The sequence below is a fragment of the Rhodococcus sp. AG1013 genome (assembly GCF_003350365.1).
Lineage (GTDB): Bacteria > Actinomycetota > Actinomycetes > Mycobacteriales > Mycobacteriaceae > Prescottella.
On the sequence record NZ_QQAT01000021.1, the window covers coordinates 57308 to 114978 of the forward strand.

Sequence of the window (57671 nt, forward strand, 5' to 3'; positions counted from 1 at the left end):
CGCGGTGGCGTTGACGCCGGCCATGCCCGTCAGACGACGGAACTGGCGACGTTGGTTCGGCAGCACGATCGCGGCGACCACACCGGCCTCGCCGGCGCGCGCGGTGCGACCCGCGCGGTGCAGGTAGTCCTTGTGATCGGCCGGGGGATCGACGTGCACGACGAGGTCGATGCCGTCGACGTGGATGCCGCGGGCCGCGACGTCGGTCGCGACGAGCACCGGGGTGCGGCCGTTCTTGAAGCGCTCGAGCACGCGGGTGCGCTGGTTCTGCGCCTTGCCGCCGTGCAGGGACTCCGCCGCCACACCCTGCTCACGCAGACGTTCGGTGATGCCCTCGGCGCCGAGCTTGGTGCGCGCGAACATGATCGTGCGGCCGCCCTCACGCGACGCGATCTCCGCGAGGACAGCGTCCTTCTGGCCACGATCGACCAGCAGCACGTAGTGGTCCATCGTGGTGACCGAGGCGCGGCCGTCCTGCGTGGAGTGCAGCTCGTGCTCGGGCAGGAACTCGCGGACGAGGGTCTTGACGTCGTTGTCGAGCGTCGCCGAGAACAGCAGCCGCTGGCTCTCGTCGGGGGTGTCGCCGAGCAGCGTGCGGACCTCGGGCAGGAAGCCCATGTCCGCCATCTGATCCGCCTCGTCGAGCGCGGTCATCTCGACGGAGTCGAGGATGCAGGTGTTCTGCCGCAGGTGATCGCCGAGACGACCGGGGGTGGCGACCAGGATGTCGACACCGCGGCGCAGCTGATCGACCTGCTTGGTGAACGGCGTGCCACCGACAGCGGCCTTGACGTTCAGGCCGATCGAGCCCGCGTACGGGGTCAGCGATTCGACGACCTGGAAGGCCAGTTCGCGGGTGGGCACCAGGACGAGGGCGCGCGGACGCTTGGGGGCGGGGCGGTCGTCGTGGCGGGCGAGGCGGGCCAGCATCGGCAGGCCGAAGGCGAGGGTCTTGCCCGAACCGGTCTGGGCGCGGCCGAGGATGTTCTTGCCGGCGATGGCATCCGGGATCGCCATGGCCTGGATCGGGGACGGGCTGATGATCGAGTTCCGGGCCAGCGCGGCGACCACGGGCTCGGGGAGCCCGATCTCGGCGAACGTCAGGCCGGGCGCCTCGTCGGTTTCGACGGTGCCGTCGGCCTCGGCCGCGTCCTCGGCGGACTCGGTCTCGGAAACCTCAGGAGCTTCGGTGGTCTCGACGGCGTCGGCCGTTACCTCGGTGGTCACGGTGTCGACCGTGGTCTCGGGAATCTCGACTGCTGGCTCGTTCTCGTTTCGAGCAGCGGAATCTTGGGCAGCATTAGTCACGCGGAATTACCTCTCCGGACGTCGGGCACGTCGCGGAGCGGGCTGTCACGCAGCCGCACGAAGAGACGAGCCAGGGCACAATTCACCTGGCCATCCGAGCGCCTTGCGCGGGTGAGATGGGGCTGTGTGCCTACATTGATTGATCGGACCGCGATGGCGGTCGCAAACGAGTGTACGCGATCTCGATCGGTGTCGAGGATCCGGCACGGCGCTGTGACCAGCGTTACTGCGCGCAATCAGCGATGGGACACCGAGAACAGGCGGCTCAACTCGACCAGCCACGGCACGGCCACGGCGATCGTGGGGATCACCAGGATCGCGGCCGCACCGATGTATGCGGCGACGGCGATGCGGACGTCTCCGGTCGGGTCGGTGAGGCGCTGCACACGCACCAGCGTGCTCGGACCGCCGACGGCCATCGCCCCGCGCGGTGCCGTGGAGCCCGCGCAGGTGACGAGCGCGCGGGCCAGTGGTGCCGGGCCGGTCACCTTCACCGCGGAATCGTCGGCGAGCAACTCGACGAGCAGTTGCACCGATCCGAGTGCCGACTTGGAGCGCGCGACCCGCGGGAAAGCTTGGTGCACAGCGGTGAAGGCCTCGAGCACGAGGTCGTGCCGGGCCCGCAGATGCGAACGCTCATGGGTGAGGATCGCGGTGATCTCGGCCTCGTTCAACGAGTTCAGCGTGCCCTCGCTGAGGACCACCCGCTGCCGGAGCCCGGGCAGGCAGTACGCGATCGGTTCCGCGGCGTCGAGCACGCGAACGTCCGAGATGCGGCCCAACGCGGACGATATGTCGACGTCGCCGCGATCGAGGAGATCGACGAGCATCCGGTGGCGGGCGCGGCGTCGCCGGGTGTGGATCGCCACCCGCACGATCGAGAAGATCAGCCGTGCACCGATCAACAGAGTCAGTCCGAACACGACCACGTAGAGGATCCACAGCGGAAGCCCCAGCGCGTCGATCTCGGCGGTCGGTTCCGTGGTGGGTCGGCCGTCCGGGCCCGGTACGAGCAGCCGGCTCGCGATGGCGAGCCCGGAACTGAATGCCGACAGCACGGCGGCCAGCGCGACGGCCTGCCACAGCACCAGGGCCGCCCGCGGGGAACGGAACGTCCACCGTGCGCGGCTGAGCAGGGCCGGCACGGGTCCCGTGAGAGCGAGCGCGAGCACCCCGAATGCCAGCGCCGTGGGGGCGTTCATCGTTTACATGTCATGGCAGGTGAGGGGTCTCAACTCGCGCGGCCGGTGCCCGGGCGGAGACCGGTCGGGCGGACCGGATCGCCGGTCTGCACGGCCTTGTCCGACTCCGACGCCTCGAGCGCGGCGAGAGCCTCACGCAGCGCGGCGGCCTCGTCGGCGCCCACCTGTCCCACGAAATGCACCAGTGCGGCGGCGCGCTCACCGGACGCGTCGGCCTGCTGCAGGGCATCGACCATGAGGCTGGCGACCAACTCGTCGCGTCCGTGCACCGGAAGGTACCGGTGGGCGCGGTCGTCGCGCTGCTGGATGACGAGGTGCTTCTTCGCCAGACGCTGCAGCACGGTCATCACCGTGGTGTACGCCAGCTCTCGTCGTGCGGCGAGTGCCTCGTGCACCTGCCGCACCGTCTGAGGTTCCGACATGGACCACAGGTGGTCCATCACCGCGCGTTCGAGCTCGCCGAGTCCAGCCATGCTGCGATTCTACGGACCGCCCGCTCCGAATGCTTACTACTGCCAGTAGTAAGTTTCGGCGCGTCGGTGTGGTATGGGTCGCACCGCCCCCGCGGCGCGGTATACCGGTGGGGGAAACGTCAGGGGCGGAGGTCCGATGTTCGGCTGGCTCGATCGTGTGTCCCTGGTGTCCGGGCCGCTCCCGGTGATCGTCGTAGTGCTCGGCATCCTCGGGGCGGGCTGGCTGTGCGCCGATCGCCGCCGGTGGTTCCTGCGGTGGGCGCTGCCGCTGTCGATCGTCGGGGCGGCCGCGATGACCGCGGCCCTGTACGTGATCGTCGAGCACGTCTGGCGGCCGTTCCCCGATCCGGTCGAGAAGCCGGTCTATCTGTGGATCGGGGTCGGGTTGTGGGCGGTGCTGCTGCTGGTCCCGCGGATCGTGGCCGGGCGCCGGTGGATGATCCCCGTCTCGGTCCTGGCGGCCGCTACGGTGGTGCTAGTCGCGGCGGTGCAGATCAATCAGGTGTTCTACGCCTATCCGACGGTGGGTACGGCGCTCGGTCTGCCCGACCCCGACCGTATCGACTTCGCCGAGGTGCCCCCGCCGACGGGACCGGTCGTCACCGGTCGCCCACTCGAGGATGCGTGGGCGCCGCAGGTCCCCGGCGGCATGCCCGACAGCGGACGGTACGCGTCGGCGCCGATCCCGGGGGAGATGTCGGGATTCGCGGCGCGCGACGCGGTGGTCTATCTCCCGCCGTCGTATTTCGTCAGTCCTCGGCCGCTGCTGCCGGTGCTGGTCCTGCTCGCCGGGCAGCCGGGATCGCCCGAGGACTGGCTGAACGGCGGCAAGCTGGCCGCCACGATGGACGCGTTCGCGCGCGCCCATCACGGACTCGCGCCGGTCGTGGTCGTGCCGGACGGCACCGGGTCGCAGCTCGCCAACCCGTTGTGTATGAACTCCAAGCTCGGGAACGTCGCCACCTATCTGGCGGTCGACGTGCCCGCGTGGACGAGGTCGCATCTACAGGTCGACCCGGATCCCCGCTCCTGGGCGGTGGCCGGTCTGTCCTACGGCGGGACGTGCGCGCTGCAGTTGGCGACGAACTACCCACAGGTGTATCCCACGTTCCTCGACTTGTCGGGGCAGGAGGAACCGACGCTCGGGGACCGGCAGCGCACCGTCGACGAGGCGTTCGGCGGCGACGAGGCCGCCTTCGTGGCGGCTAATCCGATGGATCTGATGAAGACGCGTCGCTACCCGGACACGGCGGGGATCATCGTCATGGGCGACCGCGACGACGCGTACCGCGGCGGCGCGAAGAAGGTGTTCGAGGCGGCGAAGAACGCGGGCATGGACGTGCAGTACGTGGAAGTACCGGGCGCCCACAGCTTCTCGGTCTGGTCCACGGGTCTACGGGAGGAACTCGACTGGCTGGCGAAGAGGATGGGGCTGATCTCGTGAACACGCTGCGGCGGTACGGGCGGCGGGTCGTCGACCTGCTCCGGCACGGTGTCACCGGCGCCCCGGTCAGCGTCACGCTGCTCGCGGTGATCTGGGTGCTGGGCTTCGCGACCGCTTCGCTCGTGCACGGCCCCACCCAGCTCGTCGATCGGCACCTGGCGGTCGGGATCGGGCCGATCGAGCACTGGCGGCTGTGGACTCCGTTGACCGCCGGTCTGTGGGCGTCCGGACTTGCCGGCTATCTCGGTGCGACCGTTCTCGTCTTCCTTGTCGCGGCCCCGATCGAACGACGGATGGGGTCGGGACGGTTCGCGGTGTCGGCCGCGGTCACCCAGGTGGCGGGGGCGGTCCTCGGCCTGGCTGTAGCGACCGTCGTCAAGATGCTCGACTCCGACTGGGGTTTCCGTCTGCACATCGGGACCGCGGTCGGCCCCACCACCTGGATCGTCGGCGTCGTGATGGTCGCCAGCGCGTCGATGGACACGCTGTGGCGCCGACGCATCCGCGTCGGACTGTTGGCGCTGACGATCACGCTGGTGCTGTTCGCCGGACAGTTGCAGGACGTGATCCGGTTGGGTGCCGTCGTGGTGGGCCTGTGTCTCGGGCCGTGGATCGTGGGCCGGTCCGCGCGCGGGCCCCGGATCTCGGGGACCCGGCGCGAGGGGCGGGTGCTGGTCGCGATCGTGGTCGCGGCCACCTCCATCGGCACCATGCTCGCGGCGCTGTCGCCGCACGCCGTCGGGCCGCTCGCGGTGCTGCGCGACCTGTTCCGGGGCGTGCCCTGGACGGCTGCCGAGGTGCGCGAGATCTGCGAGGCGTCACAGACCGATCCCGACTGTCGGCGCGGCGAGCTGGACCTGCGGCTGTCCGGCATCGGCCCGACGCTGCTCAGCCTGATGCCGTCGGTGTTCCTGCTGGTGCTGTGCGACGGGCTGCGGCGCGGCCGGCGGTTCGCGTGGATCGCGGCCACCGTCGCGCAGGTGGTGCTGTTGGCGCTGTCGCTGTTGAACTTCGTCGTCCGCTACATCGACGTGGCCGACGAGGAGACGCTCTTCTACGGCCTGGAATCGCCCAATGTCTACCGCACACTCATCCCGTTCCTGACCCCGCTGGCGCTGGTGATCCTGCTGCTCGCGACGCGGAAACTGTTCGATGTCAAGGCGCCCCCGAAGACGTATCTCCGGATGTCCGCCGAGCTGGGGGCGCTGGTGGTCGGGCTCGGTGCCCTCTATGTCCTGGGCGGGATGTGGGCGCGGGGCGGCTTCGACCGCCGGCCGACTATGACGACACTGATCGCCGACTTCCCCGAACGTCTGGTCCCGCCGGTGTACCTGCAGATGCTCGATCCGCGGCTGCTGCCGGTCGACTGGGCGTCGACCTTGCTCTACGAGTGGACCGGCGTCGTGTTCTGGGTGGTGGCCTGCCTCCTGGTGGCGGGCACATTCCTGCGACCCGCGTACGGGGCCGAAAGCGGCGCGGCGGAGCGGGCCCGGGCGATCCTCACCTCCGGGTCGGGCAGCGCGCTGTCGTGGATGACGACCTGGCACGGCAACTCGTACTGGTTCGGCGCCGCCGGCGACAGCTACGTGGCGTACCGCGTCATCGGCGGTGTCGCGCTCACCACCGGAGGGCCGGTCGGCCGGCGCGACCGGGTGCGGGACGACGTGGTCGGGTTCGCCGAGTTCGCCGCGTCCAACGGCTGGACACCGTGCTTCTATTCGGTGACCGGGGACGTCCGGGCCGCGGCCGAGGACCTGGGCTGGGTGGGTGTGCAGGTCGCCGAGGAGACGGTGCTGGATCTGGGCTCGATCGCGTTCACCGGCAAGAAGTTCCAGGACGTGCGCACCGCGCTCAACCGCGCCGCGAAGTCGGGGATCACCGCCGAGTGGATCAGCTTCTCGACCGCACCGCTGTCGATCACCGACCAGATCACGGCCATCTCCGAGGAGTGGGTGGCCGACAAGGGGATGCCCGAGATGGGGTTCACGCTCGGCGGGCTGCAGGAGATGGACGACCCCGAGGTGCGTTGCCTGATCGCCGTCGACGAGCAGCGCACCGTGCACGGGGTGACGTCGTGGCTGCCGGTGTACCGCGACGGCGTGGTGGTGGGCTGGACGCTGGACTTCATGCGCCGGCGCGCCGACGGTCTGCACCAGGGCTTCCGGCCGGCGATGGAGTTCCTCATCGCGTCGGCCGCGATCACGCTCGAACAGGAGGGCGCGGAGTTCGTCAGCCTGTCCGGGGCGCCGCTGGCCACGGTGCAGCAGGGCGACGACACCGTCACGGCCGCGCCCGCGGGCGACGTCCGGCCGGGCCTGTCCGAGGCACTGGACTCGGTGCTCGAGGTGCTGGGCCAGACCCTCGAGCCGGTGTACGGGTTCCGGTCGTTGCTTGCCTTCAAGTCGAAGTTCCAGCCGCGGTACGACCCGATGCACATGTGTTTCCCGGACCCCGTCGCGTTGCCGAGTATCGGCAACGCGGTAGGCCGCGCCTACCTGCCCGAGGTGTCGTTCGGGCAGGGGGTGCGCCTGGTCCGGACCCTGATCCGGCGGTGAACCCGGTGCTTCGGCTGTTACTTTCGCCGACCCCGCTTCTGCCGGGCAGGATTCGGTCGGGCGCCTGGTCGGGGCCCGGCGGCCGGCCGTCGTTCGGCAGTCTCCAACTGTTTCGCCGATTCCTCCCGGTCGATGCGGGCGAAGACGAGGTGCTGCTGGCCGTAGGTCCAGACGTTGTTGCTCACCCAGTACAGCAGGATCGCGATCATCAGGAACGGTCCGCCGACGAGGACGCCGAGTGGGAAGCCCCACAGCATCAGCTTGTTCATGATCGCCGACTGCGGGTTGGCCGCCGCGTCCGGACGCTGCCTCCGCACCGATGCCCGGGCGTTGAAGTGGGTGGCAAGGCCGGCGAGCACCATCAGCGGGACGGCCACGGCGGCGATCGTGGCCACGGTGGGGACTCCGCCGTACGGAGCGAATGACGCCAGGGTGCTCTGCGGACTGGCGATCGCCGCGGAGATCGGTGCACCGAACAGACGGGCGCTCAGGAACGACTGGACATCGGTGGCGCTGAAGATGTAGTTCGGGGTACTGGCGTTGGCTTCGGGAGTCATTCCGAGTTGGCCCAGCCCGGTTCCGGTGCGGTTGAACGAGCGCAGCACGTGGTACAGACCGAGGAACACCGGTACCTGCACCAACACCGGCAGGCACCCCATCAGCGGGTTGAACCCGTGCTCCTTCTGCAGTTTCTGCATCTCGGTCGCCTGGCGTTGCCGGTCGCCGGCGTACTTCTGCTGCAGGGCCTTGATCTGCGGTTGCAGTTCCTGCATCTGGCGGGTCGTGCGGATCTGGTTGATCGCGGGTTTGAGCAGCAGAACGCGCAGGGTGAAGACCAGGAACACCACCGCCAGCGCCCAGGCGAATCCGTTGTCCGGGCCCAGGATCGAGCCGAACGCCTTGTGCCAGAACCACAGGATCGCGGACACGGGGTAGTAGATGAAGTCGAGCATGGTGAGCACCTCTTTGCTGCACGACGCGGCGTCACACGGCATCGTGCGGGTGGGAGTTCACGCCGGTGTCCTGTGCGGACTCGTGACGGAGTGGAAAAGGGACGGTCGACCGAGGCGGCCGCACAGCATCAGCGGTGCTATGCGGCGGCGAGGACCTGTCCGGGTGCTCGAGGCCGACGGGGGCGGCCGGGGGTGTCGGGGGCGCTCTGCCTGCGGAACGCGCCACGCAGCCGCTGCTCTTCCCGGGGTGGGCCGGAGGCCGATTCGGTCAGCGAGTGCAGTCGGGGCAGCACACTCTGCCCGGCCACGGCGAGCAGAAGAAGGACCGCAACCGTGGCGCCGACGACCGCAGCCGGCCCGTCGATCGCCGTTGCGGCAACCACCAACGCCAGCACGGCCATCCACGTGAGCTGAACAAGGGTCAGCCGGCGCGTGAATACAGACCGGATCCGTGCCATGCGACAAAGCTTAGCGAGCGATCTCCCACGTTCGCAGGATGCGGCGTTACGTCGAGGAGTTCGCTCAGCGATGACCGGATCCGGCATGGTCCTCCGGACGCCTCGCTCCCGGGGTCGTGCCGGTGTCGTTTCGGGGCCCAGGCCGGCGGGCGAGGGTGATGCACGTGATCGCGGTGACTGCCATTGCCGCCATGCCGATGCACGCTGCGCTCGTGTAGGCGTCGTCGGTCGGGAAGAGTTCCCCGGCAGGGGTGCCGGCGGCGAGCATCAGGCCGCCGACAGCGCTTCCGATGGAGAACCCGACACTGCGCACGACCTGGTTGAAGCTCATCGCGCTCGACGTCTCACTCTTCGGGGTGACGGCCAGAATGACTGCGGGCATCGCGGCGGAGAAGCTCCCGACACCGAAGCCCAGGATCGCCATCGACACCAACACTGCGGTGAGATTCGAGCGGGCAACGGCAAACAGGGCGAAGGCGCCGAGCACGACGATGGCGGTAGCAGCCAGGAGCGCGGGTCCGCCGATTCGGTCCCGCAGGCGAGGAGTGAGTTTGCCGGAGACGAAGCCCATCAGGGAGAACGGAACGAGGACGAGACCGGCGACGAAGGTGGAGAGCCCGAACCCGTAGCCGGCGCCGTGCGGCGTCTGGGCGTAGCGCGTGATGAGGGTCACCAGCAGGTACATGCCGATGCCGCCGACGAACATGGCGGCGTTGGCTCCGGCCACGGCCGGGTGTCGTATCAGCCGGACATCGACAAGGGGCGCCTTCGCGTGGCGTTCGTAGGCCGTCCAGACGCCGAGCAGGAGCACCGCGACGACCGCCAGGGCCACGGCGAGGCCGAGATGCCGGTTCCACAGGCTCGTCTCGCTGGCGAGGAGAAGAACGAGGAGCAGTCCGGCGGCCAGGAGCAGCGCGCCGGGTACGTCCACCCGGGCCGAGCGCCCTTCGGGCGGCACGGGCATGCTGCGCAGGGCCGCGACTAACGCAACTGCGGTGACGACCACGCCGAGCCCGTAGGCGGCGCGCAGGCCGCCGAGCTCGGTGAGCAGTCCGGCCAGGGGGTAGCCGACGCCGATTCCGATGGTGGACGCCACCGACACCAGCGCGATCGTCGAGACCGCGCGATCTTCGGGAAGATGGTCGCGGGCCACACCCATCATCAGCGCGGTCAGCCCCAACCCGACACCTTGTGCGGCCCGGCCGACGAGCAGCCAGGCGAACGGCAGGGGAAGGGCGGTGAGCACGCTTCCCGCCACCACCACCCCCAGCGTGACGAGAATGGTGCCCCTGCGATGCGGGCCGGCCCCCAAGCGGCCCAGGACGGGCGTGGCGATGGCGCCCGTCAACAAGGTGATGGTCAGCGTCCACTGAGCGCTGGCGAGCGAGACATGCAACGTGGTGGCGACGCTGGTGATCAGCGGTGCCCCGAGGCTGCCGACCGCGGCGACGACCAGGGCGATGAACACCAGCGAGGGAACCAACAGGACGGAACTGTTCTCGGGCCGCTCCGCGGCGGTTCTCGAAACCCGCTGCCTGCCATCGGGTCCACCCGTCTCCTGGCGCTGCTCCATGCGCCGTAGATTACGGAGCCCGACAGTCGGGCGTGATCACGCGCGGTTGTGCCGGTCGCGCCAGTCGAGCCACGGTCGCAGTGGGCTCAGGTTGTAGTGCGGGCCGCCGATCGTCCACGTGAAGAGGGTGAAAACCAGGTCGAGCAGCTGTGGTGGTGTGGTACCGAGCTGTGGTGACACGGGTGCGCTGCGTTCGATCTCGTGAGGATCGCGGCCGGCGGCCGCGCAGTACTCGTCGAGCAGGGTGTTCTTGCGGCCGAGGGTGTCCAGATCGCCGATCCCGTGCCAGATGTCGGCGTGGCGGGCCACCATCGGGAGCGTCTTCTTCTCGCCGCCGCCGCCGATGAGCAGAGGGATCTTCCGAACCGGGGGCGGGTTGAGCACCGCGAGGCGGTGTTCGATGCGTGGCAGCGCGGCGGCCAGATCGTCGAGGCGGCTGCCGGCCGTGCCGAATGCGTAGCCGTACTCGTCGAAATCCTTCTGCGCCCATCCGGATCCGATGCCGAGGATGAGCCGTCCGTCGCTGATGTGGTCGACCGTGCGGGCCATGTCGGCCAGGAGGTCGGGATTGCGGTAGGCGTTGCACGTGACGAGCGGGCCGATCGCGATCCGGTCGGTGGTCTCGGCCCACCCGGCGAGGGTCGTCCAGCATTCGAACGTCTTTCCGGTCAGGTCGCCGGACAGGGGGTAGAAGTGGTCGTAGTCGAACACGATGTCGACGCCGAGTTCTTCGGCCTCACGCACGGTTCGGCGGATGGCGTCGTAGTCGGCGTGCTGGAGCTGGATGTGCAGTCCGATGCGAACCGGATGTGTCGCGGTAGCCACGGGAGCGCCTCCTGATGTGGGGTCAGCTCCTCCCAATCATTGCGGACCGGGAACCGGGAACCGCAACGAAACGACACCGAATCGACGCACGTGGAAGGGGCGGGGGCCTCGTCGCGGCCGCGCCGATTGGTTGACGTGGTTGACTGTCGGGTGGCAGGGTGTGGTTGACAAGGTTGACGGGCGAGAGGACTGGGCAGTGACGTCGTTGGTCGAGCAGGAACGCGAACTGATCGAGTTGCTCACCCGGCGGGTGCACAGCACCTTCGCGGCCGCGGCCGAGGCGGGGGTCCCGGCCGAGACGTTCGCCGACGTCGAGGCGATCGCCGACGCAATGTCGGCGGCCCTGCCCACCAGCCACGTGTACGACCAGATCGTCGGGCCGTTCTACGACACCTCGGGTCTCACCCGCTGGTGGCGGGTGAGCCGTCAGGCCGTGAGCAAGAAGGTCGCCACCAACGCGCTGATCGCCTGTCGGCTCGACGACGGCCAGTGGGTGTACCCGGTGTGGCAGTTCACCGCCGGCGGCGCCGTGCATCCGGCGGTCGTCGAGGTGTGGCGGATCCTGCGCGGGGCGGCGGACGCGTGGACATGCGCGTTGTGGCTGTGCACGCCGCAGGACGCGCTGGACGGCCGCTCCGCCGCGGACTGGCTCGTCTCCGACGGCCCCGTCGAACCCGTCCGCGTCGCCGCGCGCGCCGACGCCCAACGGTGGGCTGCATGACCCGTGAGGTCGTCGCGCTCGGTCCGCCCGGCGCGAGGTCGCTCGACGGATTTCCCGGGTGGTCGCTGACCACCCGCCGACGGCTGCTGCGCGGGCATCGCACGGCCAACGGCGCGTGGTGGTTCGCGTCCTCCGGCCGCGGCCGATTCGACCTCGACGACCCGCACGGCACCTGCTACGTCGCCTTCGACGAGCGCACCGCGATCCGCGAGACGGCGGGGGAGGTGCTGGCGTCGCTCGGCGTGATCACCGACGAGTTCGCAACGGAGCGTTCGCTGTCGGAGCTGCGGATCCCCACCCGGCGGCAGTTGGCCGACACATGCGCGGAGACCGCCGCGGATTTCGGCGTCACCCGGGAGCTGTGCACCGTCACGCCCTACGACGTGCCCCGGCAGTGGGCGACCACGCTCGCGGCGCAGTTCGACGGCGTCCGCTACCAGAGCCGCTTCACCACCGGATCGTCCGCGAACGCCGCCGCGCTGTTCGGCCCGGCGGGTGCGCGCGACGACTGGCCCGCCGACGACGCCCCGGAGCCGTTCGCCGCCGCCGCGCGCCGATGCGGGTTCACCGTCGGGGCGATGCCCCGGGCCGTGCGGATCGTGCAGCCACCCGGACAGTGACGGCCGAGCGCGCGTCGCGGCGGCTACCCGTCGCTCGGGGACGCCGCGAGTAGGCCGAGACGCCGCAGATCGGCGATGTACTTGTCGATCAACGACTCGGTCAGATGCGGCACGTCCGCGAACCCGTCGATTCCCGCCGATTGCACTGCGGCGCGGAACTGTTCGGACGGCGGCTGCGCCTCGGGCCTCGCGGGCGCCGGGTGCGCGTAGGCGCTCAGCAGGGGCCGCACGGAGTGCTGTCGCTGGTTGTCGGGCAGCGACTCGATCGCAGCCTCGAAGCGGGCGAGCCAGTCGTCGTAGTGGGCCCGTTGCCGGTGGCCCGCCGCGTCCAGTCGGTAGAAGGATCGCGGCGCGATCCCAGTGGCCACCAGGCTCAGCATCAGGCGGGTGAACATGTCGGGCACATTGAGCTGCCCGGCGTACCGGCTGTGCGCGAGAATCATGTCCGACCGGAACACCGTGACCGGGAGCCCGCACAGGTCGTGGGCCTCGCGCAGGAGAACCTCGCCCGCCCACTTGCTGGTGGCGTAACCGTTGGCGTACGACGCGTCGAGTGCGCGGGACGGGCTCGCGGCGCGGACGTCGACGTCCTCGCCGATGAACCCGCCGCCGGGCAGGGCGGTGACCGCGACCGTCGAGATGTAGTCGACGGGCTTGAGCCGTGCAGTGATCGCCAGCCTGACGATCTCGGCGGTGCCCACCACGTTGGGGCCGAACAGTTGGCTGTAGGGCAGCACGTGATTGACGAGGGCCGCAGAGTGCACGATCAGATCGACCGAGTCCGCGAGTCGGCTCCACGTCGGCTGGTCGAGCCCCAGATACGGATCGCCGACGTCCCCGGCGAGCACCTCGAGATGATCGTCGGCCAGGGCGCGGAACCGCACGGACAGGTCCTCGTCGCCGCTGTCGATCGCGGCGACGATCCGCTGCCGGGCCTCGGCCGGATCGGCGCCGCGGGTGATGCAGATCAGCGTCCCACCGGTGCGGGCCAGCCGCTCGAGCCACGCGAGGCACAGGAAGCGGCCGAGATACCCGTTGGCCCCGGTCATCAGGACGGTGTCCACCGTCCCGGTCGGCGCGGGCAGCGACGGCGCGGCGGCCAACGTGGCGGCGTCGATGAACGCGTCCAGGCGCAGGCCCTCCGCGCGGGCGATGGTGGCGCCGCGGCCGTGCACCGACGCGAACGTGGGCCGGGTCGCGGCCGAACTGCGTTCGCCGTCGAGGTACTTCGTGATGGTGCCGAGGGTCGCGATGGGGCTCACGATCGTCTGCACCGGCACATCGACGTCGAAGAGCTGTTCCAGTGTCGTCGCGAACGTGAACGCGGCCAGCGAATCTCCGCCGAGGTCAGCGAAGCCGGCGTCGTCACCGTCGGGAATGTCCGCGTCCGGCACCCCCAGTGTGACGGCGGCGGCGCGGCGCACCGCCTCGAGCGTGGGCAGGTCGGCAGCGGCGGCGCGCAGTTCCGCGAGCCGGGTGTCCTGTCCTGCGGCGATCTCGTCGTACATCGCTTCGAGCCGCGGCCCGTACAGGTCCGCGAGGGCGGGGCGCAGCAGCTTGCCGATCCCGGACAGCAGCCCGTTGTCCCGAGTGAACGGCTCGGATTCGAGCAGGAAGTCGCGGGGGATCTCGTAGGAATCGAGGTCGATGTCGTCGGCGATCTGCTGGAGCGAGGCCGCGATCAGGGTGTGCGCGTCCCCGTCGCCGACCGTGTCGGGGTTCGGCACGATCACCGCGAGCAGGAACGACTGTTCACTGCTGCCGTAGATGAAGATCTGCCGCAGGTACGGGCTGGTGGAGTACACGGATTCCAGCTTGGAGATCGCCACGAACTCGCCCTGCGAGAGCTTGATGACGTTGTTGCGTCGGTCGAGGTAGACGAGACGGTCGGGCGCGGTCTCGGCCATGATGTCGCCGGTCTTGTAGAAGCCGTCCCGGTCGAAGATGCTCGCCGAAAGTTCGGGGTGCTTGTAGTAGCCCGGGATCAGGTTCGTGGACTTCACGCACAGCTCGCCACGCGGATACGGTTCGTCGCCGGTCAGGTAGCCAAGCTCGGGGACGTCCACGAGCTTGTAGTCGGTCACCGGGGGCCGCAGGATCCGGCCGTTGCGCAGGACGCCGCCGCCGGTCTCGGTGGAGCCGTAGCCGTCGTTCACCGTGACGTCGAGCGTCGATTCGACGAAGGAGTGCATCGCCTCCGACAGGGGCGCGCTGCCGCACAGGGCCGTGAGCACCCGTCCGCCGAGGACGTTCCGGCGCAGGTCGGACTTCACCGCGTCGGGGCTCGCGCCGGGAGGCCGACGGTCCAGCTCTCTCCGGTAGCGCTGGAAGATCATCTCGCACACGCGCGGAACCAGATTCAGGGCGGTGGGGCGCGCCAACGCGATGTCGTCGAACAGCGAGGACATCGCGTTGCGCGCGGCGAAGTACCCGGTGCCGCCCGACGAGAGGGTGGTCACCAGCCATCCCAGCCCGAACACGTGGCTCAGCGGCATGTACTGCACGTGGATCGCCGGCACCCGGCCGTCGACGTCCGCGTCCGGACCGCGCGACCGCTGCCACATGCGGGTGACCATGTCGGTGGTGTACATCGCCCCCTTGGGGGCGCCCGTGCTGCCCGACGTGTAGATCAGCATCGCGAGCGGATCGTCGTCCTGCGCGGGGACGAACGCCGGAACCGCCGGCAGCGCGGCGCCCCGGTCCAGTTCCTCGGCCAGCACGCGGGGCGCCGTCTCGGCGACGATCGGTGCGAGCTGCCTTGCCGTCGAGCTGGACTGCAGGGGAACCGACACGGCCCCCAACCGGATGCAGGTCAGATCGATGACCGCGTAGTCGATGCTTGTGAAGCCCAGCACCGCCACGAAGTCACCCGCGCGGACACCGCCCGGCAACTCCGCCTGCCACGAACGGGCCAGGGCGGCAGCCCGCTCTCGCAGTGCACGGTAGGTGATCGTCTCGAACCGCGGCAGCAGCGCGACGGTGGTGCGGCCCGAGTCCGGATCCGTGGTGAGCGTGTGGGCCCGGCGGCCGAGCGCGGGACGATCGGCGTAGCCGTCCAGATACGCGGCCACGACCTCCGACAATCGCAGCCCGCCGCGTCGCGCGGCGGCGGTCACGGCCAAGTCGGGTGCCGCGGCCCGGAACTGCGGGTCGGTGGTGGACAGGTCCTCGACACGGTGGACGAGGCGCTCGTCCACAGGGGTTTCGGCGGTCATGGTGCCTCCCGCCGCCATTATCCGCGCGTCGCGGGTCCTCTCAACCGAGCTGCGGGCAGGACGGGGCCGGTTCGCCAGACCGGGTCAGGCATACCGGTCAGGGTTCGACACCGATCTGCCACCGCCCGGATCGGCCCACAAGGCCGGTCAGGTCCGCGGCGTCAGCGCGACCTTCCGGATCTTGCCTGCCGGCGTCATCGGCAGGCCGTCGACCACCTCGACTCGGTCGGGCACCTTGTACTTGGCCAGAGTTCGCCGGCACCGTTCGATCAGCCACTCGGGGTCCACCGCAGCACCGGGTGCGGGCACCACGAAGGCGTACCCGGTCTCGCCGAACGTCTCGTCCGGCACCCCGATCACCGCGCACAGCGCCACCGTCGGGTCCGCGGCCAGCACGTTCTCGATCTCCGCCGGGTAGACGTTGTATCCGCCGCGCACGTACATCTCCTTGCGGCGACCGAGCAGGCTGACGTGCCCGTCCTCGGACATCGATGCGACGTCGCCCGTCGCGAGCCAGCCGTCGGCGAGGAATGTCGCGGCCGACTCGTCGGGCAGCTGCCAGTAGCCCGCCGCTACGCACCCGCCGCGGACCTGCAGCTCGCCGACCTCCCCCGGGGAGAGTGGGGTGTTCCGGTCGTCGACGATGCGGCCCTCGAAGTCGCCGGTCATGATCCCGATGCTGCGGCCGACCGTCTCCAGAGAGTCACCCGGCGGCGAGATGACACAGGCGCCGGAGGTCTCGGACATACCGTAGAGGTTCGCGATCCGGACGCCGTCGAATCTCGCCGCGACCTGCTCCGCCAGGGCCGGTTCGAGGTTGGACCCGCCGACGACACACAGGCGCACGCTCGACATGTCCATGCCCGCAAAGGAGTCCGCGCCGAGCACCATCTTGTACATGGTCGGGACGCCGACGAACATCGTGACCCCGGTGTCCGCCATCACGTCGACCACCAGATCCGGATGGAACCTCGGCAGCAGCGCGATCGCGCCCCCGGTGACAAGGGTTGAGCCCAGCGTGCAGGTCAAACCCCCGACGTGGTTGAACGGCATGACACCGAGGATCACGTCCGCCGCAGACTGCTCGAACCGCTCCACCTGTGCGACGGCCGAGGCGAGCAGGCTGGCGTGAGTGATGGTGGCGCCCTTGGGCGTCCCGGTCGTTCCGGAGGTGTAGAGGATCACCGCCGGATCCGTGGGCCGGACGGCCTCGGCGGCGCGGGCGAGCATCGCCGGTTCGGGCTCGGTGGCTGCGAGGTCCGCCCACCGTCGTCGGCCTGGGGCCTCGTCACCACCGAGGAAGACCAGATGCTCGACCGTCGGGATGTCGGGTCGCAGCTGGTCGAGGAAGGGGCCGAACTCGAATCCGTTGGACTCCGCGTCGCAGATCAGGGCGCGGGCCCCCGACTGCGTGAGCATGTGGGTGAACTCGCGCTCGCGGTAGACGACGTTGAGGGTGACCAGCACCGCCCCGATCTTCGCCGCAGCGAGGTGCGCGACGATCCAGTGCGGTGAGTTCGTCGCCGCGATCGCGATGCGGTCGCCGTGGCCGAGACCCAGACGCAACCAACCGGTGGCGACGCGGTCCGACTGCTCGTCGATCTCGGCGTAGCTGAACGCCTCGCCACCGAAGTGGACGAACGTCGACTCGGGTGCTGTCGCGACCCGAGCGGCGAGCATCGTGGAAATCGTCGACCCGTTGTCAATTCCTTTGTCCATCAACAATTCCGATCAGTCGTCGTGAGAGCGCGGACGGCCACCGAGACCGGCGCAGTGACGGCGGTCACATCAGTCGAATTGCGTCACTGTAAGCGGGTCCACCCAACTAAGCAAGCATGTGTGCTTGTTTTTCTGAATGCCGCAGATCCGACGCTGTCGGAGGGGAACGCGAGTCAGGTTCGAAAAGTCGTCAACTGGGGCTGCGGGCAAACCCCTTTCGTGCGATGGTGACTCGTGCAGGGGGTCAGGTGACCGGAGCGGGGCAACGGTGCAGGTACGCCCGGCCGGGTGGCCGTACACCGACCGGGGCTCATCGACACCGATATCTCCGCTGATGAGGTGCCGACGTGGCCAGGACCGCAGTTCGGAACGATCGGAACGCGTCGAACCCCTGCCGCGCAGTCGGATGCGCAGGCACAGCCGTTAGCGTGACACCATGGAACTTGGGGTGCATTTCGCGCTTTCCGACCGCGTGGCAGCGGAACTTCTCGGCGCGCGTGGCGACGACGGCAGGCTCGGCGCGGTGGTCGAGGACATCGAGGAGACTGGGCGCTCCGAGTTCTCTTGCGACACGGACAAGGCGTGGGACCCGATCCTGTGCTCCCTCTCCAGCGCCGGGTACCAGCGCGCGCCCGAGCACTGGCCGGCATACGGCGTGATCCTGGGGGATGAGGACCTCAACACGGACACCGACGACCAACTGATCACCTACCTGGCGCCCGACCGGGTCGCCGAAGTCGCCGCGTATCTGGCCGGCATCACCGAATCCGAGTTCGGCGCAGGCTACGACGCGATGCCGCTCGACGATCGCAATCCCGAGTACGGCGCGGACGAGCGCGCATACGCCTGGGGTTGGCTGCAAGAAGTGATCGACTTCTTCCAGCGCGCCGCCCGCGACGATCGGCACGTGGTGTTCACCGTGCGGTTCTGACCGCCCGCGGCGCACCATCGCCGCACCGGTCCCGATCTTCCGCACCCGCCCGCCCGGACCGGGGGCAGATCACACTGGAGTCGAATTGGCGACAGTCGGCAGGGTGTCCCATAGACGATCGGATGGGTCGCGTAGCACCGTGGTGGTGCGGATTCGCCGCTTGTACCGACAGCGGTGTCGGTAACACCTACGCCCGCTGCGCGATCGACTTGGCAGGAACTGTCCGACGTGGGGGAGGATCGGAATGCTGAAGAAACTGGTGGTGAGTGCGGCGATCGCGACGGGTATCGCCGTGGCGGCGGCGCCGCAGGCGAGTGCGGCGGATCAGGCCTACGTTCCGCCACCTGGGTACGAGCTGAACACGAGGTATTTCAAGCTTCCGTGGGAGCCCAGCAGGTCGTGGGACAACAACTCGAACCTGCTCAGTCCGTTCGGCACGAGCGACATCTACTGCCACACCTGGCCGGGGGCTGTGACCGGCCCGCTTCCGCTCGACTGCTTTCAACTCGATCCGTGGCGGCAGACGCATCAGCTGATGCGGGTCCCGTTCGCGCAGAACTTGCACATCGTCAATCCGGTTCCGACCCCGCCGGGGCAGCTTTCGGGGGCGCTGGGATCGTCCTGACACGCGTCCGCGCGGCAGCACGGTGGCCATCAGGCTCGGAAGCCCGTTGACCAGTACGAGAATGGCGACAACGATGGCGATGCTCTCTCCTGGCCGTGGGTCCCAGATTTCGTTGCCAATGGAGAGCGCACCGGCGATGCTCGCCGAGTTCGGGCGTGGGAGGGAAATACTCGTCCCAACTGTCGGCGGCAGTCTCTGACCACATGACGGAGGTTCATTGCTCCTGCACTCGCCAGACAGTAGAGCCGGGGACCGACAGGCACGTACTACTCGCCGCGGCTCCATTCCTTCACAGGATCTTCTCGCCCGCCCCCGCCCCCGCCTCGATCACCGCCGACTTCGAGTCCTCCGTGACAATCCATCGTCCGCCGCTTCGCCTGTCGTGCGTCAAGTATCTGGCAGGGTCGGCGAAGTCCTTCGCGTGCGAAGGGGGAGCAGGTGACTGTCACATCCGTCGCAGCAGCTGCCTCTCCGGCAGGCGCGGGACCGGGCAGCAGGTCCGTCCTGCGGTGCCCGCGATAGGTTGGCGGTATGGCTACTCTCCCGGTCTTCACCGATCGTGCCCTGGGAACGAAGGCTCGCATCGCAGGCCTGACCGGCTCGTCGGCGCTCGCAGCGGCGGCATTGGTCCACACGGCGGGGGGCCTCGGTTCGGCATGGCCGATGCGCAGCCGCGCCGATTTGGCCCATGCCGTGGTGGGGAGCGACGCCATGCCTGATGCCCGAGCCTGCTTCGCTGTTGCTGGACTCGCAGCGGCGGCGGCCGCGTTGGTGGCGGGAGTGGGCGGGATGAGCAGGGCCGCAACGGTGGCGAGGGTCGCCTTGGGCGCCGGCGTTGCAGCGCGCGGCGTTGCAGGCGGACGGGCAGCCACCAAGGTCCTCGGTCTGGAAGAACCCTCACCACGCTTCGTCCGGTTGGACAACGCGGTGTACCGGCCGCTCTGCCTCGGTACGGCCGCAGCCATCCTCACCGCCGCAGTCACGTACCCGGAATCGACTGAGCGCTCTTCGATGGTGACTGGAGGTGGCTACTGCGCCTCAGCTCGACCCGTCCGGCGGCGCTCGGAGAGGACCCATGCCGCCGACTCACGGACGTCGACGTCGGCGGCAAGCCGAGTGAGGAGATCGTCGACGCCGGGAGCACGCCACGCGGCATCGGCAAGCTGAGCCAGTAGAACGTTTCGCGGTTCGAACGGGCCATCCATCTCATGCGGCCTACGCTCACGCAATCGGGCCGCCCCGTAACTACCGAAAGGCGCGCATCCTTCACACGTACACGGCGCTGTCCCATGTGCATCAGGAAAGTACCGCCACCCCGGCGAACGCGGCGCCGGACGGATCTGCCTGATCTCGCCAGCTTGGATGCCCCTGGGCACGAACACCTCCCAGCCGCGAGGATCGTCCAAGCGACGCACGACGGCCGCAGCTTCCGCCGCGTGACAGGGACGAGCCCTGTGGTTGTAGACGACTTCAAGCCCGCCTGGCGGACGCGCTGCGACCGGCCAGTCTTCGTGCATTGTTTTCTCCCGAGTTCGTAGACCGGCAGACGGTAGGGGAGAAACAGAGGGTCCAAGCTCCCGCCGCCTAGCATCGTTTCGAGTCGGCGACTGACGCCGACCGGAACCAGGGGGCGATGGTGCGCTGGCTGATTTCGATTATCGCCGTGATGGGACTGGCGGGTGCACTTCCGCTGGCCGCACCGACGCAGGCGCACGCGTGCTCGTGCGTCTACGACCCTGACGGACCCCAGATCATCGACCTGGTCTCGAATGCCGCGTCGGTCTTCACGGGTGCTGTCACCGCCGAGCACGTCGAAGATCAGACCGCGTTCTACGAGTTCGAAGTCCGCGAAGTATTCACAGGTGACATCGGCACGACGACAACGGTTTCGTCCAGCGTGCAAGGCGCTGCTTGCGGCCGTAGTTTCGAGGTCGGCACCGAGTACATCGTCTTCACCTCCACATACGAGACCGCCGGCGCCCAGTGGTCGGTCAACAGCTGCTCAGCCACAACGCAATCGTCGAACGACCGAACCCGTGAAGCTGCGGTCACGGTCTACGGGGAACCCCGACCACCCACCCTGAGAAAGGCCCCCGTCGCGCAAGACGGAGCACCTATGACGATTGAGGGTACCGGGACCGAACGTAACCCGCTGCTACCGTGGCCCGCCATCACCATCACCGCTATCACCACCGCGCTGGCAGCGATCCTGCTTTATCGACGGCGGCGGCACCACCAGCGATAGGCCCTCATCCAGAGCGCGGTGGCCGTGCGGGGCTCGGGCCCGGCTCCGCCGCCGTCGGTGCAACCTACCTGGGCATCCGGCGCCAGATTGCTTGCGGCAGCATGTGCGCGGCGAAGTAGGCTGGGCGGGTCAGGGCAGGAACCCATATTCGGATCCGATTGTTGCGCAGGCCTTTCACGACCGCGTTCGCGATTTGACCGGGGGTGCTGGGTAGTGGAGCGGGGCTCATGCCTTCGGTCATGCGGCCGATGACGAATCCGGAACGCACCAGCAAGAGATGAACGCCGCTGCCATGCAGGGCGTCTCCGAGTCCGCTGGCGAATCCGTCGAGGCCGGCTTTGGCCGATCCGTAGACATAGTTGGCCTTGCGTACCCGTATGCCCGCTACGGACGAGAAGACCACGATCTGGCCGCTACCTTGAGCACGCAGCAGATTGGCCAGCACGGTGAGAACGCTGACCTGCGCTACGAAGGTGGCAGCCGTCAGGCATTGTCTAGACAGACCCGCTACCGGTGGCTGATTCCGGCACGAGCCCGATCGGTCAGGGGTCGTGCCGCTGACAGGAGAGTTTGAGACGAGCGCCTGGGGAAAACAGCGCGAACTAGACATATTGCCCTTATTTTCGACGACCGACCAGGCGGATTCAGCCTCGCTGATCGCACGTGCACTGACCTCGGTTCGAACGTAATCGATGAAGATTCGCCATCGATTCCGAACCGTGCTTGATCGGTGGGCACGCTGACATGCGTGCTCCACCGCGCTGGCCAGGCGGTCGATGCTCTCGAGGTACGCAAGGCGACGAGGGCGTGGGAGGTCGCTGAGTCGAGTGATGGTGGGGTCGTCGGTCAGCAGGGCCCCGACATCGGGCGGTGCGTCATATTCACTGGTGGACCACGAGGACCGACGACACGGGGTCCGCTCACGCCGAGTCCGGGATACACCGGTAACGCGAGGTTTCGGGTGGGTGGGCGTCCGATAGCCGCGTCGACGAGATCCGCAGCAGACTTCAATCCGAGACCTCGATGTTGTTCACGCAGCGCCTTGATCGCCGAGATGCGGTCCGATGTCGATGCGATCGCCGACTCCACATCCGAGGCCGGAACATCCTCGGGTGCAACGAACGTGAGTTCAGGCTTTCTTCCTCGGGTCAAGCCGAAGCGCTTGCGCCACAAAGTGATGGCTTCGGTCGCGAAGGCGACGATGCCTCCTGCGACGACCACGACGACAACCCAGTTCCATACAGTCGGGTGCTCGACGGCCTCGCCAACGCGGGAAGGCAGAACAATCAGAGGGAACAGGACTGTGCCGACGGTAGCGGCCCATCGCTGAATGACCTCGCTCTCGAGTACCTGCACGACCTTCGACATTCCACCCCTGGGCGATCCCGGTTCGATATCAACGAAGTTCTGAGGAGTCGGTTGGCGGCCGGCGCGAGAATCATCCTGCACGCGCTTACCCACGGGTCGCCCGAACGACCTTCACGACTGAGATTTCAGTTCGCGACGGTGCCCTCGTACCGGTGCACGAGGTATGCGTCCGCACCAGCAACAGGGCCGCTGTTCACCCACCGTGGCGGCCCGCACGATTCCCGCGTGGCGGCGGTCAGCGACTGCCAGGTACTGCGAGCAAGGCGGTCGATCTCGGGTTGCGGCACCTCCCGCCGCTCGATGACATCGAATGCGATCGTCTTCTGGTTCACACCCATGCCCGCCACCCTAGGTACGTTCGGCGCGTTCACAGGGGCAGTCGCCGAACTCATACAGGCTCGTTACCGTCCGGTGTTGAATCGCCAGGACACCGTCAAGTGTTTTCCCGCAATGGGTTTCAAATCTGGATCGACGTCGTCGGGATCAGAGAAGCCGATATCTGTGGTCGACGTCGACACGTCCCCTGACTCGCGGCCGCCGCGACGACGAGATGGCCTCGTATCCCTGCTCTTTCGAAATGCGCCCGATCAGGATCGCGCCTGAAACCGGAACACGCGCAGGCCATCGCCCTGTTCGTCCGGGTTGCATGCACGGTGATCGTGGGTAGCGTCGATAGTGGCCGCCGGTTGGGATGGACCACCGATCGTGGTCGGGTGGCAAGCTCGGGGCAACGCCAAACGCTGCGGCGCGGTGGGGTCGTGAGCGATCTGGGCGGCACCCGGCGAGGCGAACACTCGCGGGTGCCGTCCTTCTGATCACCCGTCTTGCGTCGGCCCACCCACCGCACCGTAGACGTGCCGCGCGCCGATGGGGACGATCAGCGGCCGGTCGGAGACGGGATCGTCGATGACCGCCGCCTCGAGCCCGAACACCTCCAGGAGCAGCTCCGCCGAGATGACGTCCTGCGGCGCACCGGAAGCGACGATCCGGCCCTCCGCCATGACGATCAGGTGGTCGCTGTAGCGGACCGCGAGGTTGAGGTCGTGCAGCACCATGATCACGGTGCGGCCCATCTCCTCGTGCATCCGGTCCACCAGGTCGAGGACCTCCACCGAGTGCGACAGGTCGAGGTAGGTGGTCGGCTCGTCGAGCAGCAGGATGTCGGTGCCCTGCGCGAGCGCCATCGAGATCCACGCCCGCTGGCGCTGCCCACCCGAGAGTTGGTCGACAGGGCGATCGGCGAGGTCGGCGACCCCGGTCAGCGCGAGCGCGTGCGCCACCTCGGTCTCGTCGTCGGACGACCACTGGCGGATCCACGACTGGTGCGGATGCCGACCGCGGGCGACCAGGTCGGCCACCGTCAGGCCCTCGGGGGCGACGGGCGCCTGCGGCAGCATGCCGAGCGTTCGGGCGACATCCTTGGTGCGCATCGTCGTGATGGCCTTGCCGTCGAGCAGGACGGTGCCCGCGCGCGGCTTGAGCAGCCGGCCCAGCGCCCGCAGCATCGTCGACTTGCCGCACCCGTTGGGGCCGATCACGGTGGTGATCACGCCGGTGGGGATCTCGACGTCGAGGCCCTCGACGATCACGCGGTCGCCGTAGCCGAGAGTGAGGCTCTCGGCGACCAGTCGCGGCGCGGGGGAGGACAGTGCCGGCTCGGTGACAAGGGAGTGCTGGGTCATGCCGAGACCTTCCGGTTGTTGCGGACGAGGAGGTACAGGAGGAACGGGCCGCCGAGCGCCGAGGTGACGATGCCGACGGGCAGTTCCACGGGGAGGACGGTGCGGGCGATGATGTCGCTGCCCACGACCAGCACGGCCCCGGTGAGCGCGGACGCGAGGATCGGCGGCCCGGCGGAGCGGACCAGGCGCATCGCGACTTGGGGCGCCGCGAGTGCGACGAATCCGACGGGACCGGCCGCGGCGGTGGCGATCGCGGCCAGGATCACCGACGCGAACAGCAGCTTCGCCTGCTCGGACTGCTGCCGGACGCCGAGGGACCGGGCGTTGTCGTCGCCCAGGCGCAGCGCGCCGAGGGTGAACGCCGCGATGATCGCCCAGCCGCCGATCACGGCGAGCGCGATCGCCACCGGCCACACCTGACCCCACCCGGCGCCGTTCAGCGACCCGTTGAGCCACACCTTGGCGCGGGAGACGTCGTTGATGTCGGCGGAGATCAGCAGCCACCCGGTGACCGCGATCAGCATCGCGTTGATGCCGATGCCGATGAGGATCAGCCGGTAGCCCTCGACACCCTGCCGCCAGGCCAGGAGGTAGATGACGGTGGCGGTGAGCAGGCCGCCGACGAGCGCGGCCAGCGGGATGCCCAGCGTAGCGAACAGGCCGACGAAGGAGCCACCGCCGCCGAGGACGATCAACGCGACCGCCGCCGCGCTCGCGCCCGACGTGATGCCGAGGATGTCGGGGCTGGCCAGCGAGTTGCGCGCGATGGACTGGGTGATCGCACCGGAGATGCCGAGCGCGACACCGATGAGAACCGCGGTCAACGCGCGGGGCAGACGCAGGTCCATCACGATGAACCGCTGCACCTTGCTGCCGCCGCCGAACAGGACGTTGGTGACCTCCGGGACGGACAGCGGGAAGTCTCCGCGGCCGATGCCGACGCACACCAGCAGGAACAGCGCGACCGCGAGCACCACGTTGACGACGATCATGTAGGGCCGCAGCACCAGCGAGATCGGGCCGAGCCGGAACGCCGGCCGGGACGGTACCGCCGCGGGGATGCCGTCGGCGGCGTCGGGGAGAGTATTCAGGACGCTCACAGGCTGGCCAGCTTCCTGCGCCGAACGAGCGCGATGAAGAACGGGGCACCGACGACGGCCAGCACGATGCCGACCTGCAGTTCGCCGGGACGGACCACGACTCGGCCGATGACGTCGGACATGACCAACATCAGGCCGCCGAGCAGTCCGGCGTAGGGGACGAGCCAGCGGTAGTCGGGGCCGGTGATCGCGCGGGCGACGTGCGGTACGACCAGTCCGATGAACGCGATCGGTCCGCACGCGGCGGTCGCGGCGCCGGTGAGCAGCGTGATCGCGACGATGCCGATCGTCCGCGAGACCGCGACGTTGGTGCCGAGCGACCGGGCGACGTCTTCACCGAGGCTGATCACGTTGAGGCTCGGGGTACTGGCGATCGCGATGACCAGCCCGAGGATCAGGAACGGCAGCACCTGCCACAGGATGTCGTAGCCGCGGCCGGCGACCGATCCGACGACCCAGAACCGGTAGCCGTCGAGGCTGGTCTGGTCGAGGATCACGACCGCGTTCGTCATGGCCTGGAGGAAGAAGGCGACGGCCGCGCCCGCGAGCGCCAGGCTCAGCGGGCTCGCCTTCCCGTTGCCGATCGAGGACAGCCCGAAGACGACGACGCTGGCGAGGGCCGAGCCCGCGAACGCGAACCACAGGTACTGGCCCGGTGACGTGAGGCCGAGGGTGTAGATCGCGATCACCACGAGGAACGCGGCGCCGGCGTTGAGGCCGAGCAGGCCGGCGTCGGCGAGCGGATTTCGGGTGTGTCCCTGGATCAGTGCGCCGGCCACGCCGAGGGCGATGCCGACGACCAGACCGAGGAGGGTGCGTGGGATCCGGAGGGTGCGCACGATGATGTCGGTCTCGCCGCCGGTCGAGGAGAACAGTGCGTGGAAGATCTCGGCGAACGACAGCGGACGGGCGCCGACGGCGATGCTCGCGAACAGAACGAGCGCCAACAGGACTGCGAGGGCGAGCAGGCCCAGGATCCGACGCCGGCGCACGGCGGCGAGGGACGTGTCGGGGGTGATCGGGGTGAAGCCGTCCGCGCGCGCGGTGGCCTCGCGGACCACCTCGGCACCGGAGACGATCCCGGGTACCCGCCGCACCGCACGCCGGACGCCGATAGGCGCACCGGTCTCGGCGTCCCAGGTCACCAGCCCGCACCAGCCCTTGCCGACGGTGGTGCCCGTGTTCCCTTCACGGAATCCGCGATTCCAGACGAACAATCCGATTGCTATCAGCAGCGCGGCTCCGCCGAATACGACGCGGTCGGCCTCGCCGCCGCCGTTGGCGTCACGCAGCGAATCGACGAGGTACCACCCGAGGACGAGGGGTGCGGCGACGACGCCGAGGTCGACGAGATTCGCCAGCAGGCGCAGGGCTGTCGGCGCCGGGCCTTGCGGGACAACCTGTTTCCCGAAATCCGACTGCGGTTTGGTGTGCCTCGACGCATCCGGGTTCATATCCGGGAGGCGGGTCGTCGTCACGGCTGGGGTGCTCCTTGGGGAGGTAACGCTGTCGAGCGTCAGGTTACGGAAGCCTAACCGAACGTGCGAGGGAGGTATCCGCTCCGCGGCTCGAATAGACCCCCCCGGTTCGATCATGGTTAGGCTAGCCTACGCGTGCCGAAGAACTACTCGACGGAACTAACCGAACGCTTGATGGAGGCTCGATGTCCGCGACCGCGCAATTCCAGTTCACCGTGTCCGAGGCAACGGCACTGGCGGACTCGTGTTCGCGACTCCGCGACGTCTCGCCGGACTACCCGCGGGTCTACGCGGTCGCGACGATGGCGCATCAGGGCAAGCGGCGGTGGTGGCCGATCGCGTCGTGCACCGGAGGCGGGGAGCCGGCCGAACTGCAGGGTCATCGAGTGGGTCAGATGTACGAGCGCATGCTCGACGATCTGCACTCCCCGGACGCGGCCGCGATACAGGTGGCGTCGGCGCTCGTGCACGCGGTGGTCGGCCGGGTCGCGGCGCTCGTGGTGCTGGAGGGGCGAGCGTGGGACCCCGGCGTGGACAACCTCTGGATCCACATGGACAGCGACAGCGGCATCGACTGGGCGGGCGTCGTGGACGACACGCTGCGTGTGTTGCCCGACGACGGTCTGGCCGGCTCGCGCGACGTCGTCACCCTGCCGTGTGAGCGAGCCCTACTGGTGTGGACTGCGCACCGCTGCGTCACGTCGCTGTCGGCGATTCGGTGCGCACTGGACGGATTCGCGTCCGTCGACCAGCTGCGACTCGGCAGCCTGGTCGCCGACGCGGTCCTGGGCGTGACGACGCGGGTGCCGATCCTGGCGGGTTCGTCGCAGTCTGTCGCGTCCCGGCGCGGTCAGGGCCTGCTGGACGCGTTCGAGGCTGCGGGTGTTCCGGTGCGCACGCGGGCCATGCTGGCGCACGCCTGCTGACGAAGGGGTTGACGAATTAGGGCAGCCTTCCCTATTCTCGATTCATCAGTACTGCTGGACCGTGCCGGAGTCCTGAGGGCTGCAGTGACTCCCGGTCCCCTCCACGGCGGGTTCCGCGCATATGGCGCGGAACCCGCCGGTTCGTCTTTCCGGCGGGTCGAGTGCGTGCCGCCGACGGCGGTGGATCACTATGACGAGGTACATATTCGGCAGGCGGGTCGGTCGGGCACCTCGGGGCTCGGTCACCCCACCAGAATCGATGGAGCAGATCATGGCGAGCGAGGCAGAGCACGCATTCGTGCTGGGGGACGGGGCGGATCCCGCCGAGGTCAACGCATTCCTCAACAAGGGCTTCGGCGAGGCGCTCGGCCTCGAGTTCACCGAACTGACCGCGGACCGCGTTCGTGCGCAGTGGAAGGTGACGCCCGCGCTGTACCAGCCGTGGGGCATCATGCACGGCGGCGTGCACTGCGCGGTGATCGAATCGGTGGCGAGCATCGCCGCCAGCATCTGGCTCGGCGACCGCGGTCACGTCGTCGGCGTCAACAACAACACCGACTTCCTGCGCGCCGCCCGCGACGGAGTGCTGTTCGCGGAGGGCACCCCGGTGCATCGGGGCCGCACCCAGCAGTTGTGGCTCGTGACCGTGACGGACGAGCAGCAGCGCCTCGTCGCTCGCGGGCAGGTCCGACTGCAGAACATCACCGAGACGTCCGCGCTCGGCAACAAGTAGCGGGGTCGGTCAACCGACCTCACGTGATTCGGCGGCGCGACGCGCTCGACTCTGCTCCTGCAGCAGGTCGATCGCGTTGCGCGCGAACACCTGCTGCTCGGTGGACGCCATCTGCGCACGCCCGCGGCCGAGGAACGAGACCGTCCACGAGATCACCGTCGACAGGCGACTACGGAACCCGATCAGGTACATCAGGTGGATCACCAGCCAGGCGATCCAGCCGATGAAGCCGCTGATCTCGAGCTTGCCGACCTGCGCGACCGCGCTGAACCGGGAGATCGTCGCCATCGAGCCCTTGTCGAAGTACTTGAACGGCTGCCGATCCTCGGACCGGGCGTCGTCGAGTCCCGCCCGAATCTCCTTGGCGGCGTACTTCCCGCCCTGCATCGCGACCTGCGCCAGCCCGGGCAACTTGTCCAGCGCCATCATGTCGCCGATGACGAACACGTTCGGATAGCCCGGCAACGTCAGATCCGGATTCACGTGCACGCGGCCGGCCCGGTCCACCTCCGCTCCGGACTGCTCACCGAGCTGCTTGCCCAGCGGACTGGCCTGCACGCCGGCGGACCACACCTTGCACTGCGACTCGATCCGGGTGTCGGTGCCGTCCTTGTGCCGCACGACCAGCCCGTCTACGTCGACGTCGGTGACCATCGCGTTCAACTGGATCTCCACGCCGAGCTTCTCGAGCCGTTCGGCGGCCTTGCGGCTCAGCTTCCCGCCGTACACCGGCAGCACGGCGGGGGCGCCGTCGAGGAGGATGACCCGGGAATCGCTCGGGTTGATCCGACGGAACGCGCCCTGCAGCGTGCGATGGGCGAGTTCGGCGATCTGGCCGGCCAGTTCGACGCCCGTCGGTCCGGCGCCGACCACCACGAACGTGAGCAGACGGGCGCGTTCCTCGGGATCGTCGGACAACTCGGCCTGCTCGAACGCCCCCAGGATGCGGCCCCGCAGCTCGAGCGCATCGTCGATCGTCTTCATGCCGGGCGCGAACTCGGCGAAATGATCGTTGCCGAAATACGACTGCCCGGCACCCGCGGCCACGATGAGCGAATCGAACTCGGTGACCGTCGTCCGGTCCAGCAGCCGCGAGGTGACCGACCCGGCCTTCAGGTCGATCGTCTCGACATCGCCGAGCAGGACCTCGGCGTTCTTCTGCTTGCGTAGCACCATCCGTGTCGCCGGTGCGATGTCGCCGACCGAGAGGATGCCGGTCGCCACCTGGTACAGCAGCGGCTGGAACAGGTGATGGGTGGTCCTCGCGATGAGGGTGATGTCGACGTCGGCGCGCTTGAGGGCCTGCGTGCCGAACAATCCGCCGAAGCCGGATCCGATGACCACGACGCGATGGCGGCGGGGTTGTGTCGAGGCGATGCTCATTCCGCGCTCCTCGAGGCTCGTCGAAACGTGCTGACCTAGTCACCGTAACCGCCCGGTGGTCACCCGTCCCGCCAACTCGGGCGTCGGAACACCCCGCAGACGACCGTGGGCGGTGGGGATGAACCCCACCGCCCACAGTCGGACGTCACAGTGCGACCGTCACTTGCGGTCGTACACGCTTCCGCGGCGGATCAACAGCGTGAAGCCGATCGTGATGAGCCCGAGGACGACCATCATCGTCGCGACCGTGTTGAGGCCGCTGACGGTCGGTGCGACGCCACCGGCGGCGGCGGCCGACGACGCGAGCAGCATCGTCGCGATCGAGGTGCCGATGCCCTGACCGCCGGTGCGCAGCACCGAGTTCGTGCCGGTCGCCTCGCTGGTGTTGCCCTCCGGGACCGCCTCGACGATCAGGTTCGGCAGTGCCGTGTACGCGAAGGCGGTGCCGATCGACACGGTGATGATCATCGCGACCATGCCGGCGACCGAGTCGTGGAAGACGATGAGCATCGCGCTGCTGATCGTGAACAGCGTCGTACCGAGCAGCATCGACACCCGCGAGCCGACGGTCCGCGTGATGCGGCCACTGAGCGGCGTGCACACGAAACCGAACATCGAACCGATGAACGACAGCCAGCCGGCGTTGGTAGCGGAGATGCCCAGACCGAACGACGCGGTGGTCGGGGACTGCAGGATCATCGGGATGATCATGGTGCTGATGCCCATCGGGCCGACTGCGATCGCCAGGGTCGCGCACATCGTCAGCGCCACCTTGCGGTCGGTGAACAGGCGCACGTTCACGATCGGGTCCTTCACCCGCAGCTCCCACAGCACCCACAGGGCGAGGACGACGAGACCGCCGACCACCAGGCCGAGGGTCTTCGCGTCGGTCCAGCCCCACGCTCCCGACTTGTTGATGCCCAGCAGGACGGCCGCGATCGCGGGGGCGAATGCGAGGGTGCCGAGGTAGTCGACCTTCTGTGTGGTCCCGGTGGGCGGGCGCCACGGCAGAACGAACAGCACCAGCAGCAGCGCCATCACCGCATAGACCGCCGCGACGACGAAGATCATGTGCCAGCTCGCGTGGTCGAGCATCACGCCGGCGACCAGCAACGACGCCGAACCGGCCGCGACGGCCGAGCCGGAGATGACTGCAATGGCGACGGGGACCTTCGCGGCCGGGAGGTGCTCGCGGGCCAGGCCGATGCAGAGCGGGAGGATCGCGCCGGCGACACCCTGGATGGCGCGGCCGACGATGATGCTGCCGATGCTGTCACCGATCGCACTGATGAACGAACCGAGGGCGGCAGCACCGAGCAGGACGACCAGCACACGCTCGCGTCCGTACATGTCGCCGAGGCGGCCGCACACCGCGGCCGATGCGGCTGCCACCAACAGGAACGCCGTGACAGCCCAGCCGACCGTGGCGGCGTCGCTGTTGAACTCCTTGATGAACGTGGGGATGGCGGCGTACACCATCGACGTCTCGAACGCGCTGATGATCTCGACCAGAACGAGAACGGTGATGATCACCCATGCGGGGCGCTGCCGGGCATACCGTCCGCGCGGTGCGGGCGCCGCCGACGTGACACGAGTGTCTGCAGTAGCTGTCACTGAAGTTGATGTCCAGACTCTTGACTGGCCCGAATTACGGGCTGTGCTGCGGGAATTCGAAGAACTGCGAGGTCGTCGCGTCCACGGGCAAGCCGCCATGGGTGAGCGTCGCTTCTGTTCCGTTGGTCACAGAGTGTGCCAACTCACTTTCCCGGCATCAGAGGTCTGCGCACTCAGTGGGACCTGGTGGTGACCGCCGTTACAGCGGCGAACTGGGGGAACGGGGGAAACCGCTGATCAGGGCGTCGGCACCCGAGGGCCCCGCTGCCCGAGCGATCCCGTTGGATGAGACCACGACGGGATCGGCAGTGTGGTCCGTGCTCCGCGACACGCAACCGGGTGCGTCGAACCGCCGGAACAAACCGTTGACCAGTGTCGCAGGTCCCGAAAGCTTTGGCAGCGGAACGGGGAAACCGGTGCTGTACGTGTGAGTACGGGGTCAGTCGTGCGCCGGGCAGCGGTGCATCTGCGCCGACACGATCGCCGCCACCAACTCGTCGATCACGCCGTCCTGCAGGTGGACAGTGGTTTCCATGCCGTCGACGTCGACACAGCGGAGCAGTATCCGCCGACCGTGCGCCTCGACGTAGGTGTCGTCGTCCACGCACCACGTCGCACCGAGCTCCGTCGGCGGCACGATCGGGACACTGACGAAGTCCGGCCATATCGACGCGTGCCGATTGTGATCACGGTCGGCAGCGAAGTCGGGGGAGTCGGCGGCCGACGCGGGCAGAGGCGCCACGAGTCGCAGGTGACGGGGCGTGGCGGCCGGGCCGACGTCGGCGTACATCGACGAATTCACCTTCTGCTCAGGGGACACACCGGAGAGGGCACACCGGAGAGGTCGAACAGGACAGCGGTATGCGCATCGACCGCCGCCGACCACCGTACGTCCCGAGTGGCGTTCCGGTATACGTATTCCGGGATGAAATGTCCGGAAACGACGAGCGGGTTCGTCAGCCGCCGTCGAGCATCCGATACAGCGGATTGCGGGCAGCGGCCTCACGCACGCCCGTTCCGGCGCCTTCGGTGTACACCTGCGTGGTGTTCATCGACTCGTGACCGAGCATCCGCATGAGGGTGAAGATGCTGACGTTCTCGTCCGCCATGTTCGTGGCGAAGGTGTGCCGGAACTGGTGGGTCAGCGCTCCCTTGGCGCGCTCGCCGTTGATCCCGGCCCGGCGGTACGCCCGGAGCACCCGGTACTGCAGCGTTCCGCGGGTGATCCGCGCGCCGTCGGCCCCCACGAACAGCGGATCGGCGCTGCGGAAGTGCTGCCACGGCGTGGCGTCGGCCGCCACCCGCTGCTTCGCGGTGCCGGGGAATCGTTCGATGCGGGACTCCAGATAGCCGGTCAACGCAGCCACCAACGCCGGCTCCGCGGTCGCCACCCGCTCCTTGCTGCCCTTCCCGCGCACCAGGATCACCCGTGCGCCGCCGTTCGACGGATCGGTGGCACCGCGTACGTCGCCGATGTCGACCGCGATCAGCTCCGACGACCGCATCCCGGTCAGCAGCGCCATCAGGATGATCGCGAAATCGCGCTCACCCCACGGTCGGACCCCGTCGGTGTCGTCCTCCTGCAACGTCGCGATCAGCCGGGTGACGGCATCAGCAGGAAGCGCCTTGGGCAGCCGCTTCGGCGCCTTGGGGCGCAGCACCGCCGACATGGGATTCGCGACGATCGCGTCGATCGAGAACAGGAAGTCGCACAGCGTGTTCCAAGTGGACCAGCACCGACGGATCGACGCCACCTCGTGCGATGCCGCGAACGCCGCGAACGCCTGCTGCATCGACTGCTTGGTGATCACCTCCACCGGAAGCGCCGATGCGGCGAGCCCGGACTGCTCGGCGAGGTGCCCGGCGATGGCCGTGAAGTCCTGGCGGTACGCCTTGAGCGTGTGCGGTGACGGCTTCGCGGTGCTGCGGTGCAACAGGAACTCGCCGAACCAGGACTCGAGAAGCTGTCGATCGTCACTCACGTGGGCCTGCTCCAATGTCCTTCCGGGACTTCGACTGTCGGATGCGCGGCGAAAGTGTGTTCGAACCGCGCCCGACAAGTGTATCGGCTGCCGGCCCGGACCCGATCGATGTCCTCGGCGGCTGCTCGACTACAGCCTCCGCGGTTAGTGTGGAGGGATCCGACCGCCCGGACGGCAGTTGCCGTCCGGAGGGTTAAGGACCAGTGATCGTGCGTTGAGAGGCAGAAGCCGTGCCGGCACCGTCGGGTGCGTGACCTCATACGTTCCTGTGGCTCGACCAGGACGCCGGCGGACCAGTCCGGTACGTCTCGACGACGAGGAGGTTCCCGTGTCAGCAACAGCACAGAACCTGGCACCTGATCGTTGCCACCACCTCACTGCGCTCGTCCGTCGACCACCCACTTCGGAAAGACCTCGCCAGGAGAGACGTCATGGCCGTTCGAGTCCCGATCGTCACACCGGTCGCTGTCAACCGTCTGCAGCTACCGGTCACGACCTCGTTGGACGACTTCCGGGCCCGATATGAACGGGCGGTCCCGGCCTTGGACTTCGATCAGGTCGCCGACTTCGTCGCCCGGAGAGCGCCGTGGGCCGAGATGCTCGAATTCATCGGCGCCGCCGCTCCGTTCGGGTTCCTGATCTACTGGAAGAACCAGGCCGATGAGGTGATGCGGCTCGCCGGGGACACCGCACCCTGCGTCGCCTACCTGATGGGCAACCACACCATCGCCGAACGGATGTTCCGCCACAACCCGGCGGCCATGCTCTACGCCCCGCTGCGCACTGTGCTCTGGCAGGACAGCTCGAGCCAGGCATGGTTTGCGGTCGACCAACCCAGCACCCAGTTCGGCAGCTTCAGTGACCCCCGCATCACAGCGACCGGCCGCGACCTCGACGCCGAACTCGCCGTCCTGCTCGCGCATCTCGGGCTCGATGTTCCACCCGCGCTCCTACCCGTTGATCTGCCACCGAAGCTGCCGTAACGAACCCGGATCACCACCGGCGGCCCGGACGGCTCCCCTCGCCGCGGTACGCCCCGGACGCAGACTATGTCCTGGTCCGCGCCCGACCCGCTGGGATTCCACAGCACGTCGAACGCGCGAGTTCGACGCCGTTCGCCCGGCGGATGTGCTCGGAAGTTCGGGGTGAGGCGAGCGTGACGACCGCTTCACCCCCGATTTCACCCCGATGCAGCTTTCCCTGACGGAACTGTCTCGATACTTTATTGAGGGCCAGGCGCACCCCCCGACGTGTGCCTGGCCTCTAGCTTCCACGATGTCCCGCTGTGCACGCCTGCGCAGCGGGACATCGTGCTTTCAAGGCAGATCCGTGACGCTACGGCGTCAAGACCGTCGAACCCCGGGTCCTGCGGCCTTCGAGATCGCGATGGGCCTGAGCGGCGGCCCTCAGTCGGTAGCGTCCGCCGACAGTGACCACGACGGACCCGGCCGCGATCGCATCCAGAACCTCACCGGCTCGCCAGACGAACTCGTCGTGTGTCCGGTTGAAGTGCCCTCGCGAGGGTCGGGTCAGGTACACCGATCCGGCAGCATTGAGGCGTTGGGGATCGACCGGAGGAACCGGCCCACTGGACGCACCGAACAGCGCCAGCGTGCCCCGGACCGCCAGGCTGGCCAGGCTGGCGTCGAAGGTCGACTTGCCGACGCCGTCGTACACTGCGGCGGCGCCGTTGCCTTCGGTGAGTGCACGGACGGTCGCAGCGAATTCGTGCGGGTCGTCGGGGTAATCGAGTACCTCCACCGCACCGGCACCGCGGGACAGCTCGGCCTTCTCCGGCGTCGACACTGTCGTGATCACTCGGGCGCCCAGGCTGGTGGCCAACTGCGTCAGAATCAGCCCGACACCGCCGGCGCCGGCATACACCAGCACGGTGTCGCCGCGCCGGACCGGGTAGACCGACTTGACCAGATAATGCGCGGTCAAGCCCTTCAGCAGCGCCGATGCGGCGATGTCGGGGGCGACTCCCTCCGGCACCCGCGCCAACAGACCCGCTGGTGCCACGCAGTAGTCGGCATACGCGCCCACTGCGTCCGCGCTGACCACCCGGTCGCCGACCAGAAACGCCGAGTTGCCGGCGCCGACCGCGGCGACGGTACCGCCCACCTCGCTGCCGACGGCGAACGGCAGCTCGTGCGGGTACAGGCCGGAGCGGAAGTAGGTGTCGAGAAAAGTTGACGCCGATCGCTTCGGCCTTGATCAACACCTCTTCCGGCCCCGGTGATGGCTGTGGCCTCTCGACGTAGGATCGTCATCGAGAATGATGCCGTCTGATGCGGTGACGGCCCACACGAGAGTTGGCGGCTGCGGCGCCGGCTCGCTCGTCAACGACGCACTGCCCGAACAGAAGCAGGGTGTCACCGCTGAACACGTTACTCCGATCCCGCACCCGGCCCCGTCGGCGAATCGGTCGACAGCCGTCAGGTGTAGAGCCGTCTCCCACGGGGTATCAGACCGTCGTCGGCCGGCACCACGACCGACGCCATCAGGAGGAGGACGACGATGCCTAACTGCGAAACGTGTGGCAACGACTACGACAAGGCATTCACCGTGATCATGGGGGACCGTCGTGGCGTGTTCGACAGCTTCGAATGCGCCGCACACGCGATGGCGCCGGTGTGCGGACACTGCGGATGCCGGATACTCGGCCATGGCGTCGAGGACGAGAGTCGGATCTTCTGCTGCGCGAACTGCGCGCGGCTTGCCGGCCACGAACGGCTCGTCGATCGGGTGTGACCTGCAGCGTCAGCTTTCGATCTGGTCCTCGAGTTGGCAGCGGAGCGTCGCGAGCGACCGGGCCAGCAGCCTTGACACGTGCATCTGGGATACCCCGATCTCTTCGGCGATCCGGCTCTGCGTGAGGTTCGCGAAGAACCGCAACAACAGGATCCGGCGCTCGCGATCGGGCAACGCCGCCAGTATCGGCCGGAGCGTCTCGTGATTCTCGACCGCCTCGAGACGCCGATCGTCGGCACCGAGGGTCTCGGCCAGCGGATGGTCGTCGCGGCGCCCCACGGTCCCGGCATCCACCGACACGGTCTGGTACGCGTTGCCGGCCAGCAGTCCGTCCGCGACCGCGTCCTCACCGATCCGCAGCTCCGCCGCGAGCTCGTGGCGCGTCGGCGGCCGACCGAGACGCTGCGACAGGACCGACACCGCGCGACCGAGCTCGAGATGCAGTTCCTTCACCCGGCGGGGCACCCGCACGGCCCACCCGGTGTCCCGGAAGTGTCGCCGCACCTCGCCCATCATGGTCGGGACCGCGAACGCGACGAAGTCGGACCCCACGCGGGAGTCATATCGGTTGACCGCATTGACGAGCCCGACACGCGCCACCTGAACGAGGTCGTCGTGGAACTCCCCACGGCCGTCGAACCTGCGAGCGATGTGATCGGCGAGGGGGAGACACCGCGTGATCACGGAGTCGCGGAGCACGCGGTAGCGCGGGTCCCTGCGGTCGAGCGACGCCATCGACTCGAAGACCGGACCCACGTCACGGTATTCGTCGGTGTGCTCGACTGCAGGATTCACGCAATCGACCCGGGAGATCGTCGGGGGGAGTGGAACGGTGGTCCCGCACGGTTCGTCCGCCGCGCATCGTGTCGAGGTGCGTCGTCGTCCCTCACGCGTCCTCCGTTCGGCCGGACATCGGATGCGTCCATCGTATGACGGTGCGTGGTCACTGCGGGAGGGCCGTTGACCTCCGCCAACTCGATCGACTACCTCTGCCCGGATCGAACGGAGGACCCGCTCAGGTCAGGCCCGAACTCTAGAATCGACACGTGTCCAGCGGAGCGTCCTCCGGGAAACCACCCGGTCACGGGAGCCGCGTACCGGGATGGACAGTCGGTGCGACGCGTTCGCGGTGGGTGCCGCGGGCCGGGGTGGCGGCCGCGGGGGCGCTGCCGCTGTTGGCGTTCCCCGAGCCGAACCTCGGCGTGCTCGCGTGGGTGTCGCTGGTGCCGGTGGTGCTGCTGGTGCGCGCCGCGGCGACCGCGCGCGAGGCCGGACTGCGCGGCTGGCTGGCCGGCGTCGGATTCCTCGCGGGTACGCAGTACTGGGTGGCGCCGAACCTTGTCTGGTTCTTCCCGCTGGCTGTGGGTGTGCTCGCGCTGCTGTGGACCGGGTGGGGCGTGTTGGTGTGGGATGCGTTGCGGGAGCCGCTCACCGGCGGCCGGGCGGCGGCGGCCGCAGTCGTCGTGCCTGCAGGGTGGGTGCTGGTCGAGGTGGTCCGGTCGTGGCAGTGGCTCGGTGGGCCGTGGTCGTTGCTCGGTGCCACCCAGTGGCAGCACCCAGGTGTGCTCGGGCTCGCCGCGCTCGGCGGGGTGTGGCTGGTCAGCTTCGCGATCGTGGCATCGAACATTGGGGTCGCCCTGTGCGTGGTCGGCGGCGTGGCAGCCCGGGCCGTCGGAGCGGTGGCGGTGGCGGTGGCGGTCGCCTCGGGTCCACTCTGGTCCGCGTGCCGACCAGCGGAGCCGCCAGCCGACGTCGCGGTCGTCGCGCTTGTGCAGCCGGGGATCGTGCACGGCGACCTGCTCTCTTTCGAGGAAGACCTGACCCGAGGGATCGGCGCGCCGGTCGACCTCGTGGTGTGGGGTGAGAGCAGCGTCGATACCAATCCGGCCGCCGACCAAGCGCTGCTCGTTCGGCTGGGCGCGTTGTCCGCGGCCGCGGGGGCGGACCTACTGGTCAACGTCGACGCGCCGGTCGGCGAGTCCGGCGCGATCTCGAAGGCGTCTGTCCTGATCGACCACAGCGGAATCCGCGATACCTATCGGAAGATCCGGCTGGTCCCGTTCGGTGAATACATCCCGTTCCGCGACCAGCTCGGCTGGCTCAACCGGATCACCGCCGCGGCGGGGCAGAACCGGCAGCCCGGTGACAGGTTGGTCGTGATGAACGCCGGCGGTTTCCGGGTCGGGCCGCTGATCTCCTTCGAGGAGACCTTCCCGGACATGGCCCGCGCGCAGGCGCGGGCGGGGGCGGACATGCTGGTGTACCAATCCTCCACGGCCACCTTTCAGGGCAGTTGGGCGCCCGCGCAGCTCGCGTCGTTCGGTGCGCTGCGGGCCGCGGAGAGTGGCCGCCCGGTCGCGGCGGCCGCATTGACGGGGGAGTCGGCCGCATTCGACGCGCGAGGACGCCGGCTCGGGTCGATGCCCGCCGACGAGCACGGCGTTCTGCTCGTCGAAGTGCCCGTTCGGACAGAGGACACGCTCTATTACCGGCTCGGCAACTACGTCCCGGGCGTCTGTACCGCGGTCGTGGTGGGCTACGTGGCAGCGGCGGTCGTCCGGCGGCGGGGTGGTCCAGTTGCCAACTAGCGCGGCGATTCACGACAACGCAGGGGAGGCGAGCGAAACCCGCACGCGCGCATGGATATTCGCCATTATCCATGACAGTGGTGTGGGTGGGGGCGGTGACCGGCGGGGAGGTCCGGGTCCGATCGATGTTCCGGTTCGGGATCCTGCGCCGCATCCGTCGTCGAGTGCAGTACGCGACGGCGTTTTGTCTGATGCCGGCCGCGTACCCGGCACGCTACATGACGCGGTGTCGACCGGCATCTGATACTCGGAGTTCGTCTCAGCTGCGCGAGTCGATGAGATCGACTCCGTGAACTCGCCGGGGCCCGGATGGCAGGTCCGAGCTGCGGGCAGAAACGGAGACATCGAGCCTGATCGCACCTGAGTCGATGTGGCCCGCGGCGGGTGCGTCGGTCGTCGATGTCACGGGTCGCGCGGCCGCAGCGGGGTATCGGACATGCAGTCGGCTCCGTGGCGCAGTGCTCGGTCCCGTCTCCGCGGGGAACCGCCCGATCTCCAGTACTTGACATAATGTGGATTATCGGTGAAACGACGACCTGCGATAACGCCGAATGTTCGCCCCGGCTGTGAATCGTCATCGAACTTGGCAAATCGTCAGATAGTTGGCATCTCTCGCAGTTCCGCTAGACCGGGTTGGACGTGACGGGCGGTATGCCACGGACCAGCCAGCGCAGATCGGCCAGAGCCGTCCACGAACGCCTAGTTGGCATTTTCGTCACCGCTGTTGGCAAATGATCAGATCGGTTAGCGCTTGCGGGCTTGCATGGACTGTGGATCGTCCGACCGTCGCCGCTGCTACCGCGCTTCACCCTTCGCGCGCTGCCGCATCGGCTGATGCTGGTTCTCGCACCTACTCGCGTCGAGTGGCACTCGCCCGGCTGCTCCTCCCGCCTTGCCGTCGCGGGGTGTCATTTAGTCACGTGACGAATATGTTTTGGAGTCCGTGTGTCCGATCATGATCTCCCCGCGGGTCGCAGGCATAAGTGTCGGCACGCCAAGGATGCCGTGTGGCCGGCGTCTCCTGACGCGCGAGGTTGTCTTACGTCAAGTACGTGGCAGGGTGTGAAGCCCGGGATGGTGCAGGCAGGATTCGCCCGCACCGTCGGCCTCGAGAAGCTGCCGACCGGCGTCGAGGAAATGCTGCTTCCACTTCGACACCGACATATCCGACACCCCGTGCCGGCGGGAGGCCTCGGCGCCGCGCATCTCCCCCGGACAACACCGCCCGCATCTTCACATCGACCGGGATCTTTTGTCGGGACGACCCCGATTGAGATGCTGCGGCGGCAATGAGGATGAGGCATGTGCAGCATTGAAACTCGTGACCGCGCGACCGACAGGTCGGGAAGGTGGTGTGTATTCGACTGTGTTGCAAGTAGAGTCGGTGATGGGTTGGGAATGGGAGTGGCCCTTCTCGCGCCCATGGCCGACACTGCCATTTCCGGTGGGCGAAGTTGGCGCCGACGGAACAATCACGGTCTACTGCAGGGCTCTGAGAGGCTGCGATCTCCGCGAACCGCAGGCTGTCTGGTCGGCCATCTTGCCCGCCGTCGACGACATCGCCGTCGATCTTGCTTCCTCGCACTAGATTCGGCGGTCGGCTGCCCCGTTGTCCAGGGCGTCAGGATCTGATTTGGGAGCAGGCGGACGCACATCCGTCCGCTCGGCAAGTACCCCTTCGGTGGCCTCCCGAACCCCGTCGCCGCGAGGTTTGGGAAACACCCGAACGGGGAATGTCCGTGATGAGCAGAGGGCTCGTTTGACCGCGGGACGGTCCGCCGCCCCATGGTCATCTGAATGAGGTTGAGGCGTAGCGGTGATTGTGCTCGGGCTGATCTTGCTTCTCGTCGGATTCCTGACGGGAATCTCCATTATTTGGACCATCGGCATCGTGGTCGTGGTAATCGGAGTAATTCTCGCACTACTCGGCGCGACAGGCCGTGCAGTCGGAGGCCGCCGCTACTGGTACTAGCGCTGCCGAGATTCGGCAAGAAGATTAAAGGTCGGTCCCGCCTCCGACGGACAGAGCCAGCCTAGGGAGTGTCTCCCAACGTGGGCGGTTGATCGGCGACACTCTTCATTGTGTCGCGCACCGGATACTTGACGGATGAGCAGTGGTCGTTGATAGAGCCGTCGCTTCCCACGGCAATGACATGGAGGCACAAGCGGAACCGACTGTTTCTTGTCCGCCGGAAGCCGTCCTTCGACCGCACGTGAGGAGGCACTCGGTGCGAATGCCGACGACATCATGGTTCGGGCTGGCTAGGGTCGACGTATGGACGGCGCAGAGATTCTGAGGCTGGAGCATGCAGGATGGGCATCTTTGTGCCAGGGAACGGGGGCTGACTTCTACGGCCGGCTCATGACAGCGGATGCGGTCATGGTTCTCTCGCACGGCTTCGTGCTGGATCGCGACGCGGTGATCGCCTCGCTCGACGACGCCCCGCCGTGGCGGGACTACGAGATCAGCGAGGACCGCCTCATCGAGGTCGGCGAGGACACCGCGATCCTGGTCTACACCGGCCGGGCCTCCCGCGGCGAGGGCGCGCCGGCGTTCCACGCTCTGATGTCCAGCGTCTACACCCGTCGCGACGGCCAGTGGCGACTCACGCTCTACCAGCAGACATCCGTTCCGGACGCCGACCACTACCAGTGAGGAGGGCAAGCAGGTCGAAGCAGTCGCCCATCTCATCTCCGTCACCGGGACACCAGCCATGCGGCCGTGACCACGAACGAGGCCCCGGACTAAGGTATGTCTCCTATTTGGCGAGGAGTCGTAGCCGGTGGAAGCTCTGCGGACTCGTCTGAGTTGGTGGACTTCCCGCCGGTGCTGATCGCGTCCTCTCGATCGGCGATCTTCAGCCAGCGGTGCAGGCATCCTTCGGTGATTCCAAAGTCCTTGGAGATATGGCGCAGAGGGCCTAGCGCTTGCGGGCGGCGACCGCGATGACGTCTCGGCGGAGTTCCTCGGGGAACGGCTTCGGCATGGGGAGCATCCTCTTGCAGGCTGTCACCATAGTTGGCAATTACCCTCCCCTCGACTGCTTGTCCAGCTACCGCTGTTGGACACCACGCGGGTCGGCTGCCGATTCCGTCTGTGCGGATTACACACCTGGCGACGCGAACGGAACAGCGGGGCTGAGACGCGTGACAAGCGGTTCCAAATCCAGGCTGTGACCGATGACGGTGCCGGTCAGCAACCAGGGAAAGCAGTCCGATTCTGCGCTCTTTTCATCGTGAGTCTGCTGCGCGCCGTGAGTGTGTTACTAAGACCGCAACAGCGGTGGAGGCGACGTGCTATCCATCCCTCGGCGGACCCGGGCCACCACGGTTCAGGTGAAAGCGGCGTCACAGCCAGGCCCGGCATGTCTATCCCCGATTCCAGGTCGAGGCTTCGGCAGTCGGCAGCATCGCGTTCTGGCCCGCTCGAATAGCGTAGAAAGATGCCGTGGGTCGACGCCGTCAGAGCGACCAGTTCGGCCAGTGTCGTAATCGCGACGAGCGGCGCCCCCCGATGACTCCCGATTCGAAACCGCGCCGGTCACGACGCCACCCTCCGAACACATCTCGGACAAACCCCTCGAGCATTCCTCGCGTTTCCAACGATGACGACCACAGTCCGTGGACCCGGGCCGGACGCGCCCAACCATCCATCCCGTTGGAACCCCAGACCCGGCAGTCCGCACGGCGCCCCGGTGCCGACCCACGTTTCACTTCCAGGAGCCTCGGGAATACACCGTCAGTTGCATTCGCTTCGGAGGCGCAGGTGCGATGAGACAGACATGAGATTCGAGGCCCATTGGGAAACAAAAGCTTCTCCTCAAAGGGTGTGGGAGGTGCTCGCCGACGGATGGCGGTATCCGGGCTGGGTGGTCGGGGCGTCCGGAATGCGCGCCGTGGACCCCGAATGGCCCGCACCCGGCGCACGGATCCATCATTCGGTCGGTTTGTGGCCGTTCCTGATCGACCACGCCGAGGTATTCGAGGCAATTCAGGGAAAGCACTCACGCTCAACGCCCGCGCGAAGGGCTTCGGTCGAACTCGGATCGAGATTCAGGTACGTCCCGACGGGGTCGGCTGTGTGATCGCGATGGGCGAGCATCTCGCCTCGCCTCCCATGTCGTGCTTTCCACAGCGCGTCGTCGAACTGGCCGCGGTGCCCCGCAATCGGGAGTGCATCCGGCGGCTGGCGCTGCTCGCGGAGACTCCTTCCGATTCGCGCGACGGCTCGACCGCGCCGAGACTCGGGTGATCGGATGAGCGAGCGAGCGAGCGGACGCGATCGTCATCGGTGCGGGGCCCAACGGACTGGTCGGGGCGATCACCCTCGCCGACCGAGGATGGGACGTGCTGGTTCTCGACCGGGCCGACACCGGGAGGTGCCGTTCGGTCGGGTGAACCTCCATCCCGGGTACCGCTACGACCGGTTCAGCGCCTTCTATCCTCTCACCGCGGTGTCGCCCGCATTCCCCTCGCTCGACCTGGAAAAAGCACGGATTGTCCTGGAGTCGGGCGCCGATCGCGGTGACGCATCCGCTGGACGCCGAGGACGCGAACGCTCCCGCCGTCGGTCACTGACAATGTTTGCCCGCGGACGCGACCGGGTACTGGCTGCGTAGACCGTATCCACGGAATGGAGATCATGTCATGACGGACAAGGACAAGTCTGGGCCTGCAGAGGCAGTCAAAGGCACCGTCGAGGGGGTGAAGGGAAAGGCCAAGGAAGCGGCGGGCGCCGTGACGGGTCAGGACGATCTCGTGCGCGAGGGTAAAGCACAGCAGGACAAGGCCGCCGCGCAGCGCGAAGCGGCAGAAAAGGAGGCCGCGGCAGAAAAGGCGCGCGGCAAGGCGTCCGCGAACGAGGCACGCCAGCGTACCGAGCAGGACAAGTAATGCGATGACGTCGGACACGACGCTGTGTGGAACGGGTGAACCGATTCGTCCGCGAAAGCCGACTCCCCGCAGGTTCTGGCGACTGCCCGGCGTCTATCCGCCGCAGTCGGACACGCATCTCCTCGCACGCACGCTGCTCGTGGAATCGCTCGAACCCGGTACCCGCGTTCTCGACATCGGCGCGGGTACGGGATATCTCTCGGTTTCGGCTGCGTTGGCCGGATCTCGCAAAGTGACCGCGGTGGACGTCGACAGACGGGCTTTGCTGAACATTCGGCTCAACGCCAGGTTGAACGGCGTACGGGTACGCGTGGTGCGTGGCGATCTTACGATTCCGTTCGGCGCGAACGATTTCGATCTCGTCGTCAGCAATCCGCCCTATGTTCCTGCGGCCGACGACGTTCTGCCTGTCGGCGGCCTGGCTCGTTGCTGGGATGCCGGGCGGGACGGCCGAGCGTATCTGGATCGCATCTGCCGCGAGGCCGCCCGCATCCTCTCTCCTGGTGGAGTCCTCCTGCTCCTGCAGTCAGGCCTGAGTGATATCGACGCCACATGGACCGAGCTGCGGCGCCAAGGACTTTCGACGGACGTCGTATCGACCGAGCACATACCCTTCGGCCCGGTACTCACCGCGCGGGCATCCCTGCTACGACAGCGGGGGCTACTGCGACCTGACGAGGATTTCGAGAAGCTCGTCGTTTTTCGCGCAGTCAACAGCAGGTCGGCCGCACACTGACTCGTGCGACTGCCGACTGGTCTGCCCCTCGTCGCTCGACGACGTTGAATACGATCTTCTTCCGTTGTAGGTTCACCTGATCTTGCCCCTCGTTCCTACTGCCCCGGTTGCTTCCCTCTCCACCAGGCACGCGGGAGGCACCCACGTCCACCGTGTCAGGCCCCGACTACTCACTAACTCGCATCGAGCGAGAGGTCGCAGTGCCTCTTTCAGCCCCGCCGGCGGCAGTTCGTCGTCGGTTCGCCTTCTCGATCGCGTGGACCAACTCCTCTTTACGCATCGTCGATCTGCCGTGAATGCCTAGACGCCGGGCAATGTCGTAGAGGTGCCGTCTGCTCGCATTGGCGTCGACGCCCTCGGCCTTTCGACCGGTCGCTCGCGGGCCCCCGCTGCGGGCTCGCTCGTCCGACGGCCCCTTCTCGGCCTTGGGTTCCCAATGGTCGCCGACTTTTTCGAAGCTGTGCTTGAGGGCCGCGTACGCAACCCTGTGTGCTCGCTCCCCCTCGCCGTACTCCTCCGCTGCAGCATCGTGAGCCTTGGCGAAGGTACGTTGCGCCTTGGGGGATGAACGGAGCAGCGTCTCCGGCAACTCCCGCTTCTTCGGTTGGCCGGACTTGGTCGTCTTGGGCATTGCCGTTGTCTCCCTTCTTCTCTCAGACCAACGCGAGTTCCTTCAGCGCGGGGGCGAGCTCTTCTGTGTAGAAGTCGAAGAATCCGTCGACGTCCGGCCCCGCGTTGACCAGGGCAAGATGATCGAAACCCGTGTCGGCGTACACGCGGATTCGCTCGAGATGACGTCTCGGGTCGGGCCCGTATCCGAAGCTCTCGGCTATGTCGGATGCTCGAACGACGGACGCGGCAGCCTCGAAATTGACCGGGTTCGGCAGCTCGGCCTGAACCTTCCACCCCGCGGCCGAGAACCGAAACAGCTTGTGAGCGGACTGCAGGGCGGCCTCCTCCGTCGGCGCCCACGACAACGAGACTTCGGCGTACCTCGGCCCTGATCCGCCCGCCTTCTCGTACTGGGCGATCAGATCCCGGTCGGCCTCCGTCGCGAACAACCCGTCGCCCAACTCGGCCGCGATCTTCGCCGCCGGTCCTCCGGAACCCGCCACCACGATCGGTGGAAGTCGCTCCGGCAGGTCGAACACGCGCGCATCCTCGAGCTCGAGATGTCGACCGCTGAAACTGTGATAGCCGCCGCTCCACAACAGCCGAATGATCTCGATCGACTCGCGCAGCATCGCCGAGCGGGTCGATGCCGCCGGCCAGCCGCGTGCGACGACATGTTCGTTCAGTCGTTCCCCACTTCCCAGTCCCAGCACGAATCTGTTGTCGGAGAGAAGTGCTGTCGTTGCTGCCGCCTGGGCCACGATCGCCGGATGGTAACGCACGAAAGGACACGTCACACCGGTGGCCAGTTCGATGGTCGAGGTCTTCGCGGCGATCGATCCCAAAATCGACCACGCGAAGCCCGAGTGGTTCTGATCGTGCAGCCACGGATGGAAGTGGTCACTGATCTCGACGAAGTCGAAACCCGCCTCCTCAGCCCGGACCGCCTGCCGAACCAGTTCGATCGGTGAGTACGCCTCTGCGAACAGCTTGAACCCGACCCTCATGACGCCTCCATCCCATCCTGCACGCGCGACCCGGTGTGCGGGCGGAATACCCCGCAAGCGGCCACCCGAAACCGACCGAAGGTCGTCACGGACCTCATATGCCGTGTTGCGTTCGAGTCACGATCACCGAAGTGCGTGCCTACCGAGGATTCCCCGGCGCCTCTGCGGGTACAGGTGTACGACCTGTCAATGGACATCGCCACCGAGGAGTTCAGCCACCTCGAGATCGTGGGATCGATGATCACGATGCTTCTGGACGGCCTCAACGACGACCTCAAGCAGGCCAACGAACGCTGCGACTGGATGCCAGTCGTAGCGACCGCGGACGGACGGGAACAAGCCATTCACCAGGTTGCCGTCAACCCGATCTACCTGAGTCTCACCGGCGGCGGACAGCTTGGCGGAAGCGGTGTGGCTTCCGCCGTCGACGATAGGGCTCCACCAGCGGCTCTCTCACCATAGGAACTGCACCTGTTCGGCGTGTGCCGCTTTTCGGGAATGAGGGCAAATGATCTTGTGGACCGTGCCGCTGCAGGGCCTGCCGATGGTACGCATCGACAGAACCTGCCGTGGCGGGGGCGGCGCCGGACGAGCGCCCCCCGCTCATCCCCGTTCCAGTACCGCCCGGACCGCTCACGACCCACCGCGCCATAGAGTGGGCGTTGCCCCGAACTTGCCGCCCGACCTTCACGGTAGATCTGAACCGGCGACCACGATCGACCCTACGCGAAATCACCGATCGCGCAACGGGATCAATAGCGCGCTGACGTGCAGATAAGACCTATCAGGATGAGAACTTCCGGTACAGACGCAGCCGGGGATGCGTTGTGCACCTGAACCTATTCCACCTTCCTTCGGCTGATCGAGATGTTACGTTGCTTTCGCCTATATGCATGGGGCGCCGCCGGTTTAGTTGGTCTCTGACTGGGGTGAGGAAATGGTGGCGCCGCAGCTTCTTTCTGTCTTCATGCGGTTGGGCGGAATCTCTACGAATTGTTGCGCAGGCCAATCGAGGAGGTTGTATCGCGATGCCAAAGCACAGAGCTACAGACATACGCACTCTGAAGATCAAGACCCGCATCATGGTTGCCGCGACGGCAGTCGCCGCGCTTGCGATCGGTTCGCCGGCACTGGCGAACGCCGACGGTGAGGGCAGTTCGGGTAGCCACGGCAGTGAGAGCTCCGGCAGCGGCGAGGGCAGTCTGGGCAGTGCCGGTAGCGCGGAGGCCGGCAGCGCCAGCCTCGGGGAGCACGGAAGTGCGGATCTGGGCAGCTTGATTTTGCCGTTGCTCGGAAGCTCCGGTTCCAACAGCGGCAGCCTCCTACTCGGCAGTGGCGTACTCGGAAGTGTCGGGCTCGGAAGCCTTTTCGCGGGGTCCGGCGGATCGGGCGGCCCAGGCGTCCCCGGCCCCAGCGCACCGGGACCGGCCCCGATCGTTCCCGGCCCCAGCGCACCGGGACCGAGCGTCCCCGGCCCCCGCGAGCAAACGCCACCCGCCCCGCAAGGCGGAGGGCAGGTCGCTCTCGTCCCTATGGGCGGCGTCGAAGCCGGCGGCGGACCCTCGAACGACACCGCTGGACACGGATCCGGTTGGCTGGTCGGCAGCGCCCTGCTCGTCGCGGCCGCGGCGGGTACGACAGCAGCTGGCGTCGGCAGGCATCGTCGCCGGGCGTAAGTGCCTGACGATCGCGTGAAGTGTGAAGCACACCGACAGGCCATTGCCCGGGCAGCCGAGGCAATGGCCTGTCGGGCGGCTCTGCTTCACGGGGTCCAACGAGCCAGCGGTAGGCCTGCACGATACTTGTCGGACGTTAGTCTGCAGAACCTTCCACTCCACGGGGTGGAGCAAGAGGTCTGGATATCCGGCCCTCCTTGCGGCGCCGACGCACGCTCGTCTCGCGTCCGGTACGACTGCAATGAGGCGCCTGCTACCGCGACAGCACGCCGAGGGATCCCCGAGTTGTGTGGCCCGCCGGCTCCGGTTGGTTTCGGTCGCCCCAGTTACATTCGATTCATGGACCGCAATTCCATCGAAGCTCTTCCGGTTGGCCGGGCGTTTTCGCAGAGGGCCAAGGCCCTCGCGATCATCGACGCGATCCTGTGCCCGGAGTGGGAGTACCGCTACTACTCGTTCAACTCGGAATGGGGTTCCGGACAGTCGATGGCCTCGGCCCGGGACGGGCAAGGCGCCGAGTATTTTGCCCTGATCTCGGATGATGTCATCGGATTCAAGTCCTACGAACCCCAGAGTCCGGCGGTGCCGCCGCCTTCCGCCGGCTGGGCCGCCCATACGCCCGCGAACACAGGGCTCGAGGACTTCTGGGGCGAACCGGCGTTTTCGATGGATCGCATCTCGTGGTTGGCGACGTGCGACGCGGGCAGCTGGCAGTTGCTCGCGGGTGAACTGCGGATTCCTGACCTGGCCGAAGCGCTGACCCGCGACGCAGATGAGCACGCCAGCTGGGCAGCCACCTACTACGAGCGGACCCCGAGCACCGAGCAGGTTGAGGCGATGCGGCACCTCTTCGACGGCGAACCGCTGACCGGCGAGATTGTGGCCGCGCTGAACCCGTCCGCGGGCATCGTCGACCTGACCGACGACATCACGGAGATCGGTTGGCCAACCGCGGTGTAGCCGTTGCTCTCGCACGAATAACTGCCAACTATCGTGACCACGATCGCGACGGAAATCCGTCGCGGTAGTTGTCACACCACAGGTCGGCGCACCTGCGGATGACAACTCCGATGACGATTCACCCCGGCCCGTCGTCTGTTCTGTTGTGAATGGCCACCGTAGGTGGCCATTCGTCATCCAAGCTGGCCACTTTGCCAACCTTGCCGGTTGGCGGATATATACCCCCGAGGGTATAATTGAAGGTTATGTTACCGCCAGGAGATGAGACAGCTTTGTAGAGTACTGATTCCGACAGGCCTCGTGAACCATTGCAGGCTATCCAAGTGCCCGGCTGTGTCAGTCTCGCCGCGGCGGCCGTAGCAGCAACGGGCCGTAGAGCTAGCATGAGTCAGTGAAGATCGACCGGATTCCCGACGGAGCTCAGGACCCCCGCGCCAGCGTCTTGACGCGCGCACGACTAAGTGACATTCAGGACGTCGATGACATTCTGACGCTGGTTTCTGCAGAACGAGCCGCAAATCTCGACTCCCGAATCTTCATCACGCTCGACGATCTCGCCCAAGCCTCGTACACGAGCATGCACGCCGGCGAGGCTGATGAACTCGAAGTTGCGACAGACGATCTCGACTTTCTGAACGACCCAGGCGCTCAACGGCGCTTCGAGCTCCGGCAGGTCGCTCATGCGGCGGCTCAGCTCGGCAGGAGCGAACTCATACCGAGCTGGGACGAACTGCACGGCACTCGAGAATGCCCTCCCGACTGGATTGACCGGATGGCCGCCGTCAACGACGACCCGACCACCATTCTCGACGACGAAATCCACGTTCTCCACGTGCCGGTCCGCGACAGTCTGGCGGCAATCGCCGGCTTCCCGAATGGGTACTTCAGCGTCGACTGGGACACGTTCCAGAACTACACCGTCACTCGTCATCTCGCCGACGCCTACGGCTATCGTCCACTTGGTATCGGTGCGTCCTGGATTGGATTCGAACGGGATACGCCGTTGTCCCTGCTGAAGGCGAATGAACTCATCGAGGAGCTGAAGCCCATCTACGGCGGTATTGACGCGCCCGGATGGACTCGCCTCGAGGACGCCCTGACTCGCAGGCGGACGCTCTTCCTCGGCTACACCGACAACTTCGCCGACTGAGAAAGCGGTGGGTCTGGTCCAGCACCGGGGTCCGTGGCGGTCGACCCCGCAGCGCACCCGCAACCTCCTGGAGATCAGCGACCTCCCAGTCGACCGGATCGCCGCGGAGGTCGGCTTCACCACAGGGGCGTCGTTGCGACAGCACCTGCACGCGGCAATCGGAGTGTCTCCCCATGCCTATCGGAACACCTTCCGAGCCCACAGCAGGGTGCCTAGCAGATCCTGAAAACCGGTGCGTCAGTCGGCGTCCGGCGCCTTCACTGCCCGCATCGGACGTCGCGAAAGCAGATGTCCGAATTCCATTCAACACGGTCACACTCCCCCCATGTCCGCCCGCCTCGCGATCAAGAAGTCCGAACAAACGTGATCTCGCTCCATACCTCCAACGCTCAGGACGTCACGATTCGCCTCGCCGACGACGTGGGTCTGGGGACCAAGCGGACGGCTTGGGAGATGGGCGCCGGATGAGAGCTCAGCTGACGCGTGTGCACATTGTCATCGACGACCGCACTCACGTCTCAGGGGTGCGCCGGCGGCATGTGGTCGACCATCTCGGCAAAGACGTTGACCTGACCGCCGAAGAACCTTCCGCCGCGGTCCAGTGTCTCGACACTGATCAGCGCTCCGGACCCACTGTCGATCACCATCCGGTCGACGTAGCCCTCCTCGAAGGTGAACTCGAGTACATAGCCGGGCCGCCCGGTCCGATCCGTACCGATACCGAGGTCGCGTGCCCGGATCGCCTCGAGGTCGAGCCCGGCGAGGACTCGGTAGATCCCGGCCTTGACCTCGGGCGTGACTGCCGGGTCCGGAAGCAGCTTGGTCGCCAGCCGATAAAGTGCCCGGTCAGGGGCTTCGTCGACGTACCCGAGTCCGAGCTGCTGCGACAGACTCAGCATTTGCGTCCGCAGCTGGTAGGGGTCGGCAGGAAGTCCGGCCAGCTGCGCGCTCGTCAGGTATCCGGAAGTTTCGTGGAGGTCCCCGCCGACCTTGCCGACGAGTGCGGTTCCGTCCGGGCGCACGAAGGTGTCGTACGTCGGGTGATCCGCATCGGTCAGGTTGGTGAACTGCAGGTGCCGGATCGGTCCGGTCTCGATCGGCTCGGTCATCGCCGCGACCAAGTCCGCGGTTTGCTCCAGCGTGCGGGCCGCACCCACCGTGACGACCTGGCTCTGTTCGGGTACACCCATGTGGTCGTATCCTGCGGCGAAGACGAACACCGAGACGGCGACACAGGCGGCGCTGACCACCGCCGTCACCCGCCCTGGCCGGCGACGGAACCTACCGAGAGTGACGACCGTCGTCGATGACCCGGTGGCGTCGGACGCCGATCGCTGCGTGGACTTCTCGATTTCTACGGTGCGCATCAGGTTTCGTCTCGCTCGGAGGATGACCTCGTCACGGGGAGGCTGCGGCTCGGGTCGCCGACTGCGGATCTCCGTGAAGTCACCCATGTCCATCTCCTTGCCCCGGTTCGGTCTGCTGTCGCCCTGTTGTTGTGAGTTCATCGGGTTCCGGTTCACGCAGTTTGCGGCGGAGCCGGTTCAAGCGAGAACGCACGGTTCCGGTAGGGATCTGCAGCGCCTCGGCTATCTCGGGATAGCTGAGGTCTCCCCACGCGTAGAGCAGCAGCGTGTCGAGATCTGCCTGCGAGAGTCGCCGCAGCCGGCGCTCGAGTGCGCGGACCTCGCAGCGGGCGTCTATCGAGGCGTCGACCCGGTCCTCGAATGGCAACGAGCTGTCTGGCCTGGGATGGCGGGCGAGCAGGGCGATGTCCCGGCCCAGGCGGCGACGGTTCGAGTGCAGAACGTTGCCGGCAATTCCGTACAGCCAGGGCAGCGCGTGTTCGTACGCCAGGTCGAAACCCGCCCGACGACCGAACGCGACCACGAACACGTCCGAGGCGAGATCATCGGCCGCATCGCTGCCCGCCCGACGAGCGAGATAGCGATGAATCGTGCCGAAGTGACGATCGAAGATCCCCGCGAAGGCGTCCGGATCCGTCAGCGACCGGGCGATCAGCTCATTGTCTCGCGGGCAGGGAACCTCGCGGAGTACATCAGTGTCCACATGCTCATTTGTCACGGGCGCTGGATCCGGTTCACGGTCAGGGCAGACGGCGTGGATGAAATCCCAGCGGCCGTGCCGTTGCTGTGGACGGTTCGTGGACCACACAAGGACGGCAAGCGTCCCCTAGGCCGGGTCGGGCTACGGTCGGACTGCTTTGCGACGACCCGGATAGAATCCGGTCTCCTTCTCGCCATCACGCCGAAAATGGTGAGCGTCCCGTCAGGTGAATCCCTATGAGGTGCATCACCATCGACGCGAAAGGTGATGTTGTGGCTGGAGACAGTCATCGATGATGCACCGCTGAGTGCTTCTCGCAAGGCTGGCCGTGTATTCTCGCGAGATAGTCTCTGAGACACCGCCTTCCTTTGCAGGTCCAGTCGCTACGCTGCAAACCGTCGGGAAACGACCATCGCGAATGGCCTCTCCCACCCGCTGGGCACTGCGCTTCTTCCGCTTCGCCCGACGTGTCGAGTACATGGCCATCGAGCTCGCCGAGGTCGGAGAACCGATCCCACATCGTGAGGATCGGCCCCTCATCCATCACAGCGCTCGGAGCAGTTCGGGCTTGGGCTCGCTTCAGCGTGATACCGCGCTGCGGCCAGTGCACGACATAGTGGACCGCCATGCGTATCCCGGATAGCAACAATGCGCAAGCGATCATGTCGACGCCTTGCTCGAGCGTGGAATAGGCTCTACTCGTTCGCGGCAATGCGCTGATTGAACTGGACCTTGTGGCCGTCTGGAGCGGCGACGGTCGCGTAGATACCCTAGGGCTCCCTGACCACGTCTGACACTGTTGCCCCACGTGCACACAGCTGCTGTGCAGTTTCGTCGACATCGTCACTTGCGAAGGTCAGGAAGGCCCCGTCACCAGACGATCGCCCAAAAATGTCCGCGGGCGAAAGGACGATCGTGGTTTGCGCTCCTGCAGGTCGCACTTCAACCCAACGCGCACCATTGCCCATGTCAGCGTCGGAGACGACCTCGAACCCGAGAATGTCGCGGTAGAAGGCGAGCGTCTCGTCCTGGTCGGCCACGTAGATAACCGCCGAAGCGACATGCGTGATCATCCACTCAGGCTAGCCTGGGCCCGACGCCCGGGCAGGACTTCGCGATAGCCGTCACGGTCGGCGACTAGATCCAGCGGTGGGGTGACTGGCCATTCGTCGTACCGCTCGAGGCCACTGGTATCGCCAGTTCCATCTGCTGATCTTTCGGCGACCCGTGTCATCTGACGAAGCCTGACCACCCGCCATCAGTAGCTCTTCCAGTCGTAACCCACCCAATCAAAGATGCCGAGCCAGACAGCCACCAGCACAACTGATTACGTCGACTGCATGACGAGGATCAGCTTCGAAGACCGGGAATCCTACATTTGACACGCACGGGATTCTCGCGCGTCAGACGTTTCCCTCGGGGGGCGTGCTCGTCGAAGTGACCAGGCCGAGCGCGGGCGCCCAGCGTCTTGCCCGCCCGCGCAACGAACGCCGCAGAGCAAAGTTGTACATTGATACAACTTGTATCGGTATACAACTTTGTGGGGTGAGTTGTCATGCGGCCCATGACACGGGCAGAAGTGCATGCCGCAATCGTGAACCTGGATCCGGCGCAGAAGAAGGTTCACCTACCGACGTGGTTCGACGAGGTGCGCTGGCATCGGATCGACTACCTCGGTTGGCGAGACCTGCGGGCTCCGATGCGGGTCTACCTGGTCGCCGACGTCGACGACGAGGCTTTCGGGGTCATCCTTCGGCAGAACCCGAACCAAGCCGCCCTCGGTTCTCGCGCAGTGATGTGCGACCTGTGCCGGTTCGCTCGACGGTTCAACGAGGTTTCACTCTTCACCGCGCCACGCCCGTCCAGGGACAAGCGTCAGCGGCTGAGTACGCTGGGGCTCCACGTCTGTACTGATCTCGACTGCAGCGTGAATGTCCACAGCAAGCCGATCGTCGGACCACTCGACCCCCCGGCCGAGGAGACCATAGAACGGCGCCGACAAGGGCTGCGGGAGCGAACAGTGACGTTCCTACGGTCGGTGTCGGATCTCGATCGAACTGCACGACGGAGTGAATGATGGCGTATCTGGCACGTACCGAGCGCCGACGCTCCATCGTCGATGCGGCCGCCACGGTCGTGGCGAGGGACGGTCTCGGCGCTGTGACAGCGCGCACGGTCGCGGAGGAACTCGGCGGATCACAGGGGCAAATTCATCATCACTTCACCTCGACCGACGAACTCGCCGCCGAGGCGTGGCGCCAGTATGCCGCGAGGGAGATCGAGGCCTACGGGGTGGAAGTCAGCGGTCTCGAACCGCTCGAGGCGCTGACGAACTTCTTTCAAGATCTGCTGGGCGAGACGGACGGTCACGCAATGGCCCGATGGGCCGAGGCGGCGGCGCACGCGCAGTTACGCAAGCCCGTCGCGGACAGTTACGTCGAGTCGCTCGCCCGACTGACGGACGTGCTTGCGTCCGTCCTAGTTCGCCGTGACCTCGACGTGGCTCGGGCCCGGGAAGCCGCGGGCCGACTGCTCATGCTCGCCGTCGGCCTCGCCGGGATCGCCCGCATCACCGACGATCCGCCAATCTCCCTGCGCTCCGTCATGCTCTCGGCCATCCACGCGGAGTGCGCTTGACGCTGTCGGCTATGTCGCTCGATCCACCGGGGCCGCGCAGGCGCGCCGACGAGGCCAGCTGTCAAGGAGCACCAAACGTCGTCCACCACACGAGCTCGGCGATCGGTCTCTACGTGATCGCGACTATCGCGCAAGCGCTTGCGTGGACAGACCTGAGCAGCAGCGAGTAGAGCTCGCCCGTCGTGTTCTTCCTCCTCGCGGCCGCGGTGCTCGCCGCGATCCTCGGAGGGTGCACAGATCGACGGTGACCTACAGGGCGAGCTCGCGCAACGAACTCGACCGTGTCAAACGGGTCCTACCGAACTGCCTTCGTTGACGTCGACGGGACCCTCGCGGCCGTCGCAATCGTCCACCTGTCTCGCGACCACTCCGGCGGTGCGACCGTCGCGCAGACGCGACAATGGCGCCGTCGTGCACGCTGACTGCAACAGAGGGGATTCTGTGCAGTCGGCCACCGCAAGGCGATCGGCGCCTACGCTCGAGGACGCAAGACGGTCGCCCACGATCAAACGTGGTCGACCATCGCGGGTAGTCGAAGCCGACCGCCACGTGGCCCGTCTACCGGTCTGGGAACCCGGTGGCTGTCTTCGCTGTGGCGACCGCACACCTGACGCCGCGTCGTCCGCGACACCTCGAGCCGGTTCGATGTCGCCGCTACTGGGTATCCCGCCGGCACCATCGCCAGTCCGGAGAAGAGGGGGACTATCTGATGGCGAACGAGGACACCGGCTCGATCACCGGCACACGCGACAAGGACTGCAACCTGATCTGGTTCGTCGAGGCGTCACTGAGGAACGCGCTTCGGATGGAGACCTACGTCCAGGACGCCGAACGCGACGGCGACAACGAGCTCGCCGAATTCTTCACAAGAGCACAGGCAGAAAGCCGCAAAGGCGGCGAACAAGGCAAAGCCCTACTGTCCGAATGCCTTTCCCGCTCCGGCAGCTGAGCGGACGCCGGAACGTGGCGGGGTTCAGCGAATGCCCGTCGCTTCCTGCGCGATCGCGGCCAGACGGGTCTGAGCTGCCGAGACGACGCCGTGGCGGTTCTTGTGCGCCTCCTCGTACGCGAGGATCGCCCGGACATCGGCCGCCTCGGTCAGCTCCTTCACCTCGGCGACTGCCTCCGAGACGTTCAAGTCGTCGTAGTCGGCGATCGGCAACTCGCCGGGCGTGAGTGCACCGGTGGTGGTGCGGACGCTGTGCAGGGCATCGGCGATCGTGTCGGCGCCCTCGCTGCGGGTGACGTGTTCGGCGCGTTCGAGGGCGGCGTTACTGCTGGCAGTGATCGTTTTCGCGGCGATATCGCCGGCGTGCGCCCCGCGGCCGAGTAGCCGGTCGATCCGCGGCCCGGTGGAGCGGGCCGCGTCCATCGCCCGGTCCAAGCCCTTCGCCGACCACGACATCGGGGTGTTCACCAATCGCACCGCGGCCCCGGTAGCGGCCTGCATCGGTGTCCTGCGCAGGGCGGCGGGGCCGCCGAGTGCTTCCTCCGCGAGGACCGTCGTCAACCACTCCACGGTCGCCGAATGCGCGATGATCAGCCGCTCCGCCAACTGCACGACGCCCGGATCGTGTTCGGCGGTGGCCAGGGCTTTCAGGTACCGGGCCCGGTCGAGGAGCTGATGTTCGAGTGCGAGGTCGCCGAGCAGTGCTTCGTCGAACGGCTGTGCCTGTTCGGTGACCGTTTTGACCGCTGACGCGGCGCGTCCGAGGAGCGGCCCGACCAGATCCGGGAGACCGCCCAGCTCACGCAGGGCCCGCTCGATCGCGTCCGCCCGGTCGCGCGCGTTGTCGGTGTTACGGGCCAGCTCGGTGGCCACGGCCTCCGTGCGGGCCTGCGCCCTGCGGGTATCCGCCACCTGTATCTCGGTGTTCGTCAGGTCGAGAATCGTGCGCAACTGCGTGATCAGGGTCGATGTGTCGGGCATAGCAGGCTCCGTTCCAGGGTCGATGGTCATTTCCCCGCCGCGCTTACCCACAAGTCGACCGCACCAACCGTCACGGTCAGCTCAGCCCGCGACCGTCCCTTCGTACCGGTGCACGACGTACGCCTCCGCATCAGCGACAGGCCCGCTGTTCACCCACCGCGGATGCTCACACGACTCCCGCGTGGCTGTCAGCGACCGCCACGTACTACGCGCAAGGCGGTCGATCTCCGGCTGCGGCACCTCCCGCCGCTCGACGACATCGAACCCGATCGTCTTCTGGTTCACACCCATGCCCGCCACCCTAGGCGGCACCGACGCGCTCGCCGGGGCCTTCTCCGAACCCATGCAGGCTCGTTACCGGACAGTGCCGTTGAGTCGTCAAGAGACATTCAAGTGTTTTCCCACAACGGATTTCAACAATCTGGTAGCAACCCAGACGCGCTGCAGCCTCGACGAATCGTCGCCCTGGCCCGTGCCCGCCGCTAGGTTCTGCGAGAGTGCGATCGCCCACAGCCCTCGGCGATTACGGGGCCGATCGCACTCAACCAGAGGCGGGCCGAGCGACAGTACGGGACAGGGCTTGATTGTTCGCATGCCCTGTTCGCATGCCCTGTTCGCGGGCCCTGCGTCCGATGGCCGCCCTGTCCGCGCCGTACTGAGCTGTCGAACGGGTGTGCGGGATGGCCAAACCGGTCCGTATCCGGCCGGCGTCGAACCACCTGTCACCGCGTTCGGTGAGCAGCGCTTCGCTGCCGTGGTACGAGTCCAGGCGGTGTGCTGGCGCGACTACGGTCGGCCTACCGAAATGGCCCGCCACATGGAGTGAATCAAAGATGCTAGGTGAGAATTGTCGGCCCTCAGCCCACCAGGCCATGCATCATGACCCGTCGAGAACAGGCACCGTAGTCGCTCAGTGCCCTCTACTCGACACAACGAGCGCATGGGACCCGGCAGCTCGTAGGATGACGATCCTTGCGTTGGACAGCGGTCAGTGGTCATTCGCGTGGGTTCATGGATGGCACCACGTCGTGCCCGGGCTGAGGGTCGCGTTCCGGGAGCATCCCGGAGGAGCACGATTCCCGACGTTTTTCCCGCTAACGCCGACTCCGGGACGGTGAAACGGTGCGGGTTCACTGCCGGACGGTCCGGTGATCGAGAAGGGGACGGCGCCTAATGCCCTCGTCCTTGCGCTTCTGGGGGTCCTCAATCGGATGCAACGCAGTCATCAACTGTGCCCCCGGACCGATGTACGGCGAATGAAAGCGAAATCACCTCTGTCGCAGGGGCACCGAGGTCGGGATGAAGCCCCAGAACAAACCAAACCGCCGGCGCTCTAGCCGCATCCGCGGATGCCCAGTCCCCCACCACTACGTCGGTGGAATCCGAACGGCTGCTCGGCCTGCTCGGCGCGGTGGACTGGCGGGGATCGATAATTTGGCTTGATAGCACTTGTATTGAAAGAAAGCGAGTTACAGAATAGGGACATGGGCGCAGACGGACCCCGCGCTGCATCGGTCTCCGCGAGGAC

Annotated in this window: 51 protein-coding genes and 6 pseudogenes (2 of these 57 running past the window's edge); 27 read left to right on the top strand and 30 right to left on the bottom strand. The window is 67.2% G+C overall.

The genetic code is table 11. The annotated features are described in order from the left end of the window. From DEU38_RS22040 to DEU38_RS22050, 3 genes are all read right to left on the bottom strand, one after another. Positions 1-1227 carry the 5' portion of a DEAD/DEAH box helicase gene (locus tag DEU38_RS22040; RefSeq protein ID WP_258558100.1) on the bottom strand. It extends 1125 nt beyond the left edge of the window, so the window shows 1227 of its 2352 coding nt (coding positions 1-1227); it begins with the start codon at positions 1225-1227; its stop codon lies off the left edge, out of view. Positions 1228-1544: 317 nt separating this feature from the next. Continuing rightward, positions 1545-2510 carry a M56 family metallopeptidase gene (locus DEU38_RS22045; protein ID WP_114723536.1) on the bottom strand — a complete coding sequence of 322 codons (966 nt, stop codon included), beginning with the start codon at positions 2508-2510 and terminating at the stop codon, positions 1545-1547. A 29-nt stretch (positions 2511-2539) separates the two neighbouring features. Next, positions 2540-2983, bottom strand: a complete 444-nt coding sequence (locus DEU38_RS22050) for a BlaI/MecI/CopY family transcriptional regulator (protein WP_114723537.1) — start codon at positions 2981-2983, stop codon at positions 2540-2542. 136 nt (positions 2984-3119) lie between these two features. Here DEU38_RS22050 and DEU38_RS22055 point away from each other — a divergent pair, with 136 nt between their 5' ends. Next, on the top strand, positions 3120-4427 hold the full coding sequence (locus DEU38_RS22055) for an esterase family protein (RefSeq protein ID WP_114723538.1): 1308 nt from the start codon (positions 3120-3122) through the stop codon (positions 4425-4427). Then, the gene (locus tag DEU38_RS22060) at positions 4424-6982 is read left to right on the top strand and encodes a DUF2156 domain-containing protein (protein ID WP_114723539.1); all 2559 of its coding nucleotides are present in this window, start codon (positions 4424-4426) and stop codon (positions 6980-6982) included. Before DEU38_RS22055 ends, DEU38_RS22060 begins: the two co-directional genes overlap by 4 nt. Positions 6983-6999: 17 nt before the next feature. On the opposite strand, the gene yidC is transcribed toward DEU38_RS22060, so the two are convergent. From yidC to DEU38_RS22080, 4 genes are all read right to left on the bottom strand, one after another. Next, a complete protein-coding gene (gene yidC / locus DEU38_RS22065; protein WP_114723594.1) occupies positions 7000-7935 on the bottom strand; it encodes a membrane protein insertase YidC in 936 nt (311 codons plus the stop codon). A 137-nt stretch (positions 7936-8072) separates the two neighbouring features. Next, on the bottom strand, positions 8073-8393 hold the full coding sequence (locus tag DEU38_RS22070) for a DUF6412 domain-containing protein (RefSeq protein WP_114723540.1): 321 nt from the start codon (positions 8391-8393) through the stop codon (positions 8073-8075). 64 nt (positions 8394-8457) lie between these two features. Beyond that, positions 8458-9966: an MFS transporter gene (locus DEU38_RS22075; RefSeq protein WP_114723541.1), complete on the bottom strand. Its 1509-nt coding sequence runs from the start codon at positions 9964-9966 to the stop codon at positions 8458-8460. Positions 9967-10002: 36 nt separating this feature from the next. Further along, complete coding sequence (locus DEU38_RS22080; protein ID WP_114723542.1) at positions 10003-10791, bottom strand: LLM class F420-dependent oxidoreductase; 789 nt, start codon at positions 10789-10791, stop codon at positions 10003-10005. A gap of 196 nt (positions 10792-10987) precedes the next feature. On the opposite strand from DEU38_RS22080, the gene DEU38_RS22085 reads away from it, so the two are divergent. After that, the gene (locus DEU38_RS22085) at positions 10988-11512 is read left to right on the top strand and encodes a hypothetical protein (RefSeq protein WP_114723595.1); all 525 of its coding nucleotides are present in this window, start codon (positions 10988-10990) and stop codon (positions 11510-11512) included. Next, on the top strand, positions 11509-12132 hold the full coding sequence (locus DEU38_RS22090) for an RES family NAD+ phosphorylase (protein ID WP_114723543.1): 624 nt from the start codon (positions 11509-11511) through the stop codon (positions 12130-12132). Before DEU38_RS22085 ends, DEU38_RS22090 begins: the two co-directional genes overlap by 4 nt. Before the next feature lie 23 nt (positions 12133-12155). Here DEU38_RS22090 and DEU38_RS22095 read toward each other — a convergent pair whose 3' ends face one another. Both DEU38_RS22095 and DEU38_RS22100 read right to left on the bottom strand, forming a co-directional pair. Further along, a complete protein-coding gene (locus tag DEU38_RS22095; RefSeq protein ID WP_114723596.1) occupies positions 12156-15347 on the bottom strand; it encodes an AMP-binding protein in 3192 nt (1063 codons plus the stop codon). Between the two features lie 147 nt (positions 15348-15494). Further along, positions 15495-17066, bottom strand: coding sequence for a class I adenylate-forming enzyme family protein (locus DEU38_RS22100; protein WP_114723544.1), 1572 nt, complete (start codon positions 17064-17066; stop codon positions 15495-15497). Between the two features lie 436 nt (positions 17067-17502). Between DEU38_RS22100 and DEU38_RS22105 the strand changes: the two genes are divergently transcribed. The 3 genes and pseudogenes from DEU38_RS22105 to DEU38_RS29880 form a co-directional block, all read left to right on the top strand. Next, positions 17503-17997: a DUF1877 family protein gene (locus DEU38_RS22105; RefSeq protein ID WP_114723545.1), complete on the top strand. Its 495-nt coding sequence runs from the start codon at positions 17503-17505 to the stop codon at positions 17995-17997. Between the two features lie 244 nt (positions 17998-18241). Further along, positions 18242-18622, top strand: coding sequence for a hypothetical protein (locus tag DEU38_RS22110; protein WP_114723546.1), 381 nt, complete (start codon positions 18242-18244; stop codon positions 18620-18622). Positions 18623-19153: 531 nt separating this feature from the next. Next, positions 19154-19573 (top strand): annotated as a pseudogene (locus DEU38_RS29880) (DUF3995 domain-containing protein); the annotation flags it as partial. 77 nt (positions 19574-19650) lie between these two features. Here DEU38_RS29880 and DEU38_RS29420 read toward each other — a convergent pair. Next, entirely contained in the window at positions 19651-19827 is a 177-nt protein-coding gene (locus DEU38_RS29420; protein WP_174910416.1) for a hypothetical protein, read from the bottom strand. A gap of 428 nt (positions 19828-20255) precedes the next feature. Here DEU38_RS29420 and DEU38_RS22120 point away from each other — a divergent pair, with 428 nt between their 5' ends. Further along, positions 20256-20867, top strand: a complete 612-nt coding sequence (locus DEU38_RS22120) for a hypothetical protein (RefSeq protein WP_114723548.1) — start codon at positions 20256-20258, stop codon at positions 20865-20867. Positions 20868-20931: 64 nt separating this feature from the next. Here DEU38_RS22120 and DEU38_RS22125 read toward each other — a convergent pair. The 6 genes and pseudogenes from DEU38_RS22125 to DEU38_RS22150 all read right to left on the bottom strand — a co-directional run. Further along, a pseudogene (locus tag DEU38_RS22125) lies at positions 20932-21339 on the bottom strand (SDR family NAD(P)-dependent oxidoreductase); the annotation flags it as partial. A gap of 374 nt (positions 21340-21713) precedes the next feature. Beyond that, positions 21714-22235 carry a hypothetical protein gene (locus DEU38_RS28655; protein ID WP_181818897.1) on the bottom strand — a complete coding sequence of 174 codons (522 nt, stop codon included), beginning with the start codon at positions 22233-22235 and terminating at the stop codon, positions 21714-21716. A gap of 125 nt (positions 22236-22360) precedes the next feature. Next, complete coding sequence (locus DEU38_RS22135) at positions 22361-22573, bottom strand: hypothetical protein (RefSeq protein ID WP_114723550.1); 213 nt, start codon at positions 22571-22573, stop codon at positions 22361-22363. Positions 22574-23050: 477 nt separating this feature from the next. Next, a complete protein-coding gene (locus DEU38_RS22140) occupies positions 23051-23917 on the bottom strand; it encodes an ABC transporter ATP-binding protein (protein ID WP_114723551.1) in 867 nt (288 codons plus the stop codon). Beyond that, positions 23914-24909 (bottom strand): FecCD family ABC transporter permease, encoded by a 996-nt coding sequence (locus DEU38_RS22145; protein WP_397484748.1) that lies wholly within the window; start codon positions 24907-24909, stop codon positions 23914-23916. Before DEU38_RS22145 ends, DEU38_RS22140 begins: the two co-directional genes overlap by 4 nt. A gap of 104 nt (positions 24910-25013) precedes the next feature. Further along, a complete protein-coding gene (locus DEU38_RS22150) occupies positions 25014-26495 on the bottom strand; it encodes an iron ABC transporter permease (protein ID WP_397484744.1) in 1482 nt (493 codons plus the stop codon). Positions 26496-26680: 185 nt separating this feature from the next. Between DEU38_RS22150 and DEU38_RS22155 the strand changes: the two genes are divergently transcribed. Further along, positions 26681-27421 (top strand): hypothetical protein, encoded by a 741-nt coding sequence (locus DEU38_RS22155; RefSeq protein ID WP_114723554.1) that lies wholly within the window; start codon positions 26681-26683, stop codon positions 27419-27421. A gap of 271 nt (positions 27422-27692) precedes the next feature. Next, positions 27693-28154 carry a PaaI family thioesterase gene (locus DEU38_RS22160; RefSeq protein WP_114723597.1) on the top strand — a complete coding sequence of 154 codons (462 nt, stop codon included), beginning with the start codon at positions 27693-27695 and terminating at the stop codon, positions 28152-28154. 9 nt (positions 28155-28163) lie between these two features. On the opposite strand, the gene DEU38_RS22165 is transcribed toward DEU38_RS22160, so the two are convergent. The 4 genes from DEU38_RS22165 to DEU38_RS22180 all read right to left on the bottom strand — a co-directional run bounded on the left by DEU38_RS22165 (position 28164) and on the right by DEU38_RS22180 (position 33133). Then, positions 28164-29537 carry an NAD(P)/FAD-dependent oxidoreductase gene (locus DEU38_RS22165; protein WP_114723555.1) on the bottom strand — a complete coding sequence of 458 codons (1374 nt, stop codon included), beginning with the start codon at positions 29535-29537 and terminating at the stop codon, positions 28164-28166. A 159-nt stretch (positions 29538-29696) separates the two neighbouring features. Next, positions 29697-31070 (bottom strand): MFS transporter, encoded by a 1374-nt coding sequence (locus DEU38_RS22170; protein ID WP_114723556.1) that lies wholly within the window; start codon positions 31068-31070, stop codon positions 29697-29699. Between the two features lie 520 nt (positions 31071-31590). Further along, positions 31591-31971 (bottom strand): hypothetical protein, encoded by a 381-nt coding sequence (locus DEU38_RS22175; RefSeq protein ID WP_114723557.1) that lies wholly within the window; start codon positions 31969-31971, stop codon positions 31591-31593. 136 nt (positions 31972-32107) lie between these two features. Next, positions 32108-33133: a tyrosine-type recombinase/integrase gene (locus DEU38_RS22180; protein ID WP_258558101.1), complete on the bottom strand. Its 1026-nt coding sequence runs from the start codon at positions 33131-33133 to the stop codon at positions 32108-32110. Positions 33134-33564: 431 nt separating this feature from the next. Between DEU38_RS22180 and DEU38_RS22185 the strand changes: the two genes are divergently transcribed. Beyond that, entirely contained in the window at positions 33565-34116 is a 552-nt protein-coding gene (locus tag DEU38_RS22185) for a DUF302 domain-containing protein (RefSeq protein ID WP_114723559.1), read from the top strand. A gap of 352 nt (positions 34117-34468) precedes the next feature. Here DEU38_RS22185 and DEU38_RS22190 read toward each other — a convergent pair. Beyond that, positions 34469-35399: pseudogene (locus tag DEU38_RS22190) on the bottom strand (quinone oxidoreductase family protein); the annotation flags it as partial. 254 nt (positions 35400-35653) lie between these two features. On the opposite strand from DEU38_RS22190, the gene DEU38_RS22195 reads away from it, so the two are divergent. After that, the gene (locus tag DEU38_RS22195; RefSeq protein WP_114723560.1) at positions 35654-35887 is read left to right on the top strand and encodes a hypothetical protein; all 234 of its coding nucleotides are present in this window, start codon (positions 35654-35656) and stop codon (positions 35885-35887) included. A 9-nt stretch (positions 35888-35896) separates the two neighbouring features. On the opposite strand, the gene DEU38_RS22200 is transcribed toward DEU38_RS22195, so the two are convergent. Further along, positions 35897-36682 (bottom strand): SigB/SigF/SigG family RNA polymerase sigma factor, encoded by a 786-nt coding sequence (locus DEU38_RS22200; protein ID WP_258558102.1) that lies wholly within the window; start codon positions 36680-36682, stop codon positions 35897-35899. A 251-nt stretch (positions 36683-36933) separates the two neighbouring features. On the opposite strand from DEU38_RS22200, the gene lnt reads away from it, so the two are divergent. The 3 genes from lnt to DEU38_RS22210 all read left to right on the top strand — a co-directional run bounded on the left by lnt (position 36934) and on the right by DEU38_RS22210 (position 41131). After that, positions 36934-38475 carry an apolipoprotein N-acyltransferase gene (lnt, locus tag DEU38_RS22205; RefSeq protein WP_114723561.1) on the top strand — a complete coding sequence of 514 codons (1542 nt, stop codon included), beginning with the start codon at positions 36934-36936 and terminating at the stop codon, positions 38473-38475. Between the two features lie 1816 nt (positions 38476-40291). After that, complete coding sequence (locus DEU38_RS28885) at positions 40292-40447, top strand: DUF6131 family protein (RefSeq protein ID WP_220181949.1); 156 nt, start codon at positions 40292-40294, stop codon at positions 40445-40447. A gap of 303 nt (positions 40448-40750) precedes the next feature. Beyond that, positions 40751-41131, top strand: a complete 381-nt coding sequence (locus DEU38_RS22210) for a nuclear transport factor 2 family protein (protein WP_114723562.1) — start codon at positions 40751-40753, stop codon at positions 41129-41131. A 537-nt stretch (positions 41132-41668) separates the two neighbouring features. On the opposite strand, the gene DEU38_RS29885 is transcribed toward DEU38_RS22210, so the two are convergent. After that, positions 41669-42001, bottom strand: coding sequence for a DUF6098 family protein (locus DEU38_RS29885; RefSeq protein WP_220181951.1), 333 nt, complete (start codon positions 41999-42001; stop codon positions 41669-41671). Positions 42002-42257: 256 nt separating this feature from the next. Between DEU38_RS29885 and DEU38_RS22220 the strand changes: the two are divergent. From DEU38_RS22220 to DEU38_RS22235, 4 genes and pseudogenes are all read left to right on the top strand, one after another. After that, a pseudogene (locus DEU38_RS22220) lies at positions 42258-42727 on the top strand (SRPBCC family protein). 29 nt (positions 42728-42756) lie between these two features. Then, positions 42757-43044 (top strand): annotated as a pseudogene (locus DEU38_RS22225) (FAD-dependent oxidoreductase); the annotation flags it as partial. 78 nt (positions 43045-43122) lie between these two features. Beyond that, a complete protein-coding gene (locus tag DEU38_RS22230) occupies positions 43123-43368 on the top strand; it encodes a CsbD family protein (protein ID WP_114723563.1) in 246 nt (81 codons plus the stop codon). 4 nt (positions 43369-43372) lie between these two features. Further along, the gene (locus tag DEU38_RS22235) at positions 43373-44104 is read left to right on the top strand and encodes a HemK2/MTQ2 family protein methyltransferase (RefSeq protein ID WP_114723564.1); all 732 of its coding nucleotides are present in this window, start codon (positions 43373-43375) and stop codon (positions 44102-44104) included. A gap of 166 nt (positions 44105-44270) precedes the next feature. Here DEU38_RS22235 and DEU38_RS22240 read toward each other — a convergent pair whose 3' ends face one another. Both DEU38_RS22240 and DEU38_RS22245 read right to left on the bottom strand, forming a co-directional pair. Continuing rightward, positions 44271-44735 carry a ChaB family protein gene (locus DEU38_RS22240; RefSeq protein ID WP_114723565.1) on the bottom strand — a complete coding sequence of 155 codons (465 nt, stop codon included), beginning with the start codon at positions 44733-44735 and terminating at the stop codon, positions 44271-44273. A gap of 22 nt (positions 44736-44757) precedes the next feature. Then, entirely contained in the window at positions 44758-45723 is a 966-nt protein-coding gene (locus tag DEU38_RS22245) for a TIGR03557 family F420-dependent LLM class oxidoreductase (RefSeq protein ID WP_114723566.1), read from the bottom strand. 171 nt (positions 45724-45894) lie between these two features. On the opposite strand from DEU38_RS22245, the pseudogene DEU38_RS22250 reads away from it, so the two are divergent. The 4 genes and pseudogenes from DEU38_RS22250 to DEU38_RS28155 form a co-directional block, all read left to right on the top strand. Beyond that, a pseudogene (locus tag DEU38_RS22250) lies at positions 45895-46116 on the top strand (manganese catalase family protein); the annotation flags it as partial. A 635-nt stretch (positions 46117-46751) separates the two neighbouring features. Beyond that, positions 46752-47399, top strand: coding sequence for a hypothetical protein (locus tag DEU38_RS28150; protein WP_147283563.1), 648 nt, complete (start codon positions 46752-46754; stop codon positions 47397-47399). Between the two features lie 339 nt (positions 47400-47738). Next, positions 47739-48359, top strand: a complete 621-nt coding sequence (locus DEU38_RS22255; RefSeq protein ID WP_114723567.1) for a hypothetical protein — start codon at positions 47739-47741, stop codon at positions 48357-48359. 391 nt (positions 48360-48750) lie between these two features. Beyond that, positions 48751-49509 (top strand): hypothetical protein, encoded by a 759-nt coding sequence (locus tag DEU38_RS28155; protein ID WP_147283564.1) that lies wholly within the window; start codon positions 48751-48753, stop codon positions 49507-49509. 518 nt (positions 49510-50027) lie between these two features. Here the strand turns inward: DEU38_RS28155 and DEU38_RS22275 are convergent. From DEU38_RS22275 to DEU38_RS22290, 3 genes are all read right to left on the bottom strand, one after another. Beyond that, complete coding sequence (locus tag DEU38_RS22275) at positions 50028-50963, bottom strand: hypothetical protein (RefSeq protein ID WP_147283565.1); 936 nt, start codon at positions 50961-50963, stop codon at positions 50028-50030. Beyond that, positions 50956-51579, bottom strand: a complete 624-nt coding sequence (locus DEU38_RS22280; RefSeq protein ID WP_114723571.1) for an RNA polymerase sigma factor — start codon at positions 51577-51579, stop codon at positions 50956-50958. The genes DEU38_RS22275 and DEU38_RS22280 overlap by 8 nt, the downstream gene beginning before the upstream one ends. Before the next feature lie 767 nt (positions 51580-52346). Next, complete coding sequence (locus DEU38_RS22290; RefSeq protein WP_114723572.1) at positions 52347-52649, bottom strand: VOC family protein; 303 nt, start codon at positions 52647-52649, stop codon at positions 52347-52349. Between the two features lie 491 nt (positions 52650-53140). Between DEU38_RS22290 and DEU38_RS22295 the strand changes: the two genes are divergently transcribed. The 3 genes from DEU38_RS22295 (at position 53141) to DEU38_RS22305 (ending at position 55162) form a co-directional block, all read left to right on the top strand. Next, positions 53141-53653, top strand: coding sequence for an FBP domain-containing protein (locus DEU38_RS22295; protein WP_258558103.1), 513 nt, complete (start codon positions 53141-53143; stop codon positions 53651-53653). Beyond that, on the top strand, positions 53653-54213 hold the full coding sequence (locus tag DEU38_RS22300; protein WP_258558104.1) for a TetR/AcrR family transcriptional regulator: 561 nt from the start codon (positions 53653-53655) through the stop codon (positions 54211-54213). Before DEU38_RS22295 ends, DEU38_RS22300 begins: the two co-directional genes overlap by 1 nt. A 709-nt stretch (positions 54214-54922) precedes the next feature. Next, positions 54923-55162, top strand: a complete 240-nt coding sequence (locus tag DEU38_RS22305; protein ID WP_114723575.1) for a hypothetical protein — start codon at positions 54923-54925, stop codon at positions 55160-55162. A gap of 24 nt (positions 55163-55186) precedes the next feature. Here the strand turns inward: DEU38_RS22305 and DEU38_RS22310 are convergent, their stop codons facing one another. Both DEU38_RS22310 and DEU38_RS22315 read right to left on the bottom strand, forming a co-directional pair. Next, positions 55187-56143: a ferritin-like domain-containing protein gene (locus DEU38_RS22310; RefSeq protein ID WP_114723576.1), complete on the bottom strand. Its 957-nt coding sequence runs from the start codon at positions 56141-56143 to the stop codon at positions 55187-55189. 81 nt (positions 56144-56224) lie between these two features. Then, a complete protein-coding gene (locus DEU38_RS22315; protein WP_147283566.1) occupies positions 56225-56434 on the bottom strand; it encodes a hypothetical protein in 210 nt (69 codons plus the stop codon). A gap of 1193 nt (positions 56435-57627) precedes the next feature. Between DEU38_RS22315 and DEU38_RS22320 the strand changes: the two genes are divergently transcribed. Further along, positions 57628-57671, top strand: the 5' portion of a protein-coding gene (locus DEU38_RS22320; protein ID WP_114723599.1) for a TetR/AcrR family transcriptional regulator. It continues 607 nt past the right edge of the window; the window shows 44 of its 651 coding nt (coding positions 1-44); its start codon is at positions 57628-57630; the stop codon falls past the right edge of the window.

Excerpts from the sequence above, each read along its gene's own strand:
- DEU38_RS22235 (WP_114723564.1), top strand. The coding sequence starts at position 43,373 with ATGACGTCGGACACGACGCTGTGTGGAACGGGTGAACCGATTCGTCCG.
- DEU38_RS22095 (WP_114723596.1), bottom strand. The coding sequence starts at position 15,347 with ATGACCGCCGAAACCCCTGTGGACGAGCGCCTCGTCCACCGTGTCGAG.
- DEU38_RS22075 (WP_114723541.1), bottom strand. The coding sequence starts at position 9,966 with ATGGAGCAGCGCCAGGAGACGGGTGGACCCGATGGCAGGCAGCGGGTT.
- yidC (WP_114723594.1), bottom strand. The coding sequence starts at position 7,935 with ATGCTCGACTTCATCTACTACCCCGTGTCCGCGATCCTGTGGTTCTGG.
- DEU38_RS22100 (WP_114723544.1), bottom strand. The coding sequence starts at position 17,066 with ATGGACAAAGGAATTGACAACGGGTCGACGATTTCCACGATGCTCGCC.
- DEU38_RS22050 (WP_114723537.1), bottom strand. The coding sequence starts at position 2,983 with ATGGCTGGACTCGGCGAGCTCGAACGCGCGGTGATGGACCACCTGTGG.
- DEU38_RS29420 (WP_174910416.1), bottom strand. The coding sequence starts at position 19,827 with ATGGATGGCCCGTTCGAACCGCGAAACGTTCTACTGGCTCAGCTTGCC.
- DEU38_RS22210 (WP_114723562.1), top strand. The coding sequence starts at position 40,751 with ATGGACGGCGCAGAGATTCTGAGGCTGGAGCATGCAGGATGGGCATCT.
- DEU38_RS22310 (WP_114723576.1), bottom strand. The coding sequence starts at position 56,143 with ATGCCCGACACATCGACCCTGATCACGCAGTTGCGCACGATTCTCGAC.
- DEU38_RS22240 (WP_114723565.1), bottom strand. The coding sequence starts at position 44,735 with ATGCCCAAGACGACCAAGTCCGGCCAACCGAAGAAGCGGGAGTTGCCG.
- DEU38_RS22295 (WP_258558103.1), top strand. The coding sequence starts at position 53,141 with ATGACACGGGCAGAAGTGCATGCCGCAATCGTGAACCTGGATCCGGCG.
- DEU38_RS22055 (WP_114723538.1), top strand. The coding sequence starts at position 3,120 with ATGTTCGGCTGGCTCGATCGTGTGTCCCTGGTGTCCGGGCCGCTCCCG.
- DEU38_RS22255 (WP_114723567.1), top strand. The coding sequence starts at position 47,739 with ATGGACCGCAATTCCATCGAAGCTCTTCCGGTTGGCCGGGCGTTTTCG.
- DEU38_RS22300 (WP_258558104.1), top strand. The coding sequence starts at position 53,653 with ATGGCGTATCTGGCACGTACCGAGCGCCGACGCTCCATCGTCGATGCG.
- DEU38_RS22140 (WP_114723551.1), bottom strand. The coding sequence starts at position 23,917 with ATGACCCAGCACTCCCTTGTCACCGAGCCGGCACTGTCCTCCCCCGCG.
- DEU38_RS22185 (WP_114723559.1), top strand. The coding sequence starts at position 33,565 with ATGGCCGTTCGAGTCCCGATCGTCACACCGGTCGCTGTCAACCGTCTG.
- DEU38_RS28655 (WP_181818897.1), bottom strand. The coding sequence starts at position 22,235 with ATGTCGAAGGTCGTGCAGGTACTCGAGAGCGAGGTCATTCAGCGATGG.
- DEU38_RS22045 (WP_114723536.1), bottom strand. The coding sequence starts at position 2,510 with ATGAACGCCCCCACGGCGCTGGCATTCGGGGTGCTCGCGCTCGCTCTC.
- DEU38_RS22165 (WP_114723555.1), bottom strand. The coding sequence starts at position 29,537 with ATGAGCATCGCCTCGACACAACCCCGCCGCCATCGCGTCGTGGTCATC.
- DEU38_RS22230 (WP_114723563.1), top strand. The coding sequence starts at position 43,123 with ATGACGGACAAGGACAAGTCTGGGCCTGCAGAGGCAGTCAAAGGCACC.
- DEU38_RS22305 (WP_114723575.1), top strand. The coding sequence starts at position 54,923 with ATGGCGAACGAGGACACCGGCTCGATCACCGGCACACGCGACAAGGAC.
- DEU38_RS22290 (WP_114723572.1), bottom strand. The coding sequence starts at position 52,649 with ATGATCACGCATGTCGCTTCGGCGGTTATCTACGTGGCCGACCAGGAC.
- DEU38_RS22110 (WP_114723546.1), top strand. The coding sequence starts at position 18,242 with ATGCTGAAGAAACTGGTGGTGAGTGCGGCGATCGCGACGGGTATCGCC.
- DEU38_RS28150 (WP_147283563.1), top strand. The coding sequence starts at position 46,752 with ATGCCAAAGCACAGAGCTACAGACATACGCACTCTGAAGATCAAGACC.
- DEU38_RS22315 (WP_147283566.1), bottom strand. The coding sequence starts at position 56,434 with ATGGGTGTGAACCAGAAGACGATCGGGTTCGATGTCGTCGAGCGGCGG.
- DEU38_RS22090 (WP_114723543.1), top strand. The coding sequence starts at position 11,509 with ATGACCCGTGAGGTCGTCGCGCTCGGTCCGCCCGGCGCGAGGTCGCTC.
- DEU38_RS22195 (WP_114723560.1), top strand. The coding sequence starts at position 35,654 with ATGCCTAACTGCGAAACGTGTGGCAACGACTACGACAAGGCATTCACC.
- DEU38_RS22105 (WP_114723545.1), top strand. The coding sequence starts at position 17,503 with ATGGAACTTGGGGTGCATTTCGCGCTTTCCGACCGCGTGGCAGCGGAA.
- DEU38_RS22275 (WP_147283565.1), bottom strand. The coding sequence starts at position 50,963 with ATGGGTGACTTCACGGAGATCCGCAGTCGGCGACCCGAGCCGCAGCCT.
- DEU38_RS22135 (WP_114723550.1), bottom strand. The coding sequence starts at position 22,573 with ATGGGTGTGAACCAGAAGACGATCGCATTCGATGTCATCGAGCGGCGG.
- DEU38_RS22120 (WP_114723548.1), top strand. The coding sequence starts at position 20,256 with ATGGTGCGCTGGCTGATTTCGATTATCGCCGTGATGGGACTGGCGGGT.
- DEU38_RS22070 (WP_114723540.1), bottom strand. The coding sequence starts at position 8,393 with ATGGCACGGATCCGGTCTGTATTCACGCGCCGGCTGACCCTTGTTCAG.
- DEU38_RS22155 (WP_114723554.1), top strand. The coding sequence starts at position 26,681 with ATGTCCGCGACCGCGCAATTCCAGTTCACCGTGTCCGAGGCAACGGCA.
- DEU38_RS22145 (WP_397484748.1), bottom strand. The coding sequence starts at position 24,909 with ATGATCGTCGTCAACGTGGTGCTCGCGGTCGCGCTGTTCCTGCTGGTG.
- DEU38_RS22245 (WP_114723566.1), bottom strand. The coding sequence starts at position 45,723 with ATGAGGGTCGGGTTCAAGCTGTTCGCAGAGGCGTACTCACCGATCGAA.
- DEU38_RS22160 (WP_114723597.1), top strand. The coding sequence starts at position 27,693 with ATGGCGAGCGAGGCAGAGCACGCATTCGTGCTGGGGGACGGGGCGGAT.